This is a genomic window from Paenisporosarcina sp. TG20 (assembly GCF_000286315.1).
Classification (GTDB): domain Bacteria; phylum Bacillota; class Bacilli; order Bacillales_A; family Planococcaceae; genus Paenisporosarcina.
Genome location: NZ_ALJG01000352.1, coordinates 1 through 41968, shown reverse-complemented (window position 1 = coordinate 41968; position 41968 = coordinate 1). Strand labels below are relative to the sequence as shown.

Below are 41968 nucleotides of genomic sequence, written 5' to 3'. Positions count from 1 at the left end.
ACTACATTTAGATTCCCGGAAGGGAAACGTTGATAAATCAACGTTTCTATACGTGAAAAGTCGGTTTTTGATGTGTTTTTATCAAAAACTGATGAAAGTCGGGTTAAGGTCTGAATCAGTAAATCCAATTGGAACTGGAAATCCTTGGTTTTCAAGAAAAGTAGTTATCTGTTTTTTTTGTTTAGCGAACGTTCTTATCGCATCTTCGAATAGTGCTTTTATTTTTTTATCCTCTATGGTGGATACCATATATTTATTTACAGTATCAACGGCGGTCCCATTTATATATTCCCCCCACAATGTCCCTATTTCAGCCGATGTGAGCTTTAAATCCTCTTTATCCATAAAATCACCTCTATTTATATAATCCCCAAAAAATTATATTTTATTATGATTTTTTTTGTTGCACTAAAGCTCGTTTAGTTGGATAAGAGGTCATTACAATTCATGACAAAAGGAGCTTGGTTATTCAAACTACTTTTTATGGTGTTATTTTCTCTGTTAATTATGATGTCAATTAGAGTGTTAAATTCAAACCAATAAAGGTTCTATTTTACTGTTATTTTGTGTTTTGTACTCCAAAACCTTGAAGTTAAGTGTGGAAGTGTATTTCTTCCACACTTAACTTCAAGGACAGTAAGCGAAAGCGCGGTAGGTGTGATAGATAGGCTTGTTGCCTGATGGAAAAAATGCTAAAGCCTTCGGGATCAATTGTACCCATGGGAGGAATAAGTCATGTCCTAAAAACGTGTATCTATGACTACATGTAATCAGAGATAAAAGGTGCATTCTTTCAACTTTTTTGAGCGGATACTGTAGATAAGAACAGGTTAGTAGAACAAGAACCTGAATGATTCGCAGTAGAGAAAGAAAAGATACACTCTTTAGTAGATTTATAGCTTGTCCTTTTTCAGCTCGCAAGCTGTGTGTTTTATTGCCTGAACTTTATAGGCAAGGGACTGTGCTTCTTCGAATTTATATTTCGGCACATATGGTTCACCAAGGAAATAATCCAAGTTTTATCTTGCTAGCATATACGTTTTTGCCCATGCAAAAACACCTCCGATTTTTTTCTTGTTTCAAGTGTACCTTCGAAGGTGTTTTACATTTTACCATTGATTTAGGGTGTTTTACTCCATAAAAAAGGATTTCTTATTTTTAAATAGAATAAAGTACTTCTAAATTAAATGTTTTGCTGTTTGTTGTGAGTGCGACTCCGGAGGTAGGATTCGAACCTACGGCCAACCGGTTAACAGCCGGTTGCTCTACCACTGAGCTACTTCGGAATGAAATAAATAACTTAAACATATAATACCCATAACTCTTAGTACTATTCATTTAATCCCTTTCGATACAAAATACTTTTGATCACTACTATATAATCAAGTTTGGAGTAGACCTGACCCTACACATGTCATATAGGAAAAATTTCAAAGCATTGAATATCTCTTCATACTAAAAAAAATTTAACTAACTAGATTGATATAACAGAATATATATTATATACTGAATTGAAAGAATATAGTTAGCGCTTACATTACTGGGTATTACAAGTGTTTTCTTTTTTATTCTTAACATACTGACCGTTTAGTATAATAGCTATACGTAAAGTATTTACTTTCAGAGGGAGTGAAGAAGTGGAAAATTCATTGTTTGATTTAAGTGGACGTACAGCTCTTATTACTGGTGGAGGGAGCGGTTTAGGAAGATACATTGCAGAAGTTTATGCAGAGTATGGCGCAAATATCGCGGTTTGCTCCCGAAAACTGAATAATTGCCAAGAGACAGCTAACTATTTAGAAAGTAAATATGGAATTAAAGCAAAAGCATATGAATGTGATGTGAGCAATGAAGAACAGGTGAAAAGGGTTGTGGAAGCTGTTCTATTTGATTTCGTTGGAATCGACATTTTGGTCAATAACAGTGGAGCAACATGGGGTGAAAGTGTCGAGAATATGCCACTTGAAGCTTGGCAGAAAGTAATGAATGTTAATGTTACTGGCACGTTCCTCATGTCTAAAGAAGTCGGAAACCATATGCTTACAAATGGTTATGGAAAAATCATCAACATTGGATCAGTAGCCGGGTTGAAGGCAGAACCACCAGAAGTACTAAATGCTATTGGATACAGTACAAGCAAAGCAGCCATCCATCATTTCACAAAAGACTTGGCCCGTAAATGGGCTGGCCGAGGAATTTACGTAAATGCAATTGCACCAGGATTTTTTGAAACAAAAATGACGAAGCACGTTATCGAACAACATGCTGATAGAATTGTGAAACATAATCCAATGAAAAAATTAGGCGATTCCAAATCGTTGCAAGGAACGGCACTTTTTCTAGCAAGCCAAGCTAGTGATTATGTGACCGGACAAGTAATTGCTGTAGATGGAGGAAGTTCCCTATGAAATCTCATATAGAGGAGAGGGAAATGAATAGACCTTGGCTTCAACATGTAGTAGTAGGAAATCCTAAAGAAATCGATATTCCTGATATCTCTTTGAAGGAAATGCTCGATAAATCGATACAAACGTATCCTAATCATAATGCAATGACATTTTTGGGGAGGTCTTATACATACTGCGATATGGCCATTAGGATTAAAAGTGCGGCTCTCACTTTAACTAATTTAGGCATCCAAAAAGGAGACAGAGTGGCGCTCATGCTGCCGAACTGTCCACAGTATCCAATAAGTTTTTACGGGTCACTAACTTGTGGAGCGACAATAGTTCAATTGAATCCAATGTTCCAGCCCGCTGAATTACTCCATATCTTAAACGATTCTGGAACGAAGGCTTTGATTATTCTAGATAGACTTCTTCCCGTATTTGAAAGTATTAAAACACAAACTTCTGTAAAAGTTGTTATAGCTGTTGACTTAGATAGTGACTTCACTGATGGTACATCAAGTGAAGAAATGATAGATGTTCCTATTGATTCAAAAAAAGATGTAGCCGTTCTTCAATATACTGGAGGAACTACTGGGCTTCCTAAAGGAGCAATGCTGACCCATCATAATATTGTTGCTAATACCCTGCAAAGCGCAGCCTCTTCTTTTATCAAAACTAAAAAAGGGGAAGAGCGAGTGCTCGCCATTTCTCCACTGTTTCACGTATACGGAATGACAAGTGGAATGTGTCTCACTTTTTACAATGGAGGAAACTTACTTTTAGTACCTAAATTTGAAGTTGAACAAGTTGTAGCCTTAATAGAACGAGAAAAACCAACTGCATTTCCGGGCGTACCAACTATGTACATTGCATTAATTGATTATTACAAGATTAAGAAATACGATTTAAGCTGTTTATCTTCATGTACAAGTGGTTCAGCACCATTGCCTCTAGAAGTTCTCAAACGATTTAATGAAATTAGTGGCACTAAAGTGGCAGAGGGATATGGTCTTTCGGAAGCTTCTCCCGTAACGCATCGCAACCCGATTGAAGGTTTGCAAAAAAACGGCAGTATTGGAATTCCACTACCAAACACTGATGCTAGAATAGTAGATTCTGTAACAGGACAACAAACACTATCCATTGGTGAAATTGGGGAACTCGTCATTAAAGGTCCACAAGTAATGAAAGGTTATTGGAACCAGCCAGAAGAGACGATACAGACGATCAGAGATGGTTGGTTATTTACAGGTGACCTCGCGAAAATGGATGAAGATGGTTTCTTTTATATTGTAGGTCGTAAAAAAGAAATGATACTTGCAAGTGGCTTCAACGTTTATCCAATCGAAGTTGAAAACGTAATTTACAGCCATCCTGCTGTGCTAGAAGCTGCCGTATTAGGAGTGCCAAATGAATACCGTGGGGAAACGATACGTGCTGTAGTGGTATTAAAGGATGGGGAGCAGGTAACTGAACAGGAGTTGATTAGTTTCTGTCGGTCCAAACTTTCCGCATATAAAGCACCATCAGATGTCCTCTTTGTAGATGAATTACCAAAAACAGCAGTCGGAAAAATATTAAAAAGAGTATTAAAGGAACAGTACAGCTAACTTGAAGAATCCACACTTTGCCCATAGGGGATTAACGAATAAAAGAGATTGTTCTAACCAATAGAGAAGTAGAAACGGAGAGATTAGTATGCATTTGAGATTATCTGACGAACAGAAAATGGTTCAGAAAACAATTCGAAGATTTGTAGAAAAAGAGTTAATTCCTTTAGAAAATGAAGTATTAAAAAATGAAAGAGAAGGTCGTCCAGGCTTAACTGAAGAAAAAATGATTGAATTACAGGAAAAAGCGAAGGAGTTTGGTTTCTGGGGAATCAACACGCCTGAAGAATACGGTGGTTCAAATCTAGGTCAACTAATGATGGCCATTGTTCTAATGGAGGTTTCTAAAACGTTTGTACCATTCAGGTTTGCTGGTTCAGCCGATAATATCCTCTACTACGGCAACGAAGAACAAAAGAAAAAGTATCTAATACCAACGATCAATGGCGAAAAAAAATCGTGCTTCGCAATGACGGAACCAGAAGCCGGATCTGATACGCAAAATCTGAAAATGACTGCTGTTAAAGACGGAAATGAATGGGTACTAAATGGTGAGAAAACTTTTATTACCGGCGGGAACGAAGCCGATTTCGTAATGGTTATCGCAATTACAGACAAAGAACTACACCAAAAAACTGGTCGAGAAGGAGTGACCTGCTTTATTGTGGACCGGGATATGGGGTGGAAGTCCGAATACATTGACACGATGGGTGAATGGGGACCAGCAGGATTGGTCTTTGATAATGTCCGTGTACCAGAAGAAAACATTTTAGGTGAAGTCAATGGTGGGTACAATCTAGGACTTGAATGGATTGGCTTTGCACGATGGGTAGTCGGGGCACGGGCCGTTGGAATGAGTGAAAGACTTTTACAGATGGCAATTGATTATTCAAAAGAGCGTCAAACATTCGGCAAACCAATTGCGGAACGTCAAGCAATCCAGTGGCCAATAGCAGATTCAGCGGTCGAAATTGAAGCGGCAAGATGGCTTGTACTTAATGCAGCTTTTACACTTGACCAAGGTGAAGATAATCGCCATCTCGCATCTATGGCTAAATTGTATGGTGCAAATATGGGGAATCGAGTTGTGGATCGTGTCTTGCAGATCCATGGGGGCATGGGTTATACAAGAGAATTGCCAATCGAGCGCTGGTACCGTGAAGCAAGATTATGGAGAATCTATGATGGAACAGATGAAATCCAACGCATAATTATTTCAAGAAACCTACTTAAAGGACATGTTAAAGTAGGACAATTTATTTAAACGATAGATTATTAGGGGGCACAATAATGGGAAAAGCATTTGAAGGAAGAACAGCATTTGTTACTGGTGGTAGCCGTGGTATCGGAAGAGAAATCGTTGAACGTTTTGCAAGTGAAGGTGCCAATGTGGCTATTATTGATGTAAATGAAGAAGCTTTGAACATCGCAGCAACTGAATTAAATGAAAAGGGTTACTCTTTTTATACAAAAGTTGCTAGTGTTACTGACCGTGACCAAATCGAGCAGGCGATGAAAGAAGTGTTTGAGAAATTTGGATCAATCGATATATTGGTCAATAATGCCGGAGTAATTCGGGACAATATGATCTTTAAAATGACCGACGAAGATTGGCTAACTGTCATGGATGTCCATTTAAAAGGTGCATTTTTTGCTTCTCGTGCTGCCCAACAGTATATGACAAAGAATAAATACGGGCGAATTATCAATATCTCATCCACATCAGCATTAGGGAACCGCGGCCAAGCCAATTATTCCACGGCTAAAGCTGGTCTTCAAGGATTAACTAAGACTTTGGCAATCGAACTTGGAAAATTTGGTGTCACCGCAAATGCAGTAGCACCTGGATTTATCGAGACTGAAATGACAAAATCGACGGCGGAAAGAATTGGAATACCATTCGAAGAACTAATCAAAGCAAGTGTCTCAACTATTCCAGTGGGTAGAAGCGGAAAGCCGGAAGATATTGCGAATGCAGTTGTCTTTTTTGCAGACGAAAGATCATCATTTGTCAGCGGTCAGGTACTCTATGTTGCTGGTGGACCAAGGAATTAAGAATGGAGGCACAAATTATGTTGAAATCTACTATTGGAAAACGCTCTTCAAAAATGAAAAATACAATCGAGAGAGGAAGCGTCCGAAAGTTTGCGGAAGCGATTGGAGATCCCGCTTCAATTTATTTTGACGAAGAAGTGGGGAAAAATTCAAAGTATAAAAATAATATTGCCCCACCTACTTTTCCAGTCACATTCAATGTCGGCTCTATACCAGAATTGAATCTTCCTACAGAAGGGCTTATTCACGGGGAACAAATTTATCATTATACGCGCCCTTTAGTTGTTGGGGAAGATGTTTACTGCTGGATGGAAGTAAAAGATTACTACGAAAAAAGTGGTAACTTTGGTAACATGGGATTTCTTGTGCTGACTAAGCATGGGGAAGATCCAAGTGGCGAGTTACTGTTCACAGAAGAACGAATTGTGATTATTAGTGAAACTGTTAGAAAGGGGATGTTGGTGTGAATCGAATCGCAAATTTACAAATAGGGGATTCGTTAACAGAGATTCCGCTGAAACCCGTTACTCGTTTGGACCTAATAAAATATGCAGGGGCTTCTGGCGATTTCAATCCGATTCATACTATTGATGCTGAAGCAGAAAAAGCTGGGCTACCAGGTATTATTGCACACGGCATGTGGACGATGGGAAATCTGTCTAAGCTCTTTACTCCTTATTTGGAAGAGGGATTTATTCAAGATTATGCTATCCGTTTTAAAGGTATGGTTTTTCTCGAAGATGTTATCACATTAACAGCAACAGTCATAGAGAAACAGGGTGGACAAGTGAAGTTTAATGTTACAGCTGTTAATCAGCACCAAAAGAATGTTCTACAAGGAGACATTCTATTCTCGATATAATTTTCTGAATTTTCAAATCACAGAGGAGGAGAGCCAATTGAAAAAAAATAGAGATGCGGTCATTGTTTCAGCTGTTAGAACGGCAATTGGCAGACAAGGTGGAGCTTTGGCTTCTGTTCCAGCTCATGTGTTCGGAGCGGAAGTTATAAAAGAAGCGTTAGTTCGAGCAGGCGTAGCAGCAGATTTGGTAGAAGATGTAATTTTTGGAAACGTGTTAAGTGGGGGAGGAAATATTGCTAGATTAACAGCATTGGAGACGGGGCTTGGTATTAGCCTTCCAGGATTAACAGTTGACAGACAATGTGGATCAGGAATTAATGCAATTAACCTTGCAGCGCAAGCTATTTGGGCAGGTGATGGCGACATCTACATAGCTGGAGGGGTAGAAAGCATGAGCCGCTCACCTTATCTAATGGCACGACCCGAAAAAGCATATAGTCCAATGCCTCCAAAGTTCAGAAAGTCTCAGCTTTCATCAGATGAAATTGGTGATCCCCCAATGGGTATTACAGCTGAAAATCTTGCTAAGAAATATGACATTAGTCGAGAAGAACAGGATGAATTTGCACTTCTAAGTCAACAAAAAACTGCAAGAGCGATTGCAGAAGGACGGTTTGATGATCAGATTGTGACAGTAAGAGTTCCCGTTCGAAAAGGACAATCGATAGAGTTTAAAACAGATGAACATCCACGTCCCCAAACAACAAAAGAAGCGCTCGAAAAATTATCTCCTGCGTTTCTCGAGGGAGGGACAGTTACAGCAGGTAGCAGTTCTGGACTAAATGATGCTGCTTCAGCTGTCGTAATCATGTCAAGAGAGAAGGCAGAGGAACTAGGCATAAAGCCATTGGCAATAATTCGAGCACAAGCAGTAGCAGGCGTAGATCCACACATTATGGGCATCGGACCTGTTCCAGCAACACACAAAGCACTTCAAAAAGCAGGATTATCTTTGGAAGACATGGATTTAATTGAAATTAATGAAGCGTTTGCAGCTCAGGTAATCGCTTGTGATAGAGAACTGAAGATGGATTTGGAAAAGGTAAACGTTAACGGTGGAGCGATTGCTCTTGGCCATCCCCTTGGTGCAACGGGGGCTATTCTATTAACAAAAGCCGTTCACGAATTAAAACGCTCGGGTGGAAGATATGCACTTATTACTGCATGTATCGGTGGGGGACAAGGCATCGCTACAATTATCGAGCGTGAGGAGTGAAATATTTTGAATAACTTATCAGACATAACTATTTATGTGAGATTTTGTGAAACGGATGCTGGAGGACATGTTAGCAATACCAGTTATTTTTTTTACATGGAAGAAGCAAGGTCTAAGTTTTTCGAGCACATTGGTTTTGTAGGTGAGAACAAAAGGAAGAATATTGATTTCATTATTGCCTCCACTACTTGTGATTTTATCGCTCAGACATATGCTGGTCATAGTCTCATAGTTTCCACAACAGTAGGTAAAATCGGATCGAAAAGTTTTAAAATTATGCATGAAATTAAAGAATCGGAGACAGGTTCCCTTGTAGCAGTTGGTAGTGCAGCTATTGTTTGTTTTGACTATAAAAAACAGCAAACCGAAGTAATTCCTGAAATGCTTCATAAGTTGTTGGAAGGATTTTTAGTCCCAGCCTAAGATGCATGATCGTAGGAAAGGTGGAAATATATATGGACTTTAACTTGAGTGAAGACATTCTATTTTTAAAACGGAATGTCCGTGACTTTATACAAAATGAAGTTGAAAAAGTAGCGATGCAAATTGAAGAAGAAAATAAAATTCCTGAAAAGATTATTAAACTATCAAAAGAAATGGGTCTTTTTGGACTAAATATACCTGAAGAGTATGGTGGACTCGGAATTAACATGGTCGGTAAATGCGCGTTATATGAAGAAATAGGGGCTACCCATAATGGCTATACAACGTTAATCGGAGGACATACCGGAATAGGTACCGTTGGAATCGTTGAGATGGGAGATGAGCGTCAAAAGAAAAAATACTTGCCAGATATGGCCTCAGGTGACCGAATTGGTGCTTTCGCTTTAACCGAACCGGAAGCTGGGTCCCACGCCACTAATTTGAAAACTACTGCAATGAGAAGTGGTGGTAAATTTATCTTAAACGGAACAAAACATTATATAACAAATGCCACAGAAGCAGATATCTTTACCGTAATGGCCGTAACAGATTCATCAAAAGGTGCAAAAGGCATTACATCTTTTATTGTTGAAAAAGATTTTCCAGGTTTTCATATAGGAAAAGTGGAAAAAAAGATGGGTCTGCACGGTTCCCATTCTGCTGAGATTATCATGGAAAACTGTGAAGTACCAATTGAAAATGTCTTAGGTGAAGAAGGTCAGGGGTACGTCAATGCTCTAAAAATCCTAGCGAATGGCCGAGCGGGATTAGCTGCACGGAATCTTGGGTCTTCCCAGAAACTACTTGATCTTTCTGTTACTTTCGCAAAAAACCGTGTGCAATTTAATAAGCCCATTATAGAACACCAAGCAGTTGCACATATGCTGGCTGAAATGGCAGTTGAAATCGAAGCGCTTCGTTCTTTCATGTACCGTGTAGCGTGGATGGTCGACGAAGGTAAGAATGTAATTAAAGAAGCAGCTATGGTGAAATTATATGGTTCTGAAGTGTATAACCGCGTGGCGGACAAAGCGCTGCAAGTACACGGAGGTATTGGTTATATGGCCGATTATCCAATTGAGCGCTTTTACCGAGATGCACGTATTACTCGCATTTATGAAGGAACATCAGAAATTCAGAAAAATATTATTGCAGGGCGACTAAATAAAGAGTATTCATAGAAATTAACTTTTTGCCTATCTGATAGGAAGTGGAGGGAAAAGTATGGATTTGTTTTTGCAACAGTTTTTTAACGGACTAACTCTTGGAAGCGTTTACACACTTGTCGCAATAGGACTAACTCTTGTTTTTGGAATACTACATATTCCAAATTTTGCGCATGGTGCCTTGTATTTAATCGGAGGCTACGTAACATTAATGGTCATGAAAGGTACTGGAGCTCACTACTTTGTGGCCATTTTCGCCTCAATTATTGTGGTTGCTCTTCTTGGAATCTTAATGGAACGTCTCGTCTTTAATCCGCTCAGAAATTCACCACCCATTCATGACAAAATAGCAGCAATTGGGTTGGTTCTGTTTTTTGAAGCGCTTGTTCAATTAGTTTGGGGAACAGAGTATCTCCGTATGTTTTCGCCTTTTGACAATAACATCTCTGTAGCAGGGGTATTGATGACAAGCCAACGAATTTTAGTTATCGTTGTTGCCTTCGTCGTAGTCGTTCTGTTGACACTATTTTTGAAGAAAACCATGATGGGCGCGTCGATTATAGCCATGGCTCAAAATCGAGAAGGTGCATTCTTGGTAGGTATTAACGCAAATGCAGTAGCCATGATGACATTCGCTATCTCCGGAGCACTTGCAGCAATTGCCGCTTCACTTGCTGCCCCAATTAACCTCGTGTTTCCTTCTATGGGGCATCTGGTTATATTAAAAGCATTTGTTGTGGTCATTATCGGGGGGATGGGCAGTATTCCAGGAGCTATTGTTGCCGGTCTAATTCTCGGTATGACAGAAAGCATGGGTGCAACATATATTTCCAACGATTATAAAGATATGATTGCTTTTCTACTTTTAGTTGTCATTATGACCATTCGACCTAAAGGGTTGTTTGCGAAGGGGGTCCATTAAGTGGGTAAAATATTTAACCAACGCAATATCATCATTTTACTCATCCTTTTCGCCCTTGTGTTTCCATTAATCTATGCAGACAATCGATACGTTTTACACGTTATGACCATTGGATTCATATTTACTATTAGTGTTTACGGCATGAACATACTGGCCGGTTATACAGGACAATTGTCCCTTGCTCATGCAGGATTCTTTGCAATTGGGGCATACTCGGTCGGAATATTAACGACACAAGGCGGACTCAACTTTTGGTTGGCCCTGTTACTTGCTGTTCTTATCACTTGTGCTACCGGGTTCGTACTTGGACTTATTGCACTTCGAACAAAAACGCACTTCTTTGCAATTTACACTTTAATTGTTGGTTATCTTATTTACTTACTAATTGATAAATGGGATGGCTTAACTGGTGGGATTCGAGGACTGATTGGGATACCAATACCAGATCCAATCGGACCGATAACTTTTGAATCAGCTACATCAATGTATTACTTGGTACTATTTTTCCTCCTTCTAGCTATTTTTGTCGCTGTCCGAATTGTCCATTCCCTAACTGGAAGGACCTATATTGCAATTCGTAACAGTGAAGACCTTGCTCAGACTTTGGGGATCAATACTACAATGAACAAGCTAGTGTCTTTTGTTATTTCAGTAGCATTTGCAGGGCTAGCCGGCGGACTATATGCAGCTTTAACTCGTTTTATTGGACCGGATGTAGCAAGCACACACATGGTATTTAATTTTCTAATGTATCTAATAGTCGGCGGTATTGGTACTTTATCTGGACCTCTTGTAGGAACAATGCTTTTTATCTGGTTTGAACAGTTTTTAAAGAGCTATCAAGAGTACCATATGCTTATTTTTGGTCCAATTTTGGTCTTTATGGTTATCTTTTTTCCTTCAGGAATTACCGGTGGCTTTTACAAACTAAAAATGAAATTTCAAAGTGCTAAAAATCAAAAGAATGTAAGACATATTAAGTCAATTCCGGTTAAATCCACAAAAGAATAAGAAAGGAGGAATCATAGTGGCATTTATACAATTGAAAGGAATCACTAAGAAATTCGGCGGTTTGACGGCTGTTGACAATGTTGACTTTGAAATTGAGCAGGGGAAAATCACTGCAATTATCGGTCCGAATGGAGCAGGTAAATCCACTTTCTTTAATTTAATCAACGGATTTCATAAACCAACGTCAGGGACAATCCTTTTTGAAGGAAAGGATATTACGAATACACCTGTTCATATCGGTGCTAGGTTAGGTATTGCTCGGACTTTCCAAACCACTCATCTATTTGAGCAAGCAACCGTAATAGATAACGTCATTGTAGGACATCGACTGAGAACGAAGTCCAAGCTCTACGATGCTATATTCCGTACACGCAGGGAAAAGCAGGAGGAACAGATAGCCTATCAAAAGGCTTTGGAAGTTTTAGACTTTGTTGGGCTCACTCATATGGCAAAAGCACCTGTTTCAACCATTCCTCAGGAAGCAAAAAAACGAGTTGCGATTGCATTAGCTTTAGCAACTGATCCAAAGGTTATGTTCCTTGATGAACCGGCAGCTGGTATTAATCCAGATGAAACAGAGGGTTTATCGCAGCTGATGAAAAAATTAGCTGCAAGTGGGATTACAATTTGTACAATTGAACACAAAATGCAGATGATCATGGGTCTTGCTGACAAGATTATGGTATTGAATCACGGTGCAAAAATCGCGGAGGGGACACCCACAGAAATTAAAAATAATCCAATTGTCATTGAAGCGTATTTAGGAGGAGGGGATCCTGTTGCTGAGGTTAACAGACATCACAGTGAAGTTCGGGGCGTTTGAAGCGTTGAGCAAGGTCAATATTGAAGTGTTCGAAGGAGAACTCGTTGTACTCCTTGGGGCAAATGGTGCAGGGAAAAGTACGATTTTCAACACGATTAGTGGCTTGAATAAACTGACTATGGGCGATATTCAATTTAACGGGAAAAGTGTAAATGGCAACTCACCAGACCGCATGGTAAAAGAAGGAGTTGTTCAATGTCCAGAAGGCAAAAAGCTATTTCCTGAGATGACAGTTCAGAAAAATCTAATGATGGGTGGCTTCGTTCATAGAAGAAAGAAAGCACAGCTGAAAGACTCCTTGGCTGAAGTCTATGAGATTTTCCCTATTTTAAAAGACAAACATGATCATTATGCTGGTTCATTAAGTGGTGGACAACAACAAATGCTTGCAATTGGAAGGGCGTTAATGTCAAAACCAAAACTGATTATGATGGATGAACCGTCAATTGGACTTGCACCATTAATTGTGGAACAGATGTTTTCAATTATTCGGGAAATCAACAAGGGAGGAACAACTGTTCTATTGGCTGAACAGAATGCCAACGCCGCACTAAAAATAGCAGACCGCGGCTATGTAATTGAAAATGGTTTAGTAGTACTTCAAGGAACTAGTAGTGAGTTATTTAATAATGATGCTATTCGAAAAGCATATATCGGAGCATAAGAGAATTATTCAATCTTCTATTAAAGGAGGTGAATCAAGTTTTAGTTTTAAAGGGTTATCAAAAAATTCTAAATTAAAGGGGAGAAAAATTTAATGCGCTCATTTAAAAAAGGGTTGTTTACCGGTTTCCTATTTTTACTTATTCTAGTTCTTGTAGCCTGTGGTAATGAGGAAGCAACACCTGAGACTACGGTGGATGTAGATGCAGATCCTGTCAAAGAAACAGAAGAAGTAGTAGAAGCAAAAGAATTGACGATTGGATTTAGTGGTCCTTTAAGCGGACCAGCTGCAACATATGGTGGAGAAACTATAAAAGGTCTTACAATGGCCGTAGAGGATATTAACGAAGAAGGGTTCGAGGTAGACGGTCAACCTTATACTTTGAAACTCGCATCTCTTGATGATAAGTATTTACCAAACGAAACGGCAGCAAATGCCAAACGTTTAGTACAAGAAGAAAAAACAAAGTTTATTTATAGTCCACACAGTGGCGGAATTTATGCAATGCAAGTATTTAATGAGATGGAAGATTTCATCATTATGGGTTACACGAGTGAGCCGGGAGTTACAGAACAAGGAAACTCCTTGATGGTTCGGATTCCACCCAGATATGATCAATATTTAGAGCCTTTTACTAAATATGAAATGGAGAGATTCGGTAAGAAAATTGCATTTCTTCCTACAGCAAGCCAATACGGTAAAGACTGGGCAGCTGCGCTTAAACCGGTTTGGGAAGCAAATGGAGGAGAAGTTGTTTTCGATGAATCTGTCGACTTTAGCAAAGATACAGATTTTCAAACAATTGTAGCAAATGCATTGCAAGAAAATCCAGATGTACTCTTTATCGGCGGACCTTCTGAACCAACTGCACTTATCGCAAAACAAGCAAGAGACCTTGGATTCGAAGGCGGATTTTTAATCATGGACCAAGCGAAATTAGATGAAATGGCAGCTGTTCTTGGCGGAAATTACGACATGCTCGAAGGCTCAATATCTACAATTCCACTTGTGAATTCAGAGTATCCTGGTACAGCAGAGTTTATTGAAAAATACAAAGCTAACAACGATAGAGATCCAGGCTCAGAATCTGCGTTCCATTATGTTTCTTTATATGTATTAACTGGGGCAATGAAAGCTGCGGGAACAGTTGACGACACTAAAGCTATAATGGCTAAAATGGATGAAGCAGCTAAAAACTTACCTGAAAATAAACAAGCTTATTCTATTCCAGGCGTTGAGGAAGATGGCGGTTTTGGATCTTTACTAAGAATTGCTTATATTGAAGATGGTGAACTGAAAATAATGGGCACAGACTGATGAATAAATAAAGAAAAGCGGAAAGCGCCTTCTAGCCCGACACCGGCGCTAGAAGGACGAAAGGCGAACATTTCGCCTTTCTAACCCTTAAAGGGGCCCTCGGGCTGGCGCTTGAAACTTGACATGATATAGAAATCATATACTTTTGTATCTTTTAAAGAAATCCCAAAAGTACTATTATGCTTTCCTCGGCCTATGACGGCATTATAAATGGTATACTATTTCGAAAAAGACCGTCGGTATATAGAGAAAGGCAGTGGACACTTTGAAAGAAGAATTAAAAAAACAAAGTATCAATCTATTTGTAGAGAAAGGGTATAGCGCAACATCTATAAAAGATATTGTTGAAACAATTGGTGTAACCAAAGGATCATTCTATTATCACTACACGAGCAAAGAAGAGCTCCTTATGGATATACATCTTCAATATATAGATGATTTGTTAAATAAACAGATGTTGATTTTGGAAACCCATCAAAATTACCGAAGTAAATTGATAAAGGTCGTGGAGTTGCTCATCCACGACATCGAAAAACAGGGTGCCATTGGACGTGTTTATTTTCGTGAAATCCGTCACTTAACACCAGAAAATGCAACTATAATCAGTGACAAACGAGCAAAATTCCGTGATATTATCGAAAAAATACTAGAAGAAGGTATGAATGAAGGTGAGTTCCGAAACAATCTTCAGCCAAAAATGATCACATTCGCCATCTTAGGAATTACAAATTGGAGCTACCAATGGTTCAACACTGAAGGAACTTTGTCTGTAAAAGAGCTTGCGAATATCTATACGGATTTCATTTTAAACGGCATTAATTCATAGAAGTATGAGTTAAGTTTTAAATGGAATGCCTTCTTTGAAAATTAAAACAGTCCGGAAGCACCCGTTTCCAGGCTGTTTTTTATTTAAATGATAGAAGTATGATGCTTAAATAAACGTTTTCAATAAACTTAGGAAGTTTTTTAAAAATAATCTGGTTTATTTCTACTATTTAAAAATATAGTAAGTAATGTAGTAGTTTAAATTCGCTTGTTCATAATCGATCCTAATGATATTCTCTTGTATTCCAAAATTGTAAATGATAATATAATTATAAATTCTGAACATACCAACTGGTCAGTATATAAGGAGGATAAAAATGGATTTTTCATATTCAACTAAAACGAAAGATTTGCAAAAGAAATTGATTTCTTTCATGGACGAGCATGTTTACCCGAACGAAAAACTATTTGAAGAACAACTAGAAGCGCAGGAGAACCGTTGGATAGGTGTCCCGCTTATTATGGAAGAACTAAAACAGAAAGCAAAGGATGCCGGACTTTGGAATTTATTTCTTCCTGACAGCGAATACGGAGCTGGACTAACAAACCAGGAATATGCACCTCTTTGTGAAATTATGGGAAGGTCTCTCATTGGTCCTGAAGTGTTTAATTGTAACGCTCCAGATACTGGAAACATGGAAGTGCTTGTTCGCTACGGAACTGAAGAACAGAAAGAGAAATGGTTGAAACCGCTACTCGCGGGTGAAATTCGCTCTTGCTTTTCAATGACTGAGCCTGACGTAGCGTCTAGTGATGCCACAAATATTGCGACATCTATCACACTTGATGGAGATGAATACGTTATCAATGGTCGAAAATGGTGGTCTTCGGGCGCAGGTGATCCACGTTGTAAAATCGCTATTGTCATGGGCAAAAACGATCCAGATGCACCTAAGTATGAGCAACAGTCTATGATTCTAGTACCACTAGATACAGAGGGTGTAAAAATAGAACGTCTATTATCGGTATTCGGCTATGATCACGCACCTCATGGACATGCAGAGATTACTTTTGATAACGTGCGTGTACCAGCAACCAATATGATTTGGGGCGAAGGAAAAGGTTTTGCAATTGCTCAAGGACGGCTTGGACCCGGTCGCATCCATCACTGCATGCGACTCGTCGGATCGGCAGAACGAGCACTTGAAGAAATGTGCAGACGGGTACAGGTACGTGAGCCATTTGGCAAGCCACTTGCAAATCAAGGCGTCATTCGAGAATGGATTGCAGATTCACGCATTGACATTGAACAAGCTCGTCTTCTAACATTGAAGGCTGCGTTTATGATGGACACAGTTGGTAACAAGGCAGCGAAAGCAGAAATTGCGATGATTAAAGTAACCGCTCCTAACATGGCACTCCGAGTTATCGATCGAGCAATTCAGGTATTTGGCGCAGCTGGAGTAAGTAATGATTACACGCTAGCAGCACAGTGGGCGAACTCTAGAACGTTGCGTCTTGCTGACGGTCCTGATGAAGTGCACCGTAACCAAATTGCGAAACTCGAACTAAGAAAATATCAATAGAAAGGAAGATGAACTGTGAGTGTAATGGACCTATTTAGACTAGACGGAAAAACCGCAATTGTAACGGGAGGCGGCAGAGGTCTTGGAGCCTTAATTGCAGAAGCTTTCGCTGAAGCAGGAGCAAATGTGGTTGTGTGTTCACGAAAACTTGAAGCATGTGAAGAAGTGAGCGAAAAACTGAAGTCTCTTGGTGTAAGGTCACTCGCGCTGACTTGTGACGTTACAAATCCAGAAGATGTAAAAAATGTGATTGCAAAAACGATGGAAAAATTCGGTACTGTTGATATCCTAGTCAATAACTCAGGTGCTACGTGGGGAGCACCTGCAGCAGAAATGCCATTTGAAGCATGGAAAAAAGTCATGGATGTAAATGTCAATGGGACATTCCTGATGAGCCAGGAAGCTGGGAAAGTGATGATTGAACAAGGTAGCGGGAAAATTATTAACATTTCCTCCGTAGCGGGACTTGGAGGAACTGACCCACGCTTTATGGACACGATAGGCTACAACACCTCAAAAGGGGCTGTCATTACATTCACTAAGGACTTAGCCGCCAAATGGGGACAGCACAATATCAATGTCAATGCGATTGCACCTGGATTTTTCCCAACGAAAATGTCTAAGGTTCTTATTGAACAGGGAGGCAAACAGATCCTTAACTTGACACCATTGAAACGCTTTGGAAAAGATGAAGATTTAAAAGGGGTTGCTCTTTTCCTCGCTGCAAAAGCATCTGATTATATAACTGGAGATGTAGTTGTCGTCGATGGCGGTATGCATGCTATTTAAAAACAACAAAAAATTGGAGGAGATTTTATGAAACTGAAAAATGATAGGTTTAACCATTACCCTCAGGAGATTGCCGCTAATATAGAGTTGCCGACCAAAAAAATGCCGGATTTTTTAGCAGAAACTACTTTAAAAATACCAGATCATGTAGCCATTAAGTTTTATCAAAAAGAGATGACGTTTCATCAACTACACGGTATTTCTACCGTTTTCGGCTCGTCTTTACAGCAGCAAGGTGTGGAAAAAGGTGACAGAGTTGCGATAATGCTACCCAATTGTCCGCAATACATCATTTCTTACTTTGGCATATTAAAAGTGGGTGCCATTGTTACGCAAGTGAACCCGATGCTGTTAGAGAATGAACTCACTTATCTCCTAAAAGACTCTGGAGCTGAAACAATCGTAGTGTATGAACCACTCTATCCGCGAATTAAAGCAATTGCAAAATATACTTCAATAAAAACGATTATCGTGGTCAGTTTTGCACCTGAAAACCTTAAGCTTGAAGAAGATATGACGTTTGAAGGATTTGTTGCAAAAGGTGATGGAAAACTTATTCCAGTTATCATTGACCCAGTGGAAGATGTGGCGGTTTTGCAGTATACAGGTGGCACAACAGGGCTGTCAAAAGGTGCCATGTTGACCCATAGCAATATAACGGTTAATGCATTACAATCATATGAATTTTTTAAACAAGAAATTAATTTTGGAGAAGACAGTTGCTTAACAGTCATTCCGCTGTTTCATGTGTTTGCCATGACGTCTTCAATGAATTTATCTATTTTAACTGGTGCCAAAAATATACTGTTGCCACGGTTTGATCTTGAAGAAGTTTTGCAGACTATTAAAACAGAACAACCAACGACTTTTCCAGGTGTACCGACCATGTATATTGCATTAACCAATCACCCTGATGCAGAGAAATATGGGATTGATAGCATTCGATTGTGCAACAGTGGTAGCGCACCAATGCCTATAGAAACGATGAAAGAATTTGAGCGGAAGACTGGAGCTAAAATCTTAGAAGGCTATGGCTTGTCGGAAGCCTCACCAGTTACACATTGTAATCCACCTTTTGCAGAACGGAAACCAGGAAGCATTGGTATAGGTTATCCTTCCACAGAATATAAAATTATGGATCTTGCAACAGGTGAAGAGGAAGTACCAACTGGAGAACCAGGGGAATTAATTATCCGTGGCCCACAAGTTATGAAAGGATACTGGAATATGCCTGAAGAGACTGCTAATGCGTTGCGTGATGGTTGGCTTTACACAGGTGATATCGCAAAAATGGATGAAGAAGGTTATGTATATATAGTGGACCGTAAAAAGGATCTTATTATTTCTAGTGGCTATAATGTGTACCCTCGCGATGTCGAAGAAGTACTGTACGAACATCCTGCTGTCCAGGAAGCAGTTGCAATTGGCATTGCCGATCCATACCGAGGAGAAAGTGTAAAAGCAATTATTGTTAAAAAAGCGGGACAGGATGCTACTGAAGAAGAAATAATTGAATGGTCTAAAGGAAAAATGGCAGCATATAGAGTACCAAAAGTAATTGAATTTCGAACAGAACTTCCAAAAACTAATGTTGGGAAAATTCTACGACGAGCACTCCGTGATGAAATAAGTGTGAAAAAATAAAGAGAATTGCAGGGTATCGACATGAAGGCCAAACTAACACAACAAAGCATACTGCTATTTGAAGAACAAGGGTTTATCGAAACCTCTATTCAAGATATCGTTGATGCGGTTAGCGTGACAAAAGGAACATTCTACTATTATTTCACTAGCAAAGAACAACTGTTAATGGATATTCATTCAAGCTACATTAACGAGCTTTTGAATAGGCAAGAAATGATTAGTCAAAGTTCTATAAACAGCAGAGAAAAGATTAAGAGAATTGTGGAACTTCTAGTTTCCGATATCGAGTATTACCGCCCAAGCGCCCGTGTATTTTTTCGTGAAATGCGCCATCTCACAGCTTTAAATGCTGATGAAATCAAGCAAAAAAGAGAAACATTTCGTTTGAAAATAGAACAAATACTTTATGAGGGAATAGAGAACGGCAACTTTCGAAATAATCTACAGCCTGAAATAGTGGCTTTCGCTATTCTTGGTATCACAAACTGGAGCTATCAATGGTTTAACCCGAAAGGAAAAACCACTGCAAAAGATCTATCCGAAATTTACACAGAAATGATTTTAATAGGCATTAAATGAGCGAAAGGACAGCTCCTAATAGCGGCTGTCCCCTACATACTAACTAATCAGTATTGAAAGTGGGGACTCAAGTGACAAATCATAAAATTTCTAACATAAGCGTCATTGGTGCTGGGCAGATGGGACACCAGATTGCCATGCTATGTGCACTGGGTGGGTTTGAAACCATTAATCAAGATATAAACGGTGAGACCCTTAATAAAGCAAAAGAAGATCTTGATAAGTTGATGAATCAGTGGGTGAAGAAAGGAAAAATTACCGAGGATGAAAAATCGGTAGCTTTTAGTAAACTAACCTTTACCCAAAGTCTAGAAGAAGCTGCAATGAATGCAGATTTCGTTATTGAAGCTGTAGTCGAAAAACTTGAAGTAAAACGTGAGATTTTCCGTCAGTTGGATAAACTCGCATCGAAGCACACCATTTTTGCTACCAATAGTTCAACAATCGTCAATTCTATGATTGCCGAAGTGACATCTCGACCTGCTCAAGTATGCAATATGCACTTCTTTTTCCCACCGCTGGTCATGGATTGTGTTGAAGTCGTCATGAGCGATAATACATCGGATCAAACAGCACAGGTGGCGTTGGCAGTATGTGAGCAGATGAACCGGACTGGCGTGTTACTGCGAAAAGAAATTTCCGGATTTGTTGCAAACCGAATTTTGGGGGCATCGCAAAAAGAAGCCATGAATCTATATGAAGATGGAATCGCTGACTTTAGGGATATTGACTTTATTGTGAAAAAAGCATTAGGCCACAGGATAGGTCCATTTGAACTAATGGATTTGTCAGGGATTGATGTTGTGCAATTTGTGATGGAACAACGGTATGCAGAAACTGGAAATTCAGCAGATAAGCCACCAATATTCATTACAGAAAAAGTGAAGTCTGGTCTTCTCGGACGCAAAACTGGAGAAGGATTTTACCAGTACTCGAAAGAGAGTATAAAAAACGATAAATAAAAGACTTAATAAGAAGTTATTTGATTATCGATAGTAGGTATTCGTAAAGGAGTGAGGTCTTTGGTATTTGAAACAGCAGTGAAAGTACGTTTTTGCGAAACTGATGCACTTGGGCATATCAGCAATATTAGCTATTTTATTTATTTGGAGGAAGCCCGGACCGATTTTTTCGGAGAACTTGGTTTTGAAATGGGTGTTGGTGAATGGAAGTTTATCCTTGCATCATCTAAATGCGACTTTATTTCTCAAGGCCACTTTAATCAGAAGCTGACAGTGATTTCAGAAGTCGGTAAGATTGGAAACTCCAGTTTTACCATACTCCATAAGATTGTTGATGATAGCGGGAAACATATTGCCAATGGGGAAGCAATAATTGTTTATTTCGATTTCAATGAACAAAAAAGCGAAAAATTACCGGAGTGGTTTAGAAGTGAATTGGAAAAGTACAAGTCAGAAAAATAAAAAGGGATGGTGTGATGAATGACTCCGAAAGTGAGCGATACAATTCCAGTAAGGCATGGTGAAGAACTAGACAGTTCAAAACTCGAGAAATTTCTTCGAGAAAATATTGTAGATCTGCCAATAGGAGATCTTGAAATTCGACAGTTCGGTACAGGGCATTCAAATTTGACTTATGTACTTAAGATAAATGAGTGGGATGCAGTACTCAGGCGTCCGCCACTAGGTCCAGTTGCTCCGAAAGCCCATGATATGAAAAGGGAGTATCATATCCTTTCTGCGCTTAATCCTATATTTTCGGCTGCACCAAAAGTATACGTTTTTTCAGATAATCCAGATATCGTTGGAAGTCCGTTTTTCATCATGGAGCGGCGTCACGGGGTAGTGCTTGACACGTCTTTTCCAGATGGGATAGAACCATCGGAAGCACTTTGTCGGCAGATTTCTGAAAAAATGGTCGATACGCTAGTTGAACTGCATGCACTTGATTATACTAAGACGCCTCTAGTAGAGATAGCGAAACCAGAGGGATTTATGGAGCGTCAGGTGCATGGATGGATTGGGCGGTATGAGCGAGCAAAAACGGATGAGATTGATGAAGTAGAGGAATTGAAGGAATGGATGGCAGCGAATATTCCAGTGTCGCAAGCACCAGCTATTATTCACTATGACTTTAAACTAAACAATTCGATGTTTTCGGAAGACTTTACTGAACTGACTGGGCTTTTCGACTGGGAAATGACAACCGTCGGCGACCCTCTAGCAGATTTAGGCGTCGCGATGAGTTACTGGATTCACGAGGATGATCCGGAACTATTAAAACGGGGACTCGGAACTGCACCGGTTACAGTTCTTAATGGATTTTACAGTCGTGAAGAGTTTATCGAAAGTTACGCAAGGAAAAGCGGACGTGATGTGTCAGAGATGAACTTCTATCTAACATTTGCCTACTTTAAACTGTCAGTCATTATTCAGCAGATATACTACCGATATAAAAAAGGGCAGACACAGGATACCCGGTTTGCCAATTTTAATAAATTTTCAAAAAATCTTATCCAACATGCGCTTATGACAGCTAAGAGGAAGTGAAGAAATGCCAAAACTTCATCTATTACTAAAGAAAGAAGAAATTGATGAAATCAAAATAGGGGAAAACAAAACAGCCGTTATTTTTGACGTGTTACTTGCGACATCAACCATTACGGCCTGTTTCTTGCATGGTGTCAAAGACATGATTCCTGTCTTGAATGAGGAAGAAGCAAGGGCTGAAGCTAAAGGACTGGAAGAAGATAGCTTTAAACTGGTCGGTGAGTTTAACGGCAAAACGATCGAAGGCTTTTTGGATCCAAACCCTCTTCAACTGAAGTCTCAAATTAAAGGTAAAACAGTTATATTATCTACGACAAATGGCACTGTCGCCATACGAAAAGCAGCCAGTGCAAATATGGTATATATCGCTTCCTTGCTGAACGGATATGCAGCGGCGAAAAAAATAGCAACTGCTCATATGGGAGAGACAATTGTCGCTGTCTGTTCGGGTTCAGGAGGAGAATTTTGTATGGAAGACTTCTACGGGGCAGGATATTTCATCGATTGTCTCATGCGTGATACAGATCATTGGGAACTAACTGATTCGGCTAAAGCCGCCCATATATTTTATCAGACAAACGCAGATCGCGCAGAGGACATTTTAATAGCATCACGTGTAGGTACTATTTTAATGAGACATGGATTTGAAGATGAAATACATTTTATTGCCAAACGAGGCATTGTTCCTTTCGTGCCATGGTTAAAAGACGGAAGGCTTATTGCTGAAGGAGATGAAAAAAATGGGACATGAAAAATTGGCATATGGCGGTGCCGGCTTCCTATATGGTTCGTCACAACCAAAACAGATATTCACACCTGAAGAATTTACAGAAGAACATCAGATGATTGGACAAACAGCAAAACGTTTTTTGGAGAAAGAAGTACGACCAAACAACGATGCGATTGAAAACCAAGATTTCAGACTAGTGAAAGAATTACTTTTGAAAGCAGGAAACCTTGGACTTCTGGGGCATAGTATTCCTGAAAAATACGGGGGCCTCGGCCTGGATAAAATCAGTAAAGGTCTGGTCGGTGAATCACTCGGACCGGCGGGTGGATATGGTGTCGCTCAGTCGAACCATACCTGTATTGCAACGCTCCCGATTACCTATTTCGGAACACAAGCTCAAAAAGAGAAATATTTACCAAAACTCGCATCTGGTGAATTTATCGGTGCTTACTGCCTTACAGAACCTAATGCAGGTTCAGACGCTTTGTCAGCGCAGACAACGGCTCGTCTGAATGAAGCGGGTACGCATTACGCATTAAACGGCACGAAAATGTTTATCACAAATGCAGCGTTTTCTGATACATTTATCGTCTATGCGAAAGTAAACGGCACTGCATTTACAGCCTTTATCGTTGAAAAGGATTTTCCAGGATTATCACTTGGTGCAGAAGAACAGAAAATGGGTATAAAAGGATCATCGACCAGGGCGGTAATTTTGGAAGATTGTGAAGTTCCAGTAGAGAACCTGCTGGGTGAAGTTGGAAAGGGACATGTTATTGCACTTAACGTACTTAACCTTGGTCGGTTCAATCTCGGTTCCGCTTGTACGGGCGCTGCTAAATTTGGTCTGGAGCTAGCACTTGGATATGTAAACCAGCGTAGTCAATTTGGCAAAAAAATCGCTGAATTCACGGCAACACAAGAAAAAATTGCGAATATGGCCATTCGAATTTTTGCTTCCGAATCGCTTCAGTACCGGACAGCGGGTTACTTGGAAGAGGCACTTGGAGGTCTGTATGACTCAAATGACCATGGTCTAATAGCAAAACGGATGATGGAATATGCCGTTGAATGTGCAGTGTGTAAAGTCTATGGTTCCGAAACACTTGATTTCGTGGCTGATGAAACACTTCAGCTGCATGGTGGCTATGGCTTCATCAAAGAATATAAAGTAGAGCAGATGTACCGCGATTCACGGATTAATCGGATTTTCGAAGGTACAAATGAAATTAATCGCCTGCTGATACCTTCTAATTTTCTGAAGGGGGCCGCTAAAGGGATCATTCCACTAAGGGAACTAGTTGAAAAAGCGGTAGCGGAAATCAAAGCACCAAACAATGAATTATCCGGTATATTGGCTCGCGAAATAGAAGCACTGAATGCAATTCGACGAGTATTTCTATTATGTGCAGGGTCTGCTTTACAAGCATTCGGTACAAAACTTGCAGAAGAGCAGGAAACACTTATGAGACTTGCAGACATTGCTATTACACTTTACGCATCAGAGTCTGCTGTTCTTCGAGCTGCTAAAGCGGTCGAAGAGAACGGTGAGGATTTTGAACAATTAAAAATTAAATTAGCAAAAGCTTTAGTCAATGACGCGTTACTTGAAGTTGAAATGATTGCAAGGAAGCTTCTTCAAAACACCGAGACTGGTGAAAAGATGAAAAAAGTCAGCTCAGTCGTGTCGCTAGAGCTAAGTCGATTACAGCAAGAAGGCGGTAATGAGACGAAAAGAACGATTGCGAGTCACTTATTAAAAACTGAACGATATACGTGCTAAGGGGGAGAAAGAATGGGAAATGAACATGTAATAGTTAACTTAAAAGGCTCTGTACTATCATTGCAAATGAATCGTCCAGAAAGCTTAAATGCATTTAGTCCAGAAATGATTGAACAATTAACAGCTGAAATTATTGGGGCTGGAGAAAATCCAGACGTTGGATCTGTAATACTTTCGGGGGCAGGTCGTTCATTTTCTGCAGGTGGAGATGTCAAGACGATGGGCAAGGTCGGACCTAGCCAAACTTATGATCATATCGGTAAATTAAACAAACTTATTCTTGCAATGCAGGAGCTTGAAAAACCAATTATAGCCGCTGTTCATGGCTTTGCAGCAGGAGCTGCATTTAACCTTGCATTAGCTTGCGATATCATTTTAGCCGCTGAAGATAGCAAATTAGTCATGAGCTTTTCTCAAGTAGGATTAATTTCAGACGGTGGCGGGCTGTATTTCCTTCCTCGCCTAATCGGACCATATCGTGCGAAAGAACTATTCTTCAGTGGAAAACCAATATCGGCTAATCAAGCACATGAATGGGGAATTATAAATCACCTATATCCACTAGAAAAATTAGAAAATGAAGCGTTTAAATATGCTGAAGAGCTTGCAAATGGCCCAGCTCAAGCTTATGGATTCATCAAAAAGATTACAGATCAATCTTCAATGTCTAGTCTATCGGAAATCCTTGAACAAGAGAGAATCACGCAAGCAATGATGGTAACAACGGATGATCATTTGGAAGGCATCACGGCGTTTAAAGAAAAAAGAAAACCAATCTTTAAAAGAAAGCAGGCAGTATTATGAAGGTTATAAAACTTGAAGAATACGGCGGACCTGAAGTGTTGAAGCTTGAAGAAATGGATATGCCAAAACCGGCTGAAAGAGAAGTAATTATTGAAGTGAAAGCTATTGGTGTTAATTACGCGGATACTGCACGCCGTGAAGGACAATATGTCATACCTACTCCACTTCCTTTTATTCCAGGAGCAGAAGTGGCTGGAATAATTACAGAAATAGGTAATGGAGTTAAGTCATTTCAGGTAGGGATGCGTGTGGTATCACTTATTGAGTCAGGCGGGTATGCAGAATTCGTTGCGATTCCTGAAAGTGCACTTATTGCAATTCCTGATGATGTAGATTTCTCAAAAGCTGTGGCACTACCACTTCAAGGACTTAGTGCTTATCATATTTTAAAAACAATGGGTCGTCTTGAAAAAGGAGAAAGTGTCCTTATTCACGCAGCAGCAGGAGGCGTGGGATCAATCGCCGTTCAACTCGCGAAAATATTTGGAGCTAGTAAAATCATTGCGACAGCAAGTAGTGATGAAAAACTAAAACATGCACAAAAATTGGGCGCTACACACTTAGTGAATTATACGGAAGATGGTTGGGAAGAAAAAGTAAAAGCACTGACGGACGGAAAAGGTGTCGACGTCGCGCTCGAAATGGTCGGCGGCGAAGTATTCAATAAGACGGTTAAATGCCTTGCTCCTTTTGGACGTCTTGTCATATTTGGTGCAGCAAGCGGAGAGCAGGCATCTTTCAACCCAGGCCTGTTAATGCGGAAAAACCAGTCTGTCATCGGCTTTTTCTTACCCCAGATTATGAGAAAGCCAGAACTTTTTCAACGTAGTCTAGTAGAGCTTCTCGGTTACGTGAATAGTGGAGAACTCGAATTGATAGTTGGAGGAAATTATCCACTTGCTGAAGCGGCAGAGGTTCACCAACTCTTACAAGGTAGGAAAACGATTGGAAAACTAGTATTGAATCCATAATATACGAGGTGGTAGAAATAGATAAAGAGAGATTCGAATTTTATTCAATCTCTTTTTATCCACCTATTTTAGCGATAAATGGCAAGGGGGAAAATGATTGAATACAGCTCACTTTGAATTTTGGCCTAGTAGAATATCTAAGACCTTAACTGTTCCGAATACAACCCTATTTGATAATTTAGCTATTTCCGCCAAAAAGTATCCTGATAAAATTGCGTTGTATTACTATGGGGCTCGCTATACTTATAGTCAATTAATTGAAGAAGTGGAAGCGCTTTCAGGATATTTAGAGAACAAAATGAACGTTTTAAAAGGGGAGCATATACTGTTGTTTATGCAAAACTCTCCGCAATTTGTAATAAGTTATTACGCTATATTACGGATGGGTGCTGTAGTCGTTCCAATCAACCCGATGAATACTGCAGAAGAGCTTTCTTTTTACATTAAGGATTGCTCTATCCGTAACGGAATCGTAGGTCAAGAATTGTATAGTCGTATTGCTGAACTTAAAAACTCTACTTCACTTACGGTCATTACTACTGCTTATTCGGAATATGCTGGTGAAGGCGATGGACTCGGTAAATTACCAGCTGATGTTACAGAACCTCTACGGGTATATGAAGGGACCATTCCTTGGAAAGAAGTGTTTCAAGCTGATTTCAAACCTACACCCTATACAGGGAAAACGGAAGATATTGTTGTTTTGCCTTATACGTCCGGCACGACCGGCTTACCGAAAGGATGCGTGCACACGAATCGATCGGTACAGGCCAATACAGTTGGTACTTACCACTGGATGAATACAACCTCTGATGCGGTATCTTTAATGACATTACCGCTCTTTCACGTAACAGGAATGATTCACAGTATGCATACACCAATCTACGCAGGGGGTTCAATGGTGGTGATGACTCGCTGGGACCGAGATTACGCGTCAAAAGCAATTGAAAAATATGGCTGTACTCATTGGATTAATATCAGCACAATGGTCATCGATTTTTTATCGAACCCGAATCTATCTAAATACGACCTTTCATCTCTTTTGGCAATCGGAGGTGGGGGTGCTCCACTTCCAGCCGCAGTCGGAGAAAAATTGACCAATATCACTGGATTACAATATGTTGAAGGATACGGTTTATCGGAAACAATATCCCAAACACATTTTAATCCTCCTGATCGACCGAAGCTTCAATGTTTGGGAATTCCATCGTTTGATGTTGATGCCCGCGTGATTGAACCATCTAGTGGAAGAGAATTAGGAGCGGGTGAAGAAGGAGAACTTGTCGTAAGTGGACCTCAATTATTTCAAGGATATCTTAATCGTGATGATGAGAATAGGAATTCATTTATCAATTTGGACGGAAAATCATTTTTTCGAACCGGTGATATTGTCAAAATGGATGAAGAAGGATACTTTTTCATCGTGGATCGCGTCAAGCGAATGATTAATGCTTCCGGCTTTAAAGTTTGGCCGACAGAGGTAGAGTCATTGCTTTATAAACATCCGGCAATCCAGCAAGCTTGTGTCGTAGGCATACCTGATCCCCGGAGAGGCGAAACAGTTAAAGCCTTTGTCATCTTAAATGAAGGACTGGAAGGAAAAGTTTCTGAAGAAGAAATAATTGAATGGTCAAAACATGAAATGGCTGCCTATAAATATCCACGTGTTATCGAATTTCGAAAAACATTACCGACAACGAGCAGTGGCAAAATTCTGTGGCGTAAACTGAAAGATGAAGAACAAGAAAAATCAGAGGAGGTTTTTAAATGAGTAAACAAGTGGAAACAGTAACAGGACCAATCGCTCCAGAAGCTATGGGGAAAACTTTGATTCATGAGCATTTTATCTTTGGCTATCCGGGATTTCAAGGAGATAGCACACTAGGACCATTTAATCATGAAAAAGCAGTTGAAGCTGGCATCGCCGCAGCCGAGAAAATGATGAGTCATGGTGTCAAAACCGTCGTTGATCCGACTCCAAACGAATGCGGACGTAATCCTGAAGTCCTAAAAGAAATTTCACAACGGAGCGGCCTGCAGATTATTTGTGCTACCGGCTTTTATTATGAAGGTGAAGGAGCACCACCTTACTTTAAATTCCGGGCGTCACTTGGAAGCGCAGAACAGGAAATCAGCGAAATGTTTATGAAGGAAATTAAAGATGGTATCGGACAGACCAACATTAAACCTGGAATTATCAAGTTGGCATCCAGTAAAGATGTAATCACTGATTATGAAAAAATGTTCTTTAGAGCTGCAGCAAAAGCACAACAGGAAACTGGCATCACTGTGTTGACTCATACTCAGGAAGGGACGATGGGACCTGAGCAAGCGCAACTTCTTGTTGAACTGGGTGCAGATCCTTCCAGTATCGTCATAGGACATATGTGTGGAAATACTGACCCTGCTTATCATAAACGTACACTTGAAACAGGCGTAAATATCGCATTAGATCGCTTCGGTCTTCAAGGTATGGTTGGGGCTCCTTTTGATCAGCAACGAATTAAACTTCTGTTGGAGTTGTTGGCAGAGGGGTATGAGGATCAAATTATGCTGTCACATGACTCCATCACCATGTGGTTAGGACGTCCCCCGGTTATTCCTGCTGCTGCTGAAGCTGGAGTCGCCAATTGGCATCCAACGTATATTTTTGAACAAGTGATTCCCCAACTCCAACAAGCGGGAGCAACAGAAGATCAGCTAAGTAAGTTATTCTTGGAAAATCCTAAAAAACTGTTTGCAGGTTTGGCTGTAACTGTTTAAATAACTAGAAGGCCAGGAAATCTGGCCTTTTTTCTAAGGTAAAGAAAATAAGTGTATAAATTTAGTGAGCCATGAATCCAGTATTTTAAGGAGTAGGTTCTAGTATGATACCGCTGATTTGCGCTCCAGGCGGAAATCATACCGGAAATTAAAGTGGATACTGTGTATTTCTTAAAGGACCGGCGTACTTTGCCGGTTTTTTCCTATGAAAAGAATACTAAAAGTAATTCAAGATATAGGAGTAAAAAGAAACTCAAAAATGTGCAAGTTTTTTGATTAACCTCTCTATTTGAGATTCTTTGGCTTATGTTTACTAGAACAGATGAGTAAAAGGACTCGTTTGAAATGCTTTTCAACTGATAAAATAATTCATATAAAAAAAGAAAAGCAGGTAGATTCATAAAAGAATCTACCTGCTTTTTGATGTTTTATTCCGTTACACTTATCTTTTTCACATAAGTTTCTACTTCTTGAGAGGTAGACATAGAGAGGATAGTCTCAGTGTGTCGTTCCATCTCCTTTTTTGATAACTTCAGAATTTGTGAACGTGCTTTTAATATAGAAGAAGCACTCATAGAAAACTCATCAAGTCCGAGTCCCAAAAGGATTGGAATCGCGATTTCATCCCCTGCCATTTCGCCACACATGCCTACCCATTTTCCTTCTTTATGCGCTGCATCAATGACAATTTTCACGAGTCGAAGGATGGCAGGGTTAAACGGTTGGTAAAGGTAGGAAACACGTTCATTCATCCGATCAGCCGCCATTGTATACTGAATCAAATCGTTTGTACCAATCGAAAAGAAGTCTACTTCTTTGGCAAAAATATCGGCCATGACAGCAGTTGAAGGAATTTCAACCATGATTCCGACTTCGATCGTTTTACTAATTGCAATATTTTTTTTTTCAAGTTTCGCTTTTTCATCAAGGAAAAGCGTTTTTGCCTGACGGAATTCCTCAATGGTTGCAATCATCGGGAACATAATCTTCAAATTTCCATGGATACTAGCGCGCAGCAATGCACGAAGTTGTGTTCTAAACATTTCCTCCATTTCTAAGCACAGACGAATGGCCCGAAAACCTAAAAACGGATTCATTTCTTTTGGTAGTTTTAAGTAAGAGAGTTCTTTGTCGCCACCAATATCAAGCGTGCGAACAACTGTCGGTTTACCATTCATTTGTTTTAGAACTGATGCATAAGCCTCTACTTGTTCATCTTCTGCGGGAAACTGATTGCGCCCCATGTAAAGGAATTCGGTTCGGTATAAACCAATTGCTTCACCACCGTGTTCAAGAACACCAGCTACATCTTTTGGCGTCCCAATATTTGCTCCGAGTTCCACATGATAACCATCAGAAGTAATGGTAGGTTCATTTTTTAATTTTGCCCATTCAGATTTTTGCTGTTCATATCTTGCTTTTTTATCCTCATAACTGGCGATTGTCTTCTGATCTGGATTAACAATTATGTCGCCTTCCAGTCCGTCCACAATCACAATCATTCCGTTTTGAATAGAAGACATAACCGTTTTTGCCCCAACAACAGCTGGGATTTCTAATGTACGGGCTAGGATGGCAGAATGCGATGTACGTCCTCCGATATCCGTAATAAAGCCTTTTACATATTGTGGGTTCAACTGAACAGTATCTGAAGGAGTCAAATCTTCTGCAATGATAATCACTTCGTCTGTAATCATACTAGGATTTTGAATGGATACACCTAATAGATGTGCTAATACACGTTTTGTAACGTCCCGGATGTCCGCTGCACGTTCCTTCATATAATCATTGTCCATTGATTCAAATAATCCAATGAACATATTAGCGGTTTCTTGTAAGGCAAACTCTGCATTCACATTTTCTAATTTGATTTTTTCAGTGATGGGTCCAAGTAATTCTGGATCACTTAACACGAGAAGATGAGCGCTGAAAATAGCGGCTTCTTCATCATTCATTTGTTGAGCTGTTTGCGCTTTAATTTTTTCAAGTTCTGATTTCGATTGGTCCAGAGCTGATTCGAAGCGTTTCAGCTCCGCATTACTATTTGAAATAGACGTTTTTTTAACAATTAATTCCGGATTTTCAAGTCTGAAAGCTTTGGCAATGGCAATTCCATTTGATGCTGCAATTCCGGATAGTCTTTGATTCATTAGTTTCCAATTCCTTGTGTTTCCATAATCTCTGCTACTTTCGCCATTGCATGTTCTTCATCTTCTCCGTTAGCTGATATGGTAATACTCGCACCAGATGAAACGCCTAGAGACATGACACCTAATATCGATTTTAAATTAACTTTTTTATCATTCCACTCAAGTGTAATTTCCGACTTATATGGAGCAAGAGCCCCTACTAATACTGCCGCTGGACGAGCATGAATACCTTCTGCTGATGTGATGTTATATTGTTTTTCAATCATTGAAATTCCTCCTCTTATTTTATGGTCAATGTATGACAATCAAATTTTCTGAATGATTATGACCGCTTATGATTGATTATGATTGATTTTGGAAGCGATTTCAAGTATTATCTATTTTAATAATAATAAAGAAGGTGACAAGATGTTAACCAATGAACGTTATGGAATTATCTTAGGCTTATTGGCTAAAAAGCAAACAATTAAAATACAAGATATTGTAGACGCTACTGGCTCTTCAGAATCGACGATAAGAAGAGATCTGACCGAGCTCGAAAATCAAAATAGATTAGAACGGGTCTTCGGTGGAGCTATGTTAACGGATAGAAATTCATTAGAACCTAGCATCTTAGATAAGTCGACCAAGAATCTTCAAGAGAAAAAACGCTTAGCTAAATTTGCTGCATCGTTCATTAAAGAAGGAGACTGCATTTTTCTTGATGCTGGTAGTACAACATTTCAAATGATACCTCATATGAAAGACAAAGACATAGTTGTTGTCACAAATGGACTCACTCATGTTGACTCACTTAACGAGTATGGCATTACTACCTACTTGACAGGTGGCTTAATTAAGTCCAGGACCGCAGCACTTGTCGGTTCCCAAACTATTCAATCGTTACAAAGCTATCGATTTGATAAATGTTTTCTTGGTGTAAATGGTTTTCATGAACAGTATGGATATACGACACCGGATCCTGAAGAGGCATCAATAAAAAGACTTGCTAGTTCACTTTCAAGAAAAACTTATGTGGTGACAGATCATACCAAATATGAAAAAGTAAGTTTTTCTAAAATAATTGATCTGGAATATGCCGTTCTAATTGTGGACAATCTGTCATTACAAACCATTGAGTCATTGAGGAATAAGACAACTGTAAAGGTGGAGAAGACATGATTTATACATGCACATTTACACCATCGCTTGACTACACCACATTCTTATCGGATTTTAAAACTGGTCAATTAAATCGTTCTAATGAAGTGTTTTACTATCCAGGGGGCAAAGGGATTAACGTATCGCGCGTTTTAAAACGCTTAGGTGTCAATAACATTGCACTTGGATTTGCTGGTGGATTCACGGGAAACTACATTGAACAGTTTCTTATGAAGGAAGGCATTCATACCGATTTTATTCAGACGGATGAAATAACACGAATTAATGTGAAAATTAAAGCATCGGAAGAAACGGAATTGAACGGGCCCGGTCCAGTCATTAATACTCAGCAACAAAATGTACTATTGGACAAAATCAAAACAATGAAACAAGGTGATTGGTTTGTCCTTGCTGGAAGTTTACCAGAGTCGATTCCTGACACATTTTTTATGGAAATCGCTTCAACTTGTAATGATAAGGATGTCCATTTCGTACTAGATACATCCGGACCTGCACTTAAAAAGTTGGTGCTTAAAAAACCATTTTTAATCAAACCGAACGAACATGAGCTAGGGGAATTATTTGAGACGATCATTACAACTAAAGAAGAAGCTTGCCATTATGCAAAAAAACTAGTGGATATAGGTGTTCAAAACGTAGTTGTTTCAATGGGAAAAGAAGGTGCACTTCTTGTCACAAAAAACCTTGTCGTTTCCGCTGAAGTTCCGAAAGGGAAAGTTGTTAACACTGTAGGTGCTGGAGATTCACTTGTATCAGGATTTATCGCATCATTCATTAAAAATCAAGATGTAATAATGGCATTTCGATATGGTGTGGCAAGTGGAAGTGCCACCGCTTTTCAATCAGACTTATGTGAGAAAAGTGATGTTGAAGCATTGGTAGAACAAGTAATAATACACCCAATCCATGAACAGGACGTGACAAAATGAAAATTACACAATTGTTAACTAAAAGCACCATTATCTTGGATTTAAAAGCAGATTCCAAGAAGGCTGTTTTAACAGAATTGATAGATCAACTAGGCAGGGCAAATAAGCTGACAGATAAAAAAGCATTCACGAAAGACATATTAGCACGTGAAGAGCAAAGTACAACTGGAATTGGTGATGGCATAGCTATTCCCCACGCAAAATCTACCGCAGTAAAAGAACCTGCGATCGCATTTGGACGATCACTTACTGGGATTGACTATGAGTCACTTGACGGACAACCTGCACATTTGTTCTTCATGATTGCTGCAAGCGAAGGTGCTAATAATGATCATTTAGACGCACTTTCAAGGTTGGCCACTTTTTTGATGGATCAAAACTTTAGACAAAAAATTCTCGAAGCAACTTCTATTGGGGATGTATTAAGAGCAGTGACAGAAAAGGAATCTGAAGTAGATGGAACAGACGTAGCAATTGAAACAGAAGTAAAACAAGGTACAGGTACATCCAAGAAAATTTTAGCCGTTACTGCTTGCCCAACAGGGATTGCCCATACATACATGGCGGCCGAAAAGCTTAAAGAACGTGCAAAGGAATTGGGCATTTCTCTCAAAGTTGAAACTAACGGTTCAAGTGGTGCGAAAAACCGCTTGACAGACGCTGATATTGCTGGTGCAGATGCCATTATTGTGGCTGCAGACACTAAAGTGGAAATGGCACGTTTCAATGGAAAACCCGTCATTCAGACGAAGGTGGGTAAGGCAATCTACGAGACAGATACCTTGCTGAATCGAGCAATCACAAATGATGCACCGATTTATCGCCATGACTCATCTAAAGAAGAAGAATCTGGAACTGAATTGAGTAATGGATTTTATAAACACTTAATGAATGGCGTTTCTAACATGTTGCCTTTTGTCGTTGGTGGCGGGATATTAATTGCCCTTTCGTTTTTCTGGGGAATTGAGTCTGGTAATCCAGATAGCCCAGAATACAATGCATTTGCAGCAATGTTAAGCACAATCGGTGGAGCAAAAGCATTCTTCTTAATGGTTCCAGTTCTAGCTGGATTTATCGCAAGTAGTATAGCTGATCGTCCAGGATTTGCGCCAGGTATGATTGGTGGATTAATCGCAATTACTGTAACAGGTGTAGAAGGGGCGAGTGGAGGATCTGGTTTTCTAGGCGGGATTATCGCTGGTTTCCTTGCAGGATACGTCACTTTGTTCGTTAAGAAAATGTTCGCTCGTTTACCAGATTCACTTGAAGGTTTAAAGCCTGTATTATTTTTCCCGGTTTTCAGTATTGCGATTACCGGTATAGTCATGATGCTTGTAAATCCACAATTAACAAAAGTATATACGGGAATATCTTCATTTTTAGAAGGATTAGGTGGAACCAACGCAATTCTTGTCGGTCTCATCTTAGGCGGGATGATGGCTATCGATATGGGTGGTCCAATCAATAAAGCCGCATACACATTCGGCCTTGCAATGCTAGATGCAGAAAACTTCACGTATATTGCAACAGTCATGGCCGCAGGTATGGTACCTCCACTCGGGATGGCGTTAGCAACGACATTGTTCAAAAACCGGTTCACAAAACCGGAAAGAGAAGCAGGGAAAACAGCTTATGTTCTAGGAGCATGCTTTATTACTGAAGGAGTTATCCCATTCGCAGCAGCTGACCCAGCTCGTGTCATTCCATCTGCAGTAACAGGTGCAGCTTTAACTGGTGGACTTGTAATGTTATTCGACATCGCTCTTCGCGCACCACATGGTGGAGTATTCGTCATGGTACTGGTTGACGGAGGCATAGCGAAAATCTTGCTCTATGCATTAGCAATCATTGCTGGTTCAGTTGTCACAGCAGTAATGGCAGGTTTACTGAAAAATAAAATTGCATAAGAATTTATTAATCCACCTTATAGTGCGTGTTCAAAAAGGAGCATAAAAAGAGCCGAGTAGGTCGAGGCGGCGTAGCCTTCGAGCACCGGAGCGTATGGTGTTGATACGTGAGGAGCAGAGAAGCAAGCCAACGAAGAGATACGACAGCTATTTTTAGCGGACTTTTTGAACAACCTCTTATACTCATATTAGAGTATAAGGTGGATTTTTTATTATGGATTGGGTTGTCTGGGATAACAGGTGAGGTATCTTAGTGTGAGGTACATGAGAATAACAAGATAACGCGGATTGTTGTAAGGTTTCTTAACTGAAACACTTTGCACAGTAGAGTTGGGACCTATATGATACAATTGTGATAGTAAGTAAATATTAACTTGAACTACGTGAATTCATCTAATTTTACACTTCGAAATATTCCTAAGAAGGTGCAAGACATTTGAAAATCAAAATTAATCAAAAAATAATAAAAGAAATGTGCGGAACAGTCTCCTTCAAAAAAGGAGACTCTTTTTATCGTGCTAATAATGTTACATTTGAAAGTTATAGTCCAGGTTACTGCGAAGCAATAGTTAAAGGTACTGAAGACTTTTATGTCACCATTGAAAAGGATAAAAACGGAGGGATTAAACCCAAATGCAGCTGTCCTAAACTAGCTTCCTATCAAAAAAGTTGTCAGCATATTGCTGCCGTTTTACTGTCAATTTCCGAACATCAACTGCAAGAAACCTTTCCTATTATTGCAAATGAACAACTGACAACTCAAAAAGCACTAACTGAGGGTTTTCTATCCATTTTCAATAAACAACCAATACGTTCAAGTAATCATCAACTACACTTTGAACAAAGGGAAATGTTGGATGTAGAGTTTATATATCAGCCAGTCCACTTAGGTCGAGGACAGTATAAGTTTGGAATAAAAGTTAAGATTGGTTCAACATTTGTACCGAATATTAGAGATTTTCTATTGAAAATAAAAGAAGGAATTCCCACAGTTCTTTCTATTTCATTTACTTACGACCAAAGTATTCACTGCTTTCAACAAGAATCAAATAATGTTTTTCAGAAACTCATAGCAATAGTGAACGATGAACAGCTCTACATAGATGGTTTGTTGGATGAATCAGACTTAGTGCGAAACAATCAACTATTATTAATTCCTCCTTCTGCATGGGAAAGGCTTTTGCCAATACTAGAAAAAGCACCAAATCTAAAGTTAGAATATGATGGACAATCATATGAAGGCCTTCACTTAACCAAAGAACCGCTTTCTTTACAGTTTGATATTGCTGAAGCTGAGGGCTCAGCCTATGAAATGAGAATTCATGGAATGAATCAATTAGTTGTGCTAAATTCATATAGTTCTGTCCTCTCCGAAGGGAAAATAATCCGTATGAAAAGCGAGGACAGTAACCGTCTATCTGATTTGAAAGAAATGCTAGATGTTTCTGGGTCTAATCAAATTCTTATACCTCATGAACAAATAGACGTTTTTCTGGAAAAAGTAGTTCCGGATTTAAAGAGACTAGGTGACGTGCTACTACCTGCAGCTATGTCCAAAAAGTTTGATAAGACACCTTTAAAAATCAAGCTTTACTTGGACCGTGTAAAAGATCGTTTGCTTGCTGGATTGGAGTTTCACTATGGAAGCATTGTAATTGATCCTTTTGAAACTCGGGAATTATTGTTGGACTCCATGTTTAGTAGAGATTTAGAGAAAGAAAATTTAATCCTCCAGAAGATGGACGATAGTTTGTTCATCAAGACGGCCGGAGGTTATTTTTTACATGATGAAGAGTTAGAGTATTCGTTTTTGTATCATGTCATTCCCGAAATCCAAAGTCTTGTAGAAATATACGCAACCACTGCAGTCAGAAATCGAATCTTTAAAGAAAATGCTCGTCCTCGGATTAGAGTAAAGGTACAAAAAGAACGTACCAATTGGCTTGAATTCAAATTTGAAATGGATGGAATTCCTGAAAAACATATACGTGACATTCTGCTAGCTTTAGAAGAAAAACGGAAGTATTATCGTTTGCGAAATGGATCACTTCTTTCATTGGAGACAAGGGAATTTGAAGAAATTCAGCGTTTCCTAAATGCATACCCAGTCCAAAATGAGGATTTAGAAAACGGTATAAGTTTACCAATCATTAAGGGACTCCAACTGTTTAACTCCATTGATGAAAATTCGTATCTTTTAGAAGAATCGTTCACGAAATTCTTGCATAACATTCAAAATCCCGGTAGTTTAGAGTTCCAAGTTCCAAATAGCCTTGAGTTGATATTACGCGAATATCAAAAACAAGGATATAAATGGATGAAAACGCTAGCGAGCTATGGATTTGGAGGAATTCTTGCAGATGATATGGGTCTTGGAAAAACGCTACAAAGTATCGCTTTTATTCAATCAGAACTTAAAGACATCAAAAACAACAAGCATCCAGTCCTTGTTGTTTGCCCATCATCTTTAACTTATAACTGGCTTAATGAACTAACGAAATTTTCCCCAAATATACAAGCTGTTGTAATTGACGGAAATAAGGCAGAAAGGACTAAAATTTTAAAGGTTGCACTAGAAGTGGATGTTGTCATTATCTCTTATCCTTTATTACGAAAGGATATTTCGTGGTTTGAGAAACAAACTTTTCACACTGTGTTTTTTGATGAGGCACAAGCATTTAAAAATCATTGGACACAAACAGCACGAGCGGTAAAGAAGATACAGGCAAATTACCGCTTCGCTCTAACTGGTACACCAGTAGAAAACTCACTTGAAGAATTATGGTCGATTTTTCATGTGGTCTTTCCTGAACTATTTATGGGTTTTAAGGAATATAGTAACCTTTCCAAGGAAACAATTGGTCGCAGAATTAAACCATTTTTACTCCGCAGATTAAAGGAGGATGTACTACCAGAGCTTCCTGATAAGATCGAATCCACTGAATCAATCGAGTTGCTTCCTGATCAGAAAAAGCTTTATGCTGCTTATTTGGCGAAACTTAAACATGATACGTTGAAACATCTGGACAAAGATAGTATCAGAAAAAACCGCATTAAAATTTTGGCTGGTTTGACTCGTTTACGGCAGATTTGTTGTCATCCAGTATTATTTGTAGATGATTATAAAGGAAGCTCAGCAAAATTCGAACAATTGTTGGAGATTGTGGAGGAATCCCAAATAGCAGGGAGGAGGGTGTTGATTTTCTCCCAATTCACTAAAATGCTTGAACTAATAGGGAGGGAGCTGGCAATTCAAGGGCACCCATATTTCTATCTTGATGGAAAAACTCCATCCAAGGAACGAGTGGATACCTGCAATCGATTTAATGATGGCGAACGGGATCTGTTCCTCATTTCCTTGAAAGCAGGAGGGACAGGCCTAAATTTAACGGGTGCTGACACGGTTATCCTATATGATAATTGGTGGAATCCAGCAGTAGAGGAGCAAGCTGCTGATCGTGCCCATCGCATGGGACAGACCAATGTTGTTCAAGTCATCAAGCTTGTTGCACGAGGGACAATTGAAGAAAAAATGAATGAACTGCAAGAGAAAAAGAAACTGCTCATTGAAGAAATTTTCGATCCTGAAGGAAAAGTTTCACCAACACTTACTGAAGAGGACATTAGGTCAATATTGATGTTGTAAGAGTTGGAAAACTTATGAGGTTATACGAAGTAAACCTTTAATATCCACAAATCGCCTTTCTGTCCATTTATACAATAAAACCACCTATTTGATGTTAAATCAAAATAGGTGGTTTTATTTTTAGTAATTTTGTTCATAAATTAAAATATTTCACTATTGATTAGATCTGCGATAAGGATATATCTGTCTGGTGCACTTCCAATGAAATCAAAAGGATAACAAGTGGTTACGGTTAAAACTGCATCGTCTGTTGGTGTAATGATGGTTTTATCATATTGATCAACTATTTTAATTTCCTTTATCTCATATGTAAACACACCTGCTGAAGTTTTCACGATAAGTTGATCTTGAAGTTTCAACTGCCCTAATTTCCTAAATACAGTGTCCCGGTGTCCTGACAATACGGAATTATCATTTTCACCTGGTAGCACACTTTGGGCAAAGTGACCTATACCTCTTTTTAATTCATCCTCATCTGTTCCATGAAATATAGGTATAGTTTGATTTAATGCTGGAATCGTTAAACTCCCAATGTCTTCTCCTACTGTTGGTCTTATAGGGTACAATATTTTTTTTTCTCCAACTTCATTAGAGATAGAAGGGAGGTTAACGGTTTCGAGTTGTTCTTTAATTGGTATAATTGGTGCAGACATTGAAACTTTATTTCCATAAATTTCAAATGACGACCAAATAATAAAACTAATCCCCAGGATCAATAATCCCAGGGACAGCAAATGAAAACCTTTAAACTTTCTTATAGATGGACGTTTTCTATTCATAAATCTTCTTTCTTATCAAGAACGTTATACCTAATAGCGATAGAACTGTTCCAACAAGAAGTAAATTATACCAAGGTGTAGATGTGTCTGGTAGTGTTCCTCCTGAAACAGTAGGTACAGACACTGTACATGATGCTAAATCGACAACTTCTCCATTATTATCTGGAATAAATTGTACATCAACTTTGTAAGTACCGACTGGTACATTAACTGCTGTATAGGTTATTTCTTCACTGCCTTTTACTTCGTAAGTTTTCCCACCTACATTAAATACCCAAGTACCTGTTGCTTTTGTATCATTAGGTAGCACAGCATGAATAATCAAATTTCCTTTTGAGTTCAATTCAACACTCACTAAGGGAGAAGGACATTCTGCTTTGATTGGACTATAGCCAGGTTCAGGTACTGGTACAGGATCTGGCTCTGGTGTTGGTACTGGATCCGGTTCAGGTGCGGGTACTGGATCAGGTTCTGGTGCCGGTACTGGATCTGGTTCTGGTGCGGGTACTGGATCCGGTTCAGGTGCTGGCACTGGATCTGGTTCTGGTGCGGGTACTGGATCCGGTTCTGGTTCTGTTATAGCTGTACAGGTTGTTGGAACGTTAATTCTTGTATTAGCTGCATTAGCTGTAACTGCAGTTTGTGCAAGAATTCTGCCGTTAGTCGTTGAGTTAGCACCAAGCGTAATTGCTGATTTACTCATTAAAGTTCCCTCAAGGGTACTGTTTGCTCCGATGGTTGCAACATTTGCTACCCAGAAGATATTACAAGCTTGAGCGCCACCCATTAAATTAATTTTAGTGTCTGCCGCAGTAGTAAACGCTCCACCAATTTGAAAAATATAAACCCCGTTGCCGTCAAGTATGATATCTGAACCAATTGATGCAGCTTTAGTAAAATTGTAAACCCCTGGAGTTAATGTTTGACCTCCAAGATCAGATGTTACAGGTGTAAAATCAGCTACTTGAGATTCTGCAGCGACAATAGCTGAGCCTAAATCTGAAAAGGCTGCTTTATATGCGTCATTCGCTATATTTATTACCCCTTTAACATCCGCATCTCCTGTTTTTGAATTAATTCCAAAATCCCCATTTATATGGGTTTCACCGGTAACTGTTGCCGTATCTCCTAAAATACCATAAGAACTCGCTGTGTTAAGATCAGGTGCTGTACCAGCTGCACCTACTGGTAATGAAAAGACTGTAAACGAAAGCAAAAAAATAAGTAAGAATGATGTCGATTTAATATAACTTAATTTCATGAGTCACCTCTTTCTCTTAATAGTAGTTACTATATTACATATATCCAATTTAACCCAAAACAATCAATCTTAATCAAGAACAAAAAATGATAGTCTTTTAAAGTAAACAAAAAAGTGGGGACAAAAATCAAATAGCAACTGGAGACGAATAATTACCTATGAAAAAAGGGGCATTTTCTCATTAAAGAAAATCTTACCAACCCAAATATCATTTGTCAAAGACATTTGGAGAGTTTTGTAGATAGTTGAAACTATGTGCCTAAATATAAATAAAATTGTCGAAAACACTTACTTTACCTATGTAAATAATCATATTAAATTAAATCCTCAATTGCAATATTAAATGCAACAGAAGTGAAAAACCAAGTAAACCGCTAATTTGATGCTAATAAGAATAAGACTAAGCAACGGTACTAGAGTAGCTGACTCGCAACTTTACATGGAGAGGCGGGCATGATAGTCTTGGCAGGCAAAAGCCAGTTCACTCTGCTGGGGGTTCAAGGCTTGGGAGTCATACCCGCAGAGGCTCCTTGTCAAGTTGCTAAACAACGCATGTCGTCCTTGCCAGAAACCAATTGTAATAGCTCGCCCTGGAAACATTCTTCAGGCGTACGGTACCCAAGAATTCTGCGCGGAAGCCGGTTGCACCAATTCTCAACATATGTAACTGTTACATCAGAAACTGCTGAAATGGCCTTCCCTTTGGGAATGAAGCGACGTATCAATCCATTATGGCGTTCATTCGTCCCACG

The 41968-nt window shown here is 39.4% G+C and carries 36 protein-coding genes, 1 tRNA gene and 2 pseudogenes; 32 read left to right on the top strand and 7 right to left on the bottom strand.

Features of this window, described 5'->3' with window-relative positions; translation table 11 throughout:
* Positions 1-102 precede the first annotated feature (102 nt).
* Both B371_RS0117480 and B371_RS0117475 read right to left on the bottom strand, forming a co-directional pair.
* A pseudogene (locus tag B371_RS0117480) lies at positions 103-345 on the bottom strand (DUF3231 family protein); the annotation flags it as partial.
* An 869-nt stretch (positions 346-1214) separates the two neighbouring features.
* Positions 1215-1286, bottom strand: a tRNA-Asn gene (locus tag B371_RS0117475).
* A gap of 351 nt (positions 1287-1637) precedes the next feature.
* On the opposite strand from B371_RS0117475, the gene B371_RS0117470 reads away from it, so the two are divergent.
* The 28 genes from B371_RS0117470 to B371_RS0117335 all read left to right on the top strand — a co-directional run bounded on the left by B371_RS0117470 (position 1638) and on the right by B371_RS0117335 (position 29383).
* The gene (locus B371_RS0117470; RefSeq protein ID WP_019415608.1) at positions 1638-2408 is read left to right on the top strand and encodes an SDR family oxidoreductase; all 771 of its coding nucleotides are present in this window, start codon (positions 1638-1640) and stop codon (positions 2406-2408) included.
* Positions 2405-4000, top strand: coding sequence for a long-chain fatty acid--CoA ligase (locus B371_RS0117465; RefSeq protein ID WP_019415607.1), 1596 nt, complete (start codon positions 2405-2407; stop codon positions 3998-4000). The genes B371_RS0117470 and B371_RS0117465 overlap by 4 nt, the downstream gene beginning before the upstream one ends.
* An 88-nt stretch (positions 4001-4088) precedes the next feature.
* The gene (locus B371_RS0117460) at positions 4089-5264 is read left to right on the top strand and encodes an acyl-CoA dehydrogenase family protein (RefSeq protein WP_019415606.1); all 1176 of its coding nucleotides are present in this window, start codon (positions 4089-4091) and stop codon (positions 5262-5264) included.
* Positions 5265-5290: 26 nt separating this feature from the next.
* Positions 5291-6055: an SDR family NAD(P)-dependent oxidoreductase gene (locus B371_RS0117455; RefSeq protein ID WP_019415605.1), complete on the top strand. Its 765-nt coding sequence runs from the start codon at positions 5291-5293 to the stop codon at positions 6053-6055.
* A gap of 17 nt (positions 6056-6072) precedes the next feature.
* Positions 6073-6522, top strand: coding sequence for a MaoC family dehydratase N-terminal domain-containing protein (locus B371_RS0117450; protein WP_019415604.1), 450 nt, complete (start codon positions 6073-6075; stop codon positions 6520-6522).
* The gene (locus B371_RS0117445) at positions 6519-6917 is read left to right on the top strand and encodes a MaoC/PaaZ C-terminal domain-containing protein (protein WP_019415603.1); all 399 of its coding nucleotides are present in this window, start codon (positions 6519-6521) and stop codon (positions 6915-6917) included. The genes B371_RS0117450 and B371_RS0117445 overlap by 4 nt, the downstream gene beginning before the upstream one ends.
* A gap of 37 nt (positions 6918-6954) precedes the next feature.
* Positions 6955-8133: a thiolase family protein gene (locus tag B371_RS0117440; RefSeq protein WP_019415602.1), complete on the top strand. Its 1179-nt coding sequence runs from the start codon at positions 6955-6957 to the stop codon at positions 8131-8133.
* Between the two features lie 6 nt (positions 8134-8139).
* Positions 8140-8556, top strand: coding sequence for a thioesterase family protein (locus B371_RS0117435; protein ID WP_019415601.1), 417 nt, complete (start codon positions 8140-8142; stop codon positions 8554-8556).
* 32 nt (positions 8557-8588) lie between these two features.
* The gene (locus B371_RS0117430) at positions 8589-9737 is read left to right on the top strand and encodes an acyl-CoA dehydrogenase family protein (RefSeq protein WP_019415600.1); all 1149 of its coding nucleotides are present in this window, start codon (positions 8589-8591) and stop codon (positions 9735-9737) included.
* A 43-nt stretch (positions 9738-9780) separates the two neighbouring features.
* Positions 9781-10644 carry a branched-chain amino acid ABC transporter permease gene (locus tag B371_RS0117425; protein WP_019415599.1) on the top strand — a complete coding sequence of 288 codons (864 nt, stop codon included), beginning with the start codon at positions 9781-9783 and terminating at the stop codon, positions 10642-10644.
* Positions 10645-11655: a branched-chain amino acid ABC transporter permease gene (locus B371_RS0117420; RefSeq protein WP_019415598.1), complete on the top strand. Its 1011-nt coding sequence runs from the start codon at positions 10645-10647 to the stop codon at positions 11653-11655.
* A 16-nt stretch (positions 11656-11671) separates the two neighbouring features.
* Positions 11672-12478 carry an ABC transporter ATP-binding protein gene (locus B371_RS0117415; RefSeq protein ID WP_019415597.1) on the top strand — a complete coding sequence of 269 codons (807 nt, stop codon included), beginning with the start codon at positions 11672-11674 and terminating at the stop codon, positions 12476-12478.
* Positions 12435-13142 carry an ABC transporter ATP-binding protein gene (locus B371_RS0117410; protein WP_026023116.1) on the top strand — a complete coding sequence of 236 codons (708 nt, stop codon included), beginning with the start codon at positions 12435-12437 and terminating at the stop codon, positions 13140-13142. The genes B371_RS0117415 and B371_RS0117410 overlap by 44 nt, the downstream gene beginning before the upstream one ends.
* Before the next feature lie 93 nt (positions 13143-13235).
* On the top strand, positions 13236-14459 hold the full coding sequence (locus B371_RS0117405; RefSeq protein ID WP_019415595.1) for an ABC transporter substrate-binding protein: 1224 nt from the start codon (positions 13236-13238) through the stop codon (positions 14457-14459).
* Between the two features lie 256 nt (positions 14460-14715).
* Positions 14716-15285, top strand: coding sequence for a TetR family transcriptional regulator (locus tag B371_RS0117400; RefSeq protein ID WP_019415594.1), 570 nt, complete (start codon positions 14716-14718; stop codon positions 15283-15285).
* A 316-nt stretch (positions 15286-15601) separates the two neighbouring features.
* On the top strand, positions 15602-16810 hold the full coding sequence (locus tag B371_RS0117395) for an acyl-CoA dehydrogenase (RefSeq protein ID WP_019415593.1): 1209 nt from the start codon (positions 15602-15604) through the stop codon (positions 16808-16810).
* Positions 16811-16825: 15 nt separating this feature from the next.
* On the top strand, positions 16826-17599 hold the full coding sequence (locus B371_RS0117390) for an SDR family oxidoreductase (RefSeq protein ID WP_019415592.1): 774 nt from the start codon (positions 16826-16828) through the stop codon (positions 17597-17599).
* A gap of 27 nt (positions 17600-17626) precedes the next feature.
* Positions 17627-19243 (top strand): long-chain fatty acid--CoA ligase, encoded by a 1617-nt coding sequence (locus tag B371_RS0117385; RefSeq protein WP_019415591.1) that lies wholly within the window; start codon positions 17627-17629, stop codon positions 19241-19243.
* 21 nt (positions 19244-19264) lie between these two features.
* A complete protein-coding gene (locus tag B371_RS0117380) occupies positions 19265-19822 on the top strand; it encodes a TetR/AcrR family transcriptional regulator (protein ID WP_019415590.1) in 558 nt (185 codons plus the stop codon).
* Positions 19823-19893: 71 nt separating this feature from the next.
* The gene (locus B371_RS0117375; RefSeq protein WP_019415589.1) at positions 19894-20784 is read left to right on the top strand and encodes a 3-hydroxyacyl-CoA dehydrogenase family protein; all 891 of its coding nucleotides are present in this window, start codon (positions 19894-19896) and stop codon (positions 20782-20784) included.
* A gap of 60 nt (positions 20785-20844) precedes the next feature.
* Positions 20845-21246 carry a thioesterase family protein gene (locus tag B371_RS0117370; RefSeq protein ID WP_019415588.1) on the top strand — a complete coding sequence of 134 codons (402 nt, stop codon included), beginning with the start codon at positions 20845-20847 and terminating at the stop codon, positions 21244-21246.
* 18 nt (positions 21247-21264) lie between these two features.
* Entirely contained in the window at positions 21265-22332 is a 1068-nt protein-coding gene (locus tag B371_RS0117365) for a phosphotransferase family protein (RefSeq protein ID WP_019415587.1), read from the top strand.
* A 4-nt stretch (positions 22333-22336) separates the two neighbouring features.
* Positions 22337-23083: a 2-phosphosulfolactate phosphatase gene (locus B371_RS0117360; RefSeq protein ID WP_019415586.1), complete on the top strand. Its 747-nt coding sequence runs from the start codon at positions 22337-22339 to the stop codon at positions 23081-23083.
* On the top strand, positions 23073-24845 hold the full coding sequence (locus B371_RS0117355) for an acyl-CoA dehydrogenase family protein (protein ID WP_019415585.1): 1773 nt from the start codon (positions 23073-23075) through the stop codon (positions 24843-24845). Before B371_RS0117360 ends, B371_RS0117355 begins: the two co-directional genes overlap by 11 nt.
* A gap of 12 nt (positions 24846-24857) precedes the next feature.
* Positions 24858-25649 (top strand): enoyl-CoA hydratase/isomerase family protein, encoded by a 792-nt coding sequence (locus tag B371_RS0117350; RefSeq protein WP_019415584.1) that lies wholly within the window; start codon positions 24858-24860, stop codon positions 25647-25649.
* Positions 25646-26620, top strand: coding sequence for an NADPH:quinone oxidoreductase family protein (locus B371_RS0117345; RefSeq protein WP_019415583.1), 975 nt, complete (start codon positions 25646-25648; stop codon positions 26618-26620). Before B371_RS0117350 ends, B371_RS0117345 begins: the two co-directional genes overlap by 4 nt.
* Before the next feature lie 97 nt (positions 26621-26717).
* A complete protein-coding gene (locus B371_RS0117340; RefSeq protein WP_019415582.1) occupies positions 26718-28391 on the top strand; it encodes a long-chain fatty acid--CoA ligase in 1674 nt (557 codons plus the stop codon).
* Entirely contained in the window at positions 28388-29383 is a 996-nt protein-coding gene (locus tag B371_RS0117335) for a phosphotriesterase (protein WP_019415581.1), read from the top strand. The genes B371_RS0117340 and B371_RS0117335 overlap by 4 nt, the downstream gene beginning before the upstream one ends.
* Positions 29384-29811: 428 nt before the next feature.
* Here B371_RS0117335 and ptsP read toward each other — a convergent pair whose 3' ends face one another.
* Both ptsP and B371_RS0117325 read right to left on the bottom strand, forming a co-directional pair.
* A complete protein-coding gene (ptsP, locus tag B371_RS0117330; protein WP_019415580.1) occupies positions 29812-31533 on the bottom strand; it encodes a phosphoenolpyruvate--protein phosphotransferase in 1722 nt (573 codons plus the stop codon).
* Positions 31533-31799 (bottom strand): phosphocarrier protein HPr, encoded by a 267-nt coding sequence (locus tag B371_RS0117325; protein ID WP_019415579.1) that lies wholly within the window; start codon positions 31797-31799, stop codon positions 31533-31535. The genes ptsP and B371_RS0117325 overlap by 1 nt, the downstream gene beginning before the upstream one ends.
* A gap of 142 nt (positions 31800-31941) precedes the next feature.
* On the opposite strand from B371_RS0117325, the gene B371_RS0117320 reads away from it, so the two are divergent.
* From B371_RS0117320 to B371_RS0117305, 4 genes are all read left to right on the top strand, one after another.
* On the top strand, positions 31942-32694 hold the full coding sequence (locus tag B371_RS0117320) for a DeoR/GlpR family DNA-binding transcription regulator (RefSeq protein ID WP_019415578.1): 753 nt from the start codon (positions 31942-31944) through the stop codon (positions 32692-32694).
* A complete protein-coding gene (gene pfkB / locus B371_RS0117315) occupies positions 32691-33623 on the top strand; it encodes a 1-phosphofructokinase (RefSeq protein WP_019415577.1) in 933 nt (310 codons plus the stop codon). Before B371_RS0117320 ends, pfkB begins: the two co-directional genes overlap by 4 nt.
* Positions 33620-35530 carry a fructose-specific PTS transporter subunit EIIC gene (locus B371_RS0117310; protein ID WP_019415576.1) on the top strand — a complete coding sequence of 637 codons (1911 nt, stop codon included), beginning with the start codon at positions 33620-33622 and terminating at the stop codon, positions 35528-35530. The genes pfkB and B371_RS0117310 overlap by 4 nt, the downstream gene beginning before the upstream one ends.
* A 436-nt stretch (positions 35531-35966) precedes the next feature.
* Positions 35967-39176: a DEAD/DEAH box helicase gene (locus B371_RS0117305; RefSeq protein ID WP_019415575.1), complete on the top strand. Its 3210-nt coding sequence runs from the start codon at positions 35967-35969 to the stop codon at positions 39174-39176.
* A gap of 140 nt (positions 39177-39316) precedes the next feature.
* On the opposite strand, the gene B371_RS0117300 is transcribed toward B371_RS0117305, so the two are convergent.
* From B371_RS0117300 to B371_RS24165, 3 genes and pseudogenes are all read right to left on the bottom strand, one after another.
* Positions 39317-39955 (bottom strand): class D sortase, encoded by a 639-nt coding sequence (locus tag B371_RS0117300; RefSeq protein ID WP_019415574.1) that lies wholly within the window; start codon positions 39953-39955, stop codon positions 39317-39319.
* Positions 39948-41216: an ice-binding family protein gene (locus B371_RS22545; protein WP_019415573.1), complete on the bottom strand. Its 1269-nt coding sequence runs from the start codon at positions 41214-41216 to the stop codon at positions 39948-39950. The genes B371_RS0117300 and B371_RS22545 overlap by 8 nt, the downstream gene beginning before the upstream one ends.
* 533 nt (positions 41217-41749) lie before the next feature.
* Positions 41750-41968 (bottom strand): annotated as a pseudogene (locus B371_RS24165) (hypothetical protein); the annotation flags it as partial.

Excerpts from the sequence above, each read along its gene's own strand:
- B371_RS0117465 (WP_019415607.1), top strand. The coding sequence starts at position 2,405 with ATGAAATCTCATATAGAGGAGAGGGAAATGAATAGACCTTGGCTTCAA.
- B371_RS0117460 (WP_019415606.1), top strand. The coding sequence starts at position 4,089 with ATGCATTTGAGATTATCTGACGAACAGAAAATGGTTCAGAAAACAATT.
- B371_RS0117455 (WP_019415605.1), top strand. The coding sequence starts at position 5,291 with ATGGGAAAAGCATTTGAAGGAAGAACAGCATTTGTTACTGGTGGTAGC.
- B371_RS0117450 (WP_019415604.1), top strand. The coding sequence starts at position 6,073 with ATGTTGAAATCTACTATTGGAAAACGCTCTTCAAAAATGAAAAATACA.
- B371_RS0117430 (WP_019415600.1), top strand. The coding sequence starts at position 8,589 with ATGGACTTTAACTTGAGTGAAGACATTCTATTTTTAAAACGGAATGTC.
- B371_RS0117425 (WP_019415599.1), top strand. The coding sequence starts at position 9,781 with ATGGATTTGTTTTTGCAACAGTTTTTTAACGGACTAACTCTTGGAAGC.
- B371_RS0117405 (WP_019415595.1), top strand. The coding sequence starts at position 13,236 with ATGCGCTCATTTAAAAAAGGGTTGTTTACCGGTTTCCTATTTTTACTT.
- B371_RS0117395 (WP_019415593.1), top strand. The coding sequence starts at position 15,602 with ATGGATTTTTCATATTCAACTAAAACGAAAGATTTGCAAAAGAAATTG.
- B371_RS0117385 (WP_019415591.1), top strand. The coding sequence starts at position 17,627 with ATGAAACTGAAAAATGATAGGTTTAACCATTACCCTCAGGAGATTGCC.
- B371_RS0117380 (WP_019415590.1), top strand. The coding sequence starts at position 19,265 with ATGAAGGCCAAACTAACACAACAAAGCATACTGCTATTTGAAGAACAA.
- B371_RS0117365 (WP_019415587.1), top strand. The coding sequence starts at position 21,265 with ATGACTCCGAAAGTGAGCGATACAATTCCAGTAAGGCATGGTGAAGAA.
- B371_RS0117360 (WP_019415586.1), top strand. The coding sequence starts at position 22,337 with ATGCCAAAACTTCATCTATTACTAAAGAAAGAAGAAATTGATGAAATC.
- B371_RS0117355 (WP_019415585.1), top strand. The coding sequence starts at position 23,073 with ATGGGACATGAAAAATTGGCATATGGCGGTGCCGGCTTCCTATATGGT.
- B371_RS0117350 (WP_019415584.1), top strand. The coding sequence starts at position 24,858 with ATGGGAAATGAACATGTAATAGTTAACTTAAAAGGCTCTGTACTATCA.
- B371_RS0117345 (WP_019415583.1), top strand. The coding sequence starts at position 25,646 with ATGAAGGTTATAAAACTTGAAGAATACGGCGGACCTGAAGTGTTGAAG.
- B371_RS0117335 (WP_019415581.1), top strand. The coding sequence starts at position 28,388 with ATGAGTAAACAAGTGGAAACAGTAACAGGACCAATCGCTCCAGAAGCT.
- ptsP (WP_019415580.1), bottom strand. The coding sequence starts at position 31,533 with ATGAATCAAAGACTATCCGGAATTGCAGCATCAAATGGAATTGCCATT.
- B371_RS0117325 (WP_019415579.1), bottom strand. The coding sequence starts at position 31,799 with ATGATTGAAAAACAATATAACATCACATCAGCAGAAGGTATTCATGCT.
- B371_RS0117320 (WP_019415578.1), top strand. The coding sequence starts at position 31,942 with ATGTTAACCAATGAACGTTATGGAATTATCTTAGGCTTATTGGCTAAA.
- pfkB (WP_019415577.1), top strand. The coding sequence starts at position 32,691 with ATGATTTATACATGCACATTTACACCATCGCTTGACTACACCACATTC.
- B371_RS0117310 (WP_019415576.1), top strand. The coding sequence starts at position 33,620 with ATGAAAATTACACAATTGTTAACTAAAAGCACCATTATCTTGGATTTA.
- B371_RS0117300 (WP_019415574.1), bottom strand. The coding sequence starts at position 39,955 with ATGAATAGAAAACGTCCATCTATAAGAAAGTTTAAAGGTTTTCATTTG.
- B371_RS22545 (WP_019415573.1), bottom strand. The coding sequence starts at position 41,216 with ATGAAATTAAGTTATATTAAATCGACATCATTCTTACTTATTTTTTTG.